Below are 53,801 nucleotides of genomic sequence, written 5' to 3' on the forward strand. Positions count from 1 at the left end.
TTTTGGCACGCTGTTGAGTTCTCAAGGAACGGACGCTTCCTTCGTACTCACCCGAGAGACTCTCTCGCGGCTTTCCTCCGGGCGCTTCCCTTCGGTGTTTCCGACTCTATCAGATCCTTTCGGACCCGATTCCCAGTCGGCGGGATTCGCCTTTCGGCCTTGGCTTTCGCCGTCGGCCTTTCGACATTCACTACGTTAACCGATTCCCCCGCCCGATTCATAATCGGGCTTCCGCGGATTCGAATTCGGGCATGCGGACACGCCGGAATCGACCCCGTTGGGGGGTGCTCGTAGGTAGTGGGTTGGCCGCTCCGGCTGCTGACCATCGCAGTACCCGGTTCAGCGGCTCGGGCTACATTACGCACCTTCCGAGAGCACGTCAACTTCGGCGGCGCCTCGGGACATGGGCCCGATAGGGGCTCACCGTCGGGTCGTTGGCGATCCAGAAGCGCCAGGGGTGGGCGTCTCCGTCGCCTCCGTCGCCGGCCACTCCGGTGCGAGGGCCGTTGCGTACCTGGCCAGAGGGGACGGGCGTGCCGGCCAGGACCCGTAGCGGGGTGTCTCCGGAGGCGCAGGCGTCGGTGCCGTCGAGGGAGCGGTCCACGCCGAGGGCCGTCGCCAGACGGGCGGGACCTTTGGCCAGTTCCTTGTCGTTGCGGGCCGAGAGTCGACGGGTGCGGGCCAGCTCGGCGCCCTCGATGATCTCGCCGGCGCGCAGCAGTACCGCGCTCGCCCTGCCCTCCGGTCCGCACACCAGGTTCATGCAGAACCACATGCCGTAGGTGAAGTAGACGTAGACGTGTCCGGGCGGGCCGAACATCACGCCGTTGCGGGCCGTACGGCCGCGGTAGGCGTGGGAGCCGGGGTCGTTCGGGCCGTCGTAGGCCTCGACCTCTGTGAGGCGCAGGGCGATCGGACCGTCCGGGGTGGTGCGTACGAGGATGCGGCCCAGGAGGTCGGGGGCGACGTCGAGGACGGGCCGGTCAAAGAACTCCCTGGGCAGGGGCGTACGGTCGGGGGTCGCGATCATGCCGTCCGAGGGTACTGGAGACCGGTGGCGCGGCGGGGTGGCCCGGGGGCGTCCGCCTTGCCAGGGTGAGGGCACGGAACCGGCCACGGTCGGATCGCGTTTGTAGGGATCAAGGGTTCAGTCGTACGGGTTCACACGTAGGGAGAGTCATGGCGTTCAAGAAGCTGCTCGCGAGTCTGGGGGCCGGCGGGGCTTCGGTCGAGACGGTGCTGACGGAGAACAACGTCGTTCCGGGTGGTGTCGTCCAGGGCGAGGTGCGGATTCAGGGCGGGTCCGTGGAGCAGGAGATCCAGGGGCTGTCGGTCGGTCTGCAGGCCCGGGTGGAGGTCGAGAGCGGCGAGGAGGAGCACAAGCAGGACATCGAGTTCACCAAGGTGCAGCTCGGTGGTGCCTTCCAGTTGCAGCCGAACGCGGTGCACGCGGTGCCGTTCACACTGGACATTCCGTGGGAGACGCCGATCACGATGATCGACGGGCAGCCGCTGCGCGGGATGGACATCGGGGTGACGACGGAGCTGGCGATCGCGCGGGCCGTGGACTCCACCGATCTGGACCCGGTGAACGTGCACCCGCTACCGGCGCAGAAGGCGATCCTGGACGCGTTCCTCCAGCTGGGCTTCCGGTTCAAGAACGCGGACATGGAGCGCGGCCTCATCCGCGGTACGCGGCAGAAGCTGCCGTTCTACCAGGAGATCGAGTTCTTCCCGCCGCAGCAGTACCGTGGGCTGAACCAGGTGGAGCTGAGCTTCGTGGCCGACGAGCACGCCATGGACGTCGTGCTGGAGATGGACAAGAAGCCGGGACTGTTCGGCGAGGGCAGTGACACCTTCCGGTCGTTCCAGGTCGGGCTGAACGACTATCAGGGGACCGACTGGGCGGCGTATCTCAACCAGTGGCTGGCCGAAGTCGGCAGCAAGCGCAACTGGTTCTAGGCTCGGGTCCTACCGAAGGAATCGATCAGGAGGTACCGAGGTGACCGAGCTCAAGCGGCGGCCGCTCCCCCACGACTTCCACCCGCCCGTGCCGTCGTTCACGGTGACGAGCGAGGACGTCCAGGAGGGCGCGACGCTCAAGGACGCTCAGGTCTACGCGAAGGGCAACACCTCGCCGCAGCTGCGGTGGGAGGGCTTCCCGCCGGAGACCAAGAGCTTCGCCGTGACCTGCTACGACCCGGACGCCCCGACGGGCAGCGGGTTCTGGCACTGGGTGGTGTTCGACATCCCGGCCTCGGTGACCGAGCTGCCGGCGGGTGCGGGCAGCGGCGAGTTCGAGGGGCTGCCGGAGGGCGCGGTCCAGGTGCGCAACGACTACGGCACCAAGGACTTCGGCGGTGCCGCGCCGCCGCCCGGGGACGGGCCGCACCGGTATGTGTTCACGGTGTACGCCGTGGACCAGGAGAAGCTCGGTCCGGACGCGGACGCGACGCCCGCGTTCGTGGGTTTCAACCTGCGGTTCCACACGATCGCGCGTGCCCAGCTGATCGGTGAGTACGAGGTACCCGCCGAAGCGTGACGTTCATTGAACGTTTGCCCGCCTCTGGTCTTGGAAGTGATCAGAGGCGGGCATTTTTGTTGCCGGGGGCGCGGGGGTCACCCCCCGTGGGAGCAGCAGATATTGCGTTGTCCATCTCGGCGTGCCCGGCCAGAGTTGATCCCAGCCCGCCGAGGGGTGGGCCAGGGCACACGGGAGGTGGGCTGGTATGCGGGACACGCTGGTACTCAACGCGAGCTTCGAGCCGCTGTCGACGGTGACGCTGAACCGAGCCGTCGTTCTGGTGCTGCAGGACAAGGCCGTCGTCGAGCAGGCCCATCCCGAACTGCGGTTGCGTGGAGCCGCGGTCGACATACCGGCGCCCCGTGTGATCAGGCTCTGCAGGTACGTACGGGTGCCGTTCCGAAGACAAGCGCCGTGGTCGAGGCGGGGTGTGCTGGTCAGGGACCGGCACCGGTGCGCGTACTGCGGCAGGCGGGCGACGACCGTGGACCATGTGGTGCCGCGGTCGAAGGGTGGCGGGGACACGTGGCTGAATACCGTCGCCGCGTGCGCGGAGGACAATCACCGCAAGGCGAACCGGACGCCGGAGGAGGCGGGGATGACGTTGTTGCGGCAGCCGTTCGAGCCTACGCCGGCCGATGCGATGTTGCTCGCGCTGGCGTCGGAGGATCTTGAGGCGCTGCCGGATTGGCTGGCCCGGGACGCCGCTTAGCGTCTGCCGGGTTCTGGCTGTCTTGCGGCTGCGGGTTGTTTGTGGCTGGTCGCGCAGTTCCCCGCGCCCCTGAGAGTGGGTGCGGGGAACGTGCGTTTTCAGGGCTGGTCAGTCGATCGACGGCTTCTCGCGGCGTTCCGTGGTGCCCGTGCCCCCGCCGTTGCCGGAGTGGCCGCCGGAACCGCCGCCCATGGGGCCGAAGTTGCCGATGGCGCCGGACAGGCCCTTGAGGGCGTCGCCGATCTCGCTGGGGACGATCCAGAGCTTGTTGGCGTCGCCCTCGGCGATCTTCGGGAGCATCTGGAGGTACTGGTAGCTGAGGAGCTTCTGGTCGGGGTCGCCGGCGTGGATGGACTCGAAGACCGTACGGATGGCCTGGGCCTCGCCCTCGGCGCGCAGGGCGGCGGCCTTGGCCTCACCCTCGGCGCGCAGGATCTGGGACTGCTTCTCACCCTCGGCACGCAGGATCTCGGACTGCCGGACACCCTCGGCCTGGAGGATCGCGGCGCGCTTGTCGCGGTCGGCGCGCATCTGCTTCTCCATCGAGTCCTGGATGGAGGTGGGCGGCTCGATCGCCTTGAGTTCGACGCGGTTGACGCGGATGCCCCACTTGCCGGTGGCCTCGTCGAGGACGCCGCGCAGGGCCGCGTTGATCTCCTCGCGGGAGGTCAGGGTGCGCTCCAGGTCCATGCCGCCGATGATGTTGCGGAGCGTGGTGACGGTGAGCTGCTCGATGGCCTGGATGTAGCTGGCGACCTCGTAGGTGGCCGCGCGGGCGTCGGTGACCTGGTAGTAGATGACCGTGTCGATGTTGACGACCAGGTTGTCCTGGGTGATCACCGGCTGCGGCGGGAACGGGACGACCTGTTCGCGCAGGTCGATGCGGTTGCGGATGGTGTCGATGAACGGGACGACGATGTTCAGGCCCGCGTTCAGCGTCCGCGTGTAGCGGCCGAAGCGCTCGACGATCGCGGCGCTGGCCTGTGGGATGACTTGGATCGTCTTGATCAGGGCGATGAAGACCAACACCACCAGGATGATCAAGACGATGATGACCGGTTCCATCGTCGGCTCTCCGTACCCTTCTCCGCCTCGGCGCCTTCGGAAGATCTTATGTCTGTTGAAGATCTTGCTGGTCGAGTCTGACAGACCGTCGTGTAACCCGTGGGTTGTTCCGTCCAGTTGCGTCGTACGAGGTCACATGACGATCGCTGTGGCTCCCTCGATGTCCACGACGTCCACCTGCTGGCCGACTTCGTAGGCGCGGTCGGTGTCGAGGGCGCGTGCCGACCAGATCTCTCCGGCGAGCTTGATGCGGCCGCCGGAGCCGTCGACGCGTTCCAGTACGACGGCCTGCTTTCCCTTCAATGCCTCTACGCCGGTGGCGAGTTGGGGGCGCTGGGCGCGATGTCTGTTCGCGATGGGGCGTACGACGGCGATGAGCGCGGTCGAGACGACGACGAAGGTCACGACCTGGGCGACGGCGCCACCGCCGAACATTCCGGAGACCACGGCGGCCGCGACGGCGCCCACCGCGAGCATGCCCAGTTCGGGCATCGCGGTGATCACGAGCCCGATGCCGAGCGCTGCCGCACCGATCAGCCACCACACCCACGCGTCGATGTCCACGGGGTCATGGTAGGACCGCGGGCCCTGTCGCCGACAGGGCGCCGATCATTTTGAAAGGGCGTTCTCAGTCAGGGTTTTGCGATGTGGAGGACCGGTCAGGACAGCGGGAGGCCCTGTGCGGTCCAGCGGTCGCCCATCTGTTCGACGACGAGCGGGAGGCCGAAGCAGAGGGACAGGTTGCGGGAGGTGAGTTCGAGCTCCAGCGGGCCGGCGGCGAGGACCTTGCCCTGGCGGATCATCAGGACGTGGGTGAAGCCCGGGGGGATCTCCTCGACGTGGTGCGTGACCATGATCATGGAGGGGGCGATGGGGTCGCGGGCGAGGCGGCCGAGGCGCCGGACCAGGTCCTCGCGGCCACCGAGGTCGAGGCCGGCGGCGGGCTCGTCGAGGAGCAGCAGCTCGGGGTCGGCCATCAGGGCGCGGGCGATGAGGGTGCGCTTGCGCTCACCCTCGGAGAGGGTGCCGAACTTGCGGTCCAGGTATTCGCTCATACCGAGGCGGTCGAGGAAGGCGCGGGCGCGCAGTTCGTCGATCTCCTCGTAGTCCTCGTGCCAGGTGGCGGTCATGCCGTACGCGGCGGTCAGGACGGTCTGCAGGACGGTCTGGCGCTTGGGCAGCTTGTCGGCCATGGCGATGCCGGCCATGCCGATGCGCGGGCGCAGCTCGAAGACGTCGCTGCCGGGCCTGCCGAGGGTCTCGCCGAGGATGGACGCGGTGCCCTTGCTGGGGAAGAGGTAGGTGGACGCGAGGTTCAGAAGGGTGGTCTTGCCGGCGCCGTTGGGGCCGAGGATGACCCAGCGTTCGCCCTCCTTGACCGACCAGGAGACCTGGTCCACCAGCGCTCGGCCCTCACGGATGACGGATACGTCCTGAAGTTCCAGAACATCGCTCATGAGCGCGTTGTCTCCCCTTGCAGTGTGGCCGGTCTCGGCTGTCGCGTACGCCTGTGGCTCGGTCCGCCGCGCCGGTGGGCGCAGCCCTCAACGAAATCTACGCCACCGGTCGGCTCATCCAATCCATCGGTCTGGTCCTTAGGGTGGGGGCATGCTCACGGAACCACGCTCAGGGCGCCTTACTGCTTGGGGAAATGCCCTTTTGGCCGGACTTGTCTCACCTGATGACGCCGTGCTCGCGATCGTCGACGAGGACGCGGTGCACCGGGTGGAGGGGCTGCCCGGGGAGGTGGGGCCGGTCGGTCTCACGCTGGCGCTGGGGCGGCTGCGGACGCTCGGGGTGACCGGGCTGCGGGTGGCGCTGCCGGCGCCGGGGCATCCGCTGGGGTTGAGCGGACCGCCGGAGTTCAACGCGCGGGCGCTGGACGCTCAGGAGGCTGTCCTCTGTTATGGCGCCGCGTTCGGGCTGGTGCCGGAGGTGTACGAGGCCGGCCCCGAGGGCGATGTGCATGTGGAGGTCGTCTGGCACTGTCTGCCGGTGCGGGAGGCGCCGCCCGCCGATGTGCCGTCGCTCGGGGAGGCCGAGCGGGAGCTCGCGGAGGCCCTGCGGGAGGCGACCGAGGTGCTCACGCGGCTGGATGTGGCCGCGTCGGGGCCCGTGGCGGAGGCGGCGATCGACGCGTATCGGGCGCGGGCCGAGCGGGGGCGGGAGGTGTTGGCCCCTGGGTACCCGCCGCGGGCGGTGCGGGTGCTGGAGCTTGCGCAGCGGGTGGGTGTGCTGATCTCGCTGGCTGCGGAGAACGGGCACGGGGGTGCGGTGAGTGCGTCCGAGATGGTGGCGCGGCGGGAGGCGTTGCGGCCGGTGGAGCGGACGGCTCGGCGGGCGCAGGTCGCGGCGTACAACTCCGTTGTGGAGGAGCGGGAGCGGGGGATGCGCTGACAGTTCGCTGTCGGGTGCTCGGTGTCGGGCGGGGTGGGTCGCGCAACCCGGCAGCTGCGGGTGCCGCCCACCCGTACCGCCCTTGGCGGCACGTATGCCCGCGGCTTACGGACAGCCGACCCTCATGCCTGACCGGCCCCCCGGGTTGCCCGGGAGGCCGGTGGTCACCTCCGGCTCGGAGACGGAGGCGGGCGTCAGTGGTTGACGGCGTGGTTGCCGAAGGCGGGGTTCAGCACACCGATGACGTTCACGCTGTTGCCGGACACGTTGACCGGGACGTCCACCGGGGCCTGGACGACGTTGCCGGAGCCGACGCCCGGGGAGCCCACGGCCTGGCCGTCGGCGTGCGCGCCGCTGGTGGCGGAGGCCATTCCGGCACCGGCGGCCAGCAGGCCACCGGCCACCATCGTCACGGCCGCTGCCTTCTTCAGGTTCTTCACTTCTGAGCCCTCCTTGCGATTGCCGCGGCAGGCGCCGCAGCACGCACTGGAGAACGGCGGAGATCACGGAAGGATGCGCCAAGTGGGGGACATTCCCACGACGGTATGAATCTCGGTCCGGAGCGGGACACTCCGTATTGCCGTATGGATGACCAATCAGCTGGTCAGGCCGTGGCGTACGGCCCACAGGGCGGCCTGGGTGCGGTCCGCCAGGTCGAGCTTCATCAGGATGTTCGAGACGTGGGTCTTGACCGTCTTCTCGGAGAGGACCAGTGCGCGGGCGATCTCGCGGTTGGAGCGGCCGTCCGCTATCAGGCCGAGGACCTCGCGTTCGCGCTCGGTGAGTGAACCGGCCCTGCCCTGGCCGGAGTTGGCCTCCTCCTGGGACAGCAGGGCGCCGGCGACCTCGGGCTGGAGCAGGATGTGGCCGGCGTGGACGGAGCGGATGGCGCCGGCGAGTGCGTCGGGGTCGACGTCCTTGTAGACGTATCCGGCGGCGCCGGCGCGCAGGGCCGGGACCACCGTGCGCTGTTCGGTGAAGCTGGTGACGACGAGTACGCGCGCGGGGTTGTCGAGTTCGCGGAGTCTGCGCAGCGCCTCGACACCGTCCATGCCCGGCATCTTGACGTCCATGAGGATGACGTCGGGCTTCAGCTCCTCGGCGCGGGCGACCCCTTCGGCGCCGTCGGCCGCCTCGCCGACGACCTCTATGTCGTCCTGTACTTCGAGGAACGTGCGCAGGCCCCGGCGCACCACCTGGTGGTCGTCGACGAGCAGCACCTTGATTGCGTCAGCCACCGGGGACCTCCATCTCGATCGTGGTGCCCTTGCCGGGCGCCGATTCCACCGTGAGCGTGCCGCCGACCCCGCTCGCCCGGTCCCGCATGGAGACCAGGCCCAGGTGGCGTCCCGCGCGGCGGACCGCCCGGGGGTCGAAGCCGCTGCCGTCGTCGGTGACGCGCAGGACGGCTCCGGAGCCGCGGCGGTCCAGGGTCACGTCGACGTGCTCGGCTCCGGAGTGCCGCAGGGCGTTGTGCAGGGCCTCCTGGGCGACGCGCAGCACGGCCTCCTCCTGGGCGGCGGGCAGGGCGCGTACGCCCCGGCCGGCGAAGGTCACGCGCGCGGTGTGGGCGCGGTCGAGGACTTGGATCTGGGTGCGGAGGGTGGCGACCAGGCCGTCCTCGTCGAGGGCCGCGGGGCGCAACTCGACGACGGCGGCGCGCAGTTCGTCGGCGGCCTCGGCGGCCAGGGCGGCCACCTGCTGGAGTTCGCCCTTGGCGCGGGAGGGGTCGCGGTCCACCAGGCGCGCGGCGGCCTGGGCCGTCAGGCGGAGGGAGAACAGCTTCTGGCTGACGGCGTCGTGCAGTTCGTGGGCGAGGCGGGAGCGTTCCTCGGCGATGGTCAGTTCGCGGCTGCGTTCGTAGAGGCGGGCGTTGGTGAGGGCGATCGCGGCGTGCTGGGCGAGGATGCCGAGCAGTTCCTCGTCCTCCTCGGTGAAGCCGCACCTTCCCTCTGGTTCGGGGCCCGGGGGGTGTGGGGGGTGTCCCTCCACAGAGCGCAGCTTGTTGGCGAGGAAAAGGGCGCCGAGGACCTCGTCGCCGTCGCGGATCGGCAGGCCGAGGAAGTCGACCAGGTCGGGGTGGGCGGACGGCCAGCCCTCGAAGCGGGGGTCCCTGCGGACGTCGGCCAGGCGCTCGACCCTGGCCTCGTGCAGCATCGCGGCGAGGATGCCGTGCTGGCGCGGCAGGGGGCCGATGGCCTTCCACTGCTCGTCGCTGACGCCGTCGACCACGAACTGGGCGAAGCCGCCGTGGTCGTCCGGGACGCCGAGCGCGGCGTACTGCGCGTCGAGCAGCTCGCGGGCCGAGGCGACGATCGTCTTGAGGACGTCGCGCACCTCGAGGTGCCTGCTCATGGCCAGCAACGCGGAGCTCACCGCGGCGAGGCCGGACCGAGGACCGTGACTCATGTCCTCACGGTACCGGCGACCTGTGACAACGCGGATCGGGCCAGTGGCGGCGGCCGCCCGGTCCGCTGGGCCTAGGTCCCAGGTCCCAGGCGGACGACCCGGCGCGTGGCGTAGGACCGAGGTCGCCGGGTCGGCGGCGTAGGTCGAAGGGACCCGGCTGCTTGCGTCCCGCGTCCGAGGCGGCCCGGGCGGCCCCGTTCCTACGTTGAGGGCAGCCGATCAGGTGGCGACGAGGGGACGGATGTCATGCCGGTTGCGATCATCACGGGGGCCTCGAAGGGGCTGGGGCGGGCACTCGCCGGGGCGCTGGCCGCGCGCGGCTGGGACCTGGTGCTCGACGCCAGAGGGGCGGACGCCCTCCAGGAGACGGCGTCGCAGCTCAAGGCGCACGGCACACGCGTGACGGCCCTGCCCGGGGACGTCACCGACGCCCGGCACCGGTCGGAGCTGGTGGCGGCGGCGTGGCGGCTCGGCGGCGTCGATCTGCTGGTGCACAACGCGAGCGCGCTGGGCGCCGAGCCTCTCGTACGGCTGGAGGAGCTGCCCCTGGAGGGGCTGCGGCGGGCGCTGGAGGTGAACCTGGTGGCGGCGCTGGGGCTGGTGCAGGAGGCGCTGCCGCTGTTGCGGGCGGCCGAGGCGGGCACGGTGATCGAGGTCAGTTCGGACGCGGCCGCCGAGGCGTACGAGACGTGGGGCGGCTACGGGGCGTCCAAGGCGGCCCTGGACCAGCTCGTGGCGGTGCTCGGGGTGGAGGAGCCCGGGCTGCGGGTGTGGGCGGTCGACCCCGGGGACATGGCCACGGACCTGTACGCGGCGGCCGTACCGGACGACGACGATCCGCGGCCGGATCCGGCCGGTGTGGTGCCGGCCTTCCTGCGGCTGCTGGAGGAGCGCCCGGCGAGCGGCCGCTACGGGGCTCCTGCCCTGCTGGAGGGGCGGCGATGAGCCTGGCGGTGCGCGTGCCGGAGGAGCTGTCGGCGCGGGTGCCGGTCGAGCAGCGCGGGCCCGGGCTGGAGCGGGACGCCGTACGGATGCTGGTGTCGCGCGGTACCGAGGTGGCGCATCACACGTTCGTGGAGCTGCCGCGGCTGCTGCGGGCCGGGGATCTGCTGGTGGTCAACACCTCGCCCACGCTGGCCGCCGCCGTCGACGGGCGGATCGGGCACGCGCGCGTGGTGGTGCATTTCTCCACGCGCGGGGATGACGGCCGCTGGGCGGTCGAGCTGCGGGATCCGGACGGGCGGGGCACCACGCGTGCGCGTGCGGGAGGGCCCGCGGGTACGGAGGTGGGCCTGCCCGGGGGCGTACGGCTGGTCCTGGAGGAGCCGCTCAGTGCGCGCGGTGAGCGGCTGTGGTGGGCGCGGGTGGCGGGGGACGTCCTCGGGCTGCTGCGCGAGCACGGGCGGCCCATCCGGTACTCCTACACGGAGCGGGACCAGCCGCTGTCCGTGTACCAGACGGTGTTCGCGCTGCCGTCGCCCGACGGGTCGGGCAGTGCGGAGATGCCGAGTGCGGGGCGGCCCTTCACGGCCCGGATGGTGGCGGAGCTGGTGAGACGGGGTGTGCAGTTCGCGCCGGTCACGCTGCACACCGGGGTGGCCTCGGTTCAGGCGCACGAGCCGCCGTATCCGGAGCGGTTCGCGGTGCCGGAGACCTCGGCGAGGCTGATCAACGCCGCCCGGGCGGGAGACGGGCGGGTGATCGCGGTCGGGACGACGGCCGTGCGGGCCGTGGAGTCGGCGGCCGGCGCCGACGGGGTCGTACGCGCGCGTGCGGGGTGGACCGGTCTCGTGGTCACCCCGGAGCGCGGAGTACGGGTGGTGGACGGGCTGCTGACCGGGCTGCACGAGCCTGAGGCCTCGCATCTGCTGATGCTGGAGGCGATCGCGGGACGGGCGGCGATCGACCGCGGCTACGAGGAGGCGCTGCGCGGGCGCTACCTGTGGCACGAGTTCGGGGACGTGCATCTCGTCCTGCCCGCGGAAGTCCCTTACACAGAGCATTGCGCCAGCAACTGCTGGTGAGACCGGTACACCTCGGATGTGAGCCCGCGCATAGGACGCAGGTCACGTACGAATGTCCATAGGAGATGGATACGCCCGGATTGAGCGGGACAGACAGTCCAGTCTGCCCCGTTTTGCCCTTCCCTGATCCACTACCCAGCTTCGTACGTCACACCTTTGCCAGGCGATTTTGCGCCAGCTAAGAATTGCTCCCGTCGCTCAGCGCCGTGGGTTCCGCCCGCGGCGTTTGTGCCGGAAGCACCCATGTCCCCGCCCGGACGAAGAGCGACCTCCGCGCTACTCGAAGAGGTCCATCTCCCATGCCCAAGAACATTCTCAGTCGTGTCCGCAGTCGTGCCCTGACCCGCCACCACAAGATCGCCATGGCCGGTGTCGCCACCCTCGGTGCCGCCGCCCTGGGCCTCTCGGCGGTGCCCAGCAACGCGTCGACGACCACGACCGAGGCCGCTCCTGCGGCTGCGGTGGCGTTCAGCTCCGAGAAGATCAACTCCGAGCAGATCAAGGGCGTCGAGGCCGGCATCAGCGAGCAGCTCGCCGAGGCCAGCCAGAAGGCCCAGCAGATCGCGAAGCAGAAGGCCGAGGCCGAGGCCGCCGCCAAGAAGAAGGCCGCCGCCGAAGCCGCCAAGAAAAAGGCCGCCGCCGAAGCCGCGAAGAAGAAGGCCGAGCAGGAGCGCAAGGCCAAGGAGGCCGCGAGCCGCTCCGCCAAGCGCACCGAGGTCAAGCAGGCCGCCGCGAAGACGTACCCGGACAACCTCGACGGCTGGATCCGTGAGTCGCTCGACATCATGAAGAAGCACGGCATCCCGGGCTCCTACGACGGCATCAAGCGCAACATCATGCGCGAGTCCTCGGGCAACCCGAACGCCATCAACAACTGGGACATCAACGCCATCAACGGCGTGCCGTCGAAGGGCCTGCTGCAGGTCATCCCGCCGACCTTCAAGGCGTACCACGTCCCGGGCACGTCCTGGAACATCTACGACCCGGTGGCCAACATCACCGCCGCCTGCAACTACGCGGCCGACAAGTACGGCTCCATGGACAACGTCTTCGGCGCGTACTGAGGCCGCGTACTGAGGCCGGCGTACTGAGGTCTTCGGCGCGCAATGAGGCAGGCGCGGACCTCTGCCCGCTGAAAGCGAAGGGCGGCACCCGACTGACGGGGTGCCGCCCTTCGGGCGTCGGTGCCGGGACACCTACTTCCGCATGACCTCGGGCTCGTGGCGGCGCAGGAAGCGGGCCACGAAGAAGCCGCAGAGCACGCCGAGGGCGATCAGCGCGCCCATGTCCATGAGCCAGGTGCCGAGGGTGTGGTCCCACAGCGGGTCCGTGTCGCCGGCGCTCTCGGGCGGGCTGATCTTGTTGAAGTCCAGCGTGGCGCCCGCGGCGGCCACCGCCCAGCGCGACGGCATCAGGAACGAGAACTGGTTGACGCCGATCGAGCCGTGCAGCGTGAACAGGCAGCCGGTGAAGACGACCTGGATGATCGCGAACATGACCAGCAGCGGCATGGTCTTCTCGGCGGTCTTCACCAGCGACGAGATGATCAGGCCGAACATCATCGAGGTGAAGCCCAGCGCCATGATCGGCAGGGACAGCTCGATGAGCGTGGCGCCGCCGAGGAACAGGCCCTCCTCGGGGATCTCCCGGCTGGCGAAGCCGATGACGCCGACCATCAGGCCCTGCAGCACGGTGATCACACCGAGCACGAACACCTTGGACATCAGGTACGCGGAGCGCGACAGGCCGGTCGCGCGCTCCCGCTCGTAGATGACCCGTTCCTTGATCAGCTCACGGACGGAGTTCGCCGCGCCCGCGAAGCAGGCGCCGACCGCGAGGATCAGCAGGACCGTGGTGGCCGTGCCGTTCGGGATGATCCGGCCGGTCTGCGGGTTCGGCGGGTTGGGCAGCAGGCCCTTGTCCGCGTCGATGAGCAGGCTCACCGCGCCGAGCACGGCCGGCAGGATCACCATCAGGGCGAGGAAGCCCCGGTCCGAGGCGATGACCGAGACGTAGCGCCGTACGAGGGTGACGAACTGCGACATCCAGCCCTGCGGCTTCGGCGGCTTCATCGCCTGCATCGGCTGCATCTGTACGGACTGCGGCGCTACGGCGTCGATGTCCGCGGCGTACATCTGGTAGTGCTGCGAGCCCTTCCAGCGGCCCGCCCAGTCGTAGTCGCGGTAGTTCTCGAAGGCGGAGAAGACGTCGGCCCAGCTGTCGTAGCCGAAGAAGTTCAGCGCCTCCTCCGGCGGGCCGAAGTAGGCGACCGCACCGCCCGGCGCCATCACGAGCAGCTTGTCGCACAGCGCCAGCTCGGCCACGGAGTGGGTGACGACCAGGACCGTACGGCCGTCGTCGGCGAGGCCGCGCAGCAACTGCATGACGTCGCGGTCCATGCCCGGGTCGAGGCCGGAGGTCGGCTCGTCGAGGAAGATCAGCGACGGCTTGGTGAGCAGCTCCAGGGCGACCGAGACGCGCTTGCGCTGGCCGCCGGACAGGGAGGTGACCTTCTTGTCCTTGTGGATGTCGAGCTTCAGCTCGCGCAGCACCTCGTCGATGCGGGCCTCGCGCTCGGCGGCCGTGGTGTCGGCCGGGAAGCGGAGTTTGGCCGCGTACTTCAGGGCCTTCTTGACGGTCAGCTCCTTGTGCAGGATGTCGTCCTGCGGGACCAGACCGATGCGCTGGCGCAGCTCGGCGAACTGCTTGTACAGGTTCCGGTTGTCGTAGAGGACTTCGCCCTGGTTGGCGGGGCGGTAGCCGGTGAGCGCCTTGAGCAGGGTCGACTTGCCGGAGCCGGACGGGCCGATGACCGCGATGAGCGACTTCTCCGGGACGCCGAAGGAGACGTCCTTGAGGATCTGCTTGCCGCCGTCGACCGTGACGGTCAGGTGACGGGCGGAGAAGGACACCTCACCGGTGTCGACGAACTCCTCCAGCCGGTCGCCGACGATCCGGAACGTCGAGTGGCCGACGCCCACGATGTCGGTCGGGCCGAGGACCGCCGAGCCGCCCTTGGCGATCGGCTGGCCGTTGACGTACGTGCCGTTGTGGGAGCCGAGGTCGCGGATCTCGAAGCGGCCGTCGGGCGTGACGTGGAACTCGGCGTGGTGCCGGGAGACCTGCAGGTCGGAGACGACCAGGTCGTTCTCCAGGGCACGGCCGATGCGCATCACGCGGCCCAGCGAGAACTGGTGGAACGTGGTCGGGCTGCGGTCGCCGTAGACCGGCGGCGCCCCCGCGACACCACCGGCGCCCTGCTGCTGCGGAATGTGCGGCGCGGCCTGCTGCGGCTGCTGCCAACCGGCCTGCGGCTGCTGGGCGGGTGCCTGCTGGGGCCAGCCGGGGTTCGCACCCTGGGCGGCGTACGGCTGCTGCTGGGGCTGGGCGACCGCCGCTGCCGCTCCGGAGAGGTTCAGGCGCGGCCCGTCGGTGGCGTTGCCCAGGTGCACCGCCGTGCCCGGGCCGATCTCCAGCTGATGGATCCGCTGCCCCTGCACGAACGTGCCGTTGGTGCTGCCGTGGTCCTCGATGACCCAACTACGGCCGTTGAAGCTGACCGTGGCGTGCCGCCAGGAGACCCTGGCGTCGTCGAACACGACGTCTCCTTGCGGATCGCGTCCGAGCGTGTAGGACCTGGACGGATCGAGCGTCCAGGTCCGTCCGTTTGATTCCAGTACGAGTTCCGGCACTCCATGCCCCACTGAGTTGTCCCCCGAATTACCCCCGGCATGGGGAGTCTAGGGATGTCGAACATCGGGGGGAACTATTTCAGGCTCGGCACCCTGACCGAAAGTCGGGCCTTGTGAAGAGCGCACACGGGCGCATCAGCCGTTTCCGTTGACGGGGTTGAAACCGGGCCGGAGAGTGGTAATCCACGCGAGGGGGACAAGCGCGGCGGCCGCGCCGCGCCGCGGATCGGGGGGTCTGCCATGAGCGCGTCCACGAGCGTCGAGAGCGCGGCGGGCCGCACGCGCGTGCCCTGGGGGGACGTGCTGCTGTGCGCGATCGCCGCCGTGAGCTGGGCGTTGATCGGGATGGCGGGCACGGCGGCACTGGGGCTGCATCTGCTTCAGGCGGACGCGGCGGGCTCGTTGGGGCCGATGACCGCGGCGGTGGTGGCCCTTGGGGCGGGTGGTTCGGTCACGCCGTCCGGCGATGTGTCCGCGTTCGGACTGACGGGTGCGGAGGCGCACACGGCCATCGAGATCACGCCACTGGGTGTGAGCCTGGTGGGGGCGCTGCTGTTGTCGTTCTTCTTCCTACGGTCCTTGCGCGCGGCGGGAGTTGTGATCTCATCGGCCGAACTCCTCGCGCGCGCGGGCGCGGTGGTCGCACTGTTCGTGGCGATGCTGGGCGGGCTGGCCTGGGCGGGGCACGACGTCATCACCATCGACGGGAGTTCCCTGGGGCTCGACGACCTGCCCGGCGGGGGCGGTGGGGGTGGCGTGGAGATCCCCGGGCTCGGGGACATCGGAGGGCTGCTGCCGGACCAGATCGGCGACCTCGTCGACGCGCAGGCGGCGGTCGGCTTCACGGTCGACACCGCGCCCACGCTGCTCGGGGGGCTCGGCTGGTCGGCCGGGATCCTGCTCATCGCCCTGCTGGCCTCGCGCCGTACGCCCCTGCCGCGCGGCTGGGACGCCGTGCACCGGGTCGTCCGGCCCGCGGTGTCCGCGGTGGTGACCGTCCTGCTGGTGGCGGTCGCGGCCGGGCTCGCGGCGGCGGCGTACGCGGCGATCGGCGACGACCGTCCGCAGCGGATCGCGGGCGCGGCCCTGCTCGGCGCTCCCAACGGGGTGTGGCTGGGGGTGCCGGTCGGGCTGTTCGTGCCGTGGGACGGGCGGGCGACGGGTGAGTCGGCCCGGCTGTTGCCGGATCCGCTGGACGATCTGCTGCGGGTGGACTCCGACCAGCCCGTCACGCTGGGGCGACTGGCCGAGTTGGACGGGCGGGTGTGGCTGCTGGGGGTGGCGGCCGCGCTGATGATGCTGCTGGCGGGGGTGTTGCTGGCGGCGCGGACGCCTGTGGGGCTCGGGCGGGTGGCCGGTGAAGGGTTTGTGGGTTCGGGTTCTTGGGGCTCGGGTTCTCGGGCTCCGGGTTCTTGGGGCTCGGATGAGACGGGGGCCTTCGGTTTCGCCGGGCGGTGCGCGCTGCGGCTGGGGGTCGCGACCGCGTCGGCCCTGCCGCTGCTGGCCTGGCTGACGGAGGTGTCCGTGGACGCCTCACTGTCGATGCTCGGTTTCGACGCGTTCGGCGCCGGCATCGAGTTGCACGGGAATCTCGGTATGGCTCTCCTGCTGGGCGCCGTGTGGGGCGCTGGGGCGGGGGCCGCCGGGGGGCTGCTCGCGTGGGCGAGTGGAGCGGCGGGGCGAGGGGCTGCCCCGCTGGCACGGGGTGACGCGGGGGTGCGAGGCGCAGAGGGTGCCGGGCCTACGGAGAACGGGGCGCCGTCCGGGCCGTACGCGCCCGGTACGCCGTACCGGCCGCCGAACCCGGCCACCAATCCGTACCTGCGGGTGCCGGATGAGCTGCCGGGAACGGAGGACGCCCGGCGTGGGGGTGAGAGGCGGGAACGTGGCGGTTCGCCGAGGTACGGGGATACTCCGCCGCCCGGCGAGGCGCAGGCCGCTGGCGGCTCACCCGGACACGGCACAACTCCCCCACCCGCTGGTGCCGGGCGGCCCGCCGGGCGAGTCCGGCGACCCGGCGAGCCCCCGCAGCCCGACGAGGCGCGAGCGTCGGCCGAGGTGTCGGATCAGGCGTCGGCTCCTGGTGACGACGTGGACGTCTACGGTGCGCCGACCGTGGTCCGGCCGATCGGGCCGCCCCCGCCCAGGCCTCGGCAGCCTCCCGGGCCCCGGGCCGGGAAGCGGCCGCCGGGCCGGCCGGACGACGGGCCGCCTCCTCCCCCGCCACCGCCTCCTCCCCCGCACCGGCCGAAGGGAGGGCGGTGATCCGGGCAGGCTGACGGGAGCATGACCGGAACGTAAGATTCAGGCCACCGACGCGACACCCAGTGTTCGCTGTCCGCCAGACGGACCTCAGCGGCGGAAGGCACTGCGTGCCGGATACGGTGGAAGCACCATGAGCGCTTCGCAGACCTCCGACGTCCCCACTCTCCTTGTCAAGATCTTCGGCAAGGACAGGCCGGGCATCACGGCCGGCCTCTTCGACACCCTCGCCGCCTACTCCGTCGACGTCGTCGACATCGAGCAGGTCGTCACCCGTGGCCGAATGGTGCTGTGCGCGCTCGTGACCGAGCCGCCCCAAGGGCTGGAGGGGGATCTGCGGGCGACCGTCCACAGCTGGGCGGAGTCGATGAAGATGCAGGCGGAGATCATCTCCGGCATCGGCGACAACCGTCCGCGCGGACTCGGCCGCTCCCTGGTCACCGTGCTCGGCCACCCGCTCACCGCCGAGGCGACGGCGGCGATCGCCGGCCGGATCACCAAGGCCGGCGGCAACATCGACCGTATCTTCCGGCTCGCGAAGTATCCGGTCACGGCCGTCGAGTTCGCGGTGTCCGGTGTGGCCACCGAGCCGCTGCGCACCGCCCTGGTGACCGACGCGGCGAAGCTCGGCATCGATGTGGCGGTCGTCGCGGCGGGCCTGCACCGGCGGGCGCAGCGCCTGGTCGTCATGGACGTGGACTCGACGCTCATCCAGGACGAGGTGATCGAGCTCTTCGCCGCGCACGCCGGCTGCGAGGACGAGGTCGCCGAGGTGACGGCGGCCGCGATGCGCGGGGAGCTGGACTTCGAGCAGTCGCTGCACGCGCGCGTGGCGCTGCTGGAGGGGCTGGACGCCTCGGTCGTGGACAAGGTGCGCAGCGAGGTACGGCTGACGCCGGGCGCCCGGACCCTGATCCGTACGCTGAAGCGGCTCGGCTACCAGGTGGGTGTCGTCTCCGGCGGGTTCACCCAGGTCACGGACGATCTGAAGGAGCGGCTGGGACTGGACTTCGCCCAGGCCAACACCCTGGAGATCGTCGACGGGAAGCTGACCGGCAGGGTCACCGGCGAGATCGTGGACCGGGCGGGCAAGGCGCGGCTGCTGCGCCGGTTCGCCGCGGAGGCGGGCGTACCGCTGTCGCAGACCGTGGCGATCGGCGACGGCGCCAACGATCTCGACATGCTCAACGCGGCCGGTCTCGGTGTCGCCTTCAACGCCAAGCCGGTGGTGCGCCAGGCGGCGCACACCGCGGTGAACTTCCCCTTCCTCGACACGGTCCTCTACCTGCTGGGCATCACGCGGGAAGAGGTCGAGGCCGCGGACACGCTCGACGGCCAGTGAGCCGCCCCCACGTCTGACGACGTCTTCGCGCACGGCCGCGCGGGGTCCGGCACCTCCGGGATGCCGGGCCCATGTCACACGGAGCACAGCGAGTACACCCGGCACCCCGAGCGCACCGGGCAGGTCACTCGGTCGGCGCCCAGTAGTCGAGCAGCGTCGCCACGCCGGGCTCCAGGGTCTTCCAGGAGCCGGTGAACGACAGGACGGCGAAGGCGGCGGCCGGGAACCCGCGGCGGCTCATCCGCTCACGGGCATCTCCCTCGGCGGAGCCGGCCAGGATGTCGGCCAGTCCCTGCACGCCCGGGTTGTGGCCGATCAGGAGGACGTTCTGCGCGTCGTCGGGGGTCTCGTTGAGCACGGCGATCAGCTCGCCGGGCGAGGCCTCGTAGATCCGCTCCTCGTAGACGGTTTTCGGCCGCTGGGGGAACTCCTGGACGGCGAGCTTCCAGGTCTCCCGGGTGCGGGTGGCGGTGGAGCACAGGGCCAGGTCGAAGGGGATGCCGGTGTCGGCCAGCTTCAGTCCGGCTGCCGCGGCGTCCTGTCGGCCCCGCTCGGCGAGCGGACGCTCATGGTCGGACACCTGTGGCCAGTCGGCTTTCGCATGCCGGAAGAGGACGATCTTGCGGGGTTCTGCGACGCTCATGGGACCCAGCTTCGCATGAAACAGGCCATGAGGCGCAGGGAGTTGACGTCCGGCCCCGCAGGACTCAGCGGGCTGTCACCTGCTGCAGACGCTCGAAGAGGTGGGTGATCGCGGGGTCGCCGCTGGCCGCGTGGGCGTCGGACGGGTTCAGGATCAGGACGAGCAGCGTGACGAAGGCGAGCGTGGGCAGGGCGAGGGCCCACCAGGGCAGCCGCATGTCGACGCCGCCCCGGGTCGCCGGGTGGGTCCGAGTGTGCGTAGGGGCCGACATGGGTGCCTCCGCGGGTCTTCGGGGGGTCCGTGGTCCGTCTCGTGCTCCGCGACGCGCCGCTCGCGGCCACATCTCGAAGCTACGGAATCCACGCCCCTCAACCCATCCGGAGATCCACCCACATGACCCTGAGCCTCACCCCCTAGGGGATGGGGGGTTAACCCCACCACGGGCGGGGCGAGGGCCCGGTCACGGTGAGACGAGGGTCGCGATGACGCCGATGACGATGAAGATCGCGAAGAACGCGCCGAAGACGAGCAGCATCTTCTTCTGGCCGTTCTGGGGGTTCGGGTCGAGCACTGGCATGCGGCAAGTCTCGCACCCGTCACGCACGCCCGTTGCCCCGGGGGTGACTCGTTCCCCCCGGAGGTGACTCGCTCCCCCGGGGTGAGGCCGGCGCCCGGTCCCGTGGCCCGTGGCGGTCAGCGGCCGCCTCGTCCTCCACCGTACGGTCGCGCCCGGCCAGGACGCCCACCAGCATCTGCGGAATCATCAGGGCGACCATCAGCGCGATCGGCAGTCCCCAGCCGCCGCTGTGCTGGTAGAGCACGCCCACCAGGAGCGGCCCCGGGATGGAGAGCAGGTAGCCGGTGCTCTGCGCGAAGGCCGACAGCTGGGAGACGCCCGCGCTCGTCCTGGCCCGCATCCCGACCATGGTGAGGGCCAGCGGGAAGGCGCAGTTGGAGACGCCGAGCAGCAGGGCCCAGGCCCAGGCGCCGCCGGCCGGGGCGAGGTACAGGCCGGCGTATCCGGCGAGGCCGCAGGCGCCCAGTGCGAGCACGATCGGGCCCTGTTGGGGCAGCCGGGTGGCCAGGCGCGGGATGACGAAGGCCAGCGGCACGCCCATCACCATGGTGACGGCCAGGAGCAGTCCGGCCGTGCTCGCGGGCACGCCCGCGTCCCGGAAGATCTGGGCCATCCAGCCCATCGTGATGTAGGCGGCGGTGGCCTGGAGCCCGAAGAAGACGGCCAGGGCCCAGGCGGTCCGGCTCCGCGCGATCCGCAGCGCGGGCGCCTCCTCGGGCGCGGGAGTCCCGACGGGCGCCTCCTCACGCGCGGGCGTCACGGTGGACCGCTCGGCCGAGCCCGCTCCCCGTTCCCGTACGAACGGAATCCACGGCAGGACGGCCGCGGCGGCGAGCGCCGCCCACACCGCCAGGCCCGACCGCCAGTTCCCGCCCAGCGCGTCGGTCAGGGGCACGGTCACCGCGGCGGCGGCCGAGGTGCCCAGGGCGAGGGCCATGGAGTAGAGGCCGGTCATGGATCCCACCCGATCGGGGAACCAGCGTTTGACGATGACCGGCATCAGGACGTTGCTGACCGCGATGCCCATGAGGGCGAGGGCGCTGGTGGCCAGGAAGCCCGCCGTGCCCCCCGTGTACGGGCGTATGAGCAGGCCCGCGGCGATGGCGGCCATGCCGGCGCACACCACCGCGCCCGGGCCGAAGCGGCGGGCGAGGCGTGGGGCGGTGACACCGAAGACGGCGAAGCACAGCGGGGGTACCGAGGTGAGCAGTCCGGCCACACTGCCGCTCATGCCGAGCCCGTCGCGGACCTCCTCCAGGAGCGCGCCGAGGCTGGTGATGGCGGGGCGGAGGTTCAGGGCGGACAGCACGATGGCGAGGACGAGCAGGCGTGTCGTCCACGCGCGCGTGGTGGGCCCGCCGGCTTCCCGGGCGTCGTGCGCGGCCGAGGTGCGTACGGTCGTGGACTTCAGCGTCCGGGTTTCCTCGCTAGCCATGCGGCCCATCATAGAATCATGGGATGATTGGTGGTCGAATTCCGGCGGGCCCCGGCCGCACCCACCCGGGCTGCCGATCGGCGCCACGCCTGTGCGAAGGTGTGCCATGCCCCTGAGCCATCCCCGTCGTTCGGCGCTGTCCGAGCAGGTCATCGCCGCGCTGCGCGCCCAGATCACCTCGGGCGAGTGGCCGGTCGGATCCCGGATCCCGACGGAGCCCGAGCTGGTCGAGCAGTTGGGCGTCGCCCGCAACACGGTCCGTGAGGCCGTCCGCGCGCTCGCGCACAACGGCCTGCTGGACATCCGCCAGGGCTCCGGCACGTACGTCGTGGCCACCAGCGAACTGGCGGGCGTGATGCACCGCCGGTTCTCCGACGCCGATCCCCGGCACATCGCCGAGCTGCGGTCCACGCTGGAGTCGGGCGCCGCCGGGCTGGCCGCTCAGCGGCGCACGGAGAGGGACCTCAAGCAGCTCGACACGCTGCTGCTGCGCCGCGAGGAGGCGTGGGAGTCGGGGGATGCGGAGGCGTTCGTGACGGCGGACGCGACCTTCCATCTGGCGGTCGTGGCCGCGTCCCACAACGACGCGATGATCGCGATGTACGCGGATCTGGGCGAGGTGCTGCGGGACTGGCTGCGCGCGGACGTCGGCGAGGAGCTGAAGCCGGAGACGCACATGGATCACGCGCGGCTGGTCGACGCGATCCGCGCGGGCGACGCGGCGGCGGCAGCGGCGGAGGCCGCGAGCTATCCGTTCCTGTGCCGTCCTGGGCGGTTCAGTCCGCCGGCCGAGGGGTGACCGTTCCCTCCGCCTCGGCCAACACCTGACCGTTCCCTCCGCCGGCCAACACGTGACCGTTCCCTCCGCCGACCGACGCCTGACGGCTGCCGCGGCCGGCCGACGCATGACCGTTCACTCCGCCCGCCGCACGCCCACGCCTGACCGCTGCGGACGCCGACCGACCCCTGACGCCGGCCGACGCATGACCGTTGCATCCATCCGCCGTCGGCACCTGACCGCCGCATCCGCCCCGCCGGTGGCCAACCCCCTTCAGCCCACCCGCCGATGACTGATCCACGCCGAGCCCACTTCTTTCCAGCAGCGGCCGGTCAGGCGCACGGTCTGGGCGGGCCCGGCGTCCACCGGGGAGGTGTCGCTGTCGAGGTCCCACCAGCGGGCGCACTCGACGTGCAGGCTCACCCGGTCGGTCTCGGGATACGGGTTATGGCAGTACGCGGTCACGCGGGAGCCGGTGACACGGATCCGGCACGCTGCGCCGAAGGGCTCCTCGGACGCGCGTTCCTCGGCGGGCACGCGCGCGTGGGGCAGTGCCTCGTACGGCAGGGTCGGCACGAGAGCGACGGCCACGGTCACTGAGGCCAGGCGGCGGGACAAGCGCACAAGGGGGACCTCCTCGGCCGTGCTGGGGAGGGGATCGCGTGGTGAACGCTTAATCCAGAGTGCGCAGTTGCCGGCCGTGCCGCCCGGCCGGATGGGCCGATCGGGTGACACGCCGAGGGCCCGCACCCGGCAGGATGCGAGCCCCCAGAGGTCCCTCAGAGGTCCCTAAGAGGTCCCTCAGAAGTCAGCGATACCGGTCACGCACCGATGGCGTGCAGACCGCCGTCCACGTGGATGATCTCGCCGGTGGTCTTCGGGAACCAATCGCTCAGCAGCGCGACGATGCCGCGACCGGCCGGCTCGGGGTCCTTCAGGTCCCACTCCAGCGGGGAGCGGCTGTCCCACACCGAGGCCAGCTCGCTGAAGCCGGGGATGGACTTGGCGGCCATCGAGCCGATCGGGCCGGCCGAGATCAGGTTGCAGCGGATGTTCTGCTTGCCCAGGTCGCGCGCCATGTAGCGGTTGACGGCCTCCAGGGCGGCCTTGGCCGGGCCCATCCAGTCGTACTGCGGCCAGGCGTACTGGGCGTCGAAGGTGAGGCCGACGACGGAGCCGCCGTTCTGCATGAGCGGCAGGCACGCCATGGTGAGCGACTTCAGGGAGAACGCCGAGACGTGCATGGCGGTGGCGACCGACTCGAACGGCGTGTTGAGGAAGTTGCCGCCGAGGGCGTCCTGCGGGGCGAAACCGATGGAGTGGACGACGCCGTCGAGGCCGCCGAGCTCCTCGCCGACCACGTCGGCCAGGCGGCCGAGGTGCTCGTCGTTCGTCACGTCCAGCTCGATGACCTTGGTGGGCTTGGGCAGCCGCTTGGCGACGCGCTCGGTCAGCGTGGGCCGCGGGAACGCGGTCAGGATGATCTCGGCGCCCTGCTCCTGGGCCAGCTTGGCGGCGTGGAAGGCGATGGAGGACTCCATCAGCACACCGGTGATCAGGACGCGCTTGCCCTCGAGAATTCCGCTCATGGTGATCAGTGACCCATTCCCAGTCCGCCGTCAACGGGGATGACGGCTCCAGTGATGTACGAGGCGTCGTCCGAGGCGAGGAACCGCACCGCCGCGGCGATCTCCTCCGGCTGCGCGTACCGGCCGAGCGGCACCTGCGACACGATGCCCGCGCGCTGCTCGTCGGTGAGCACCTTGGTCATGTCGGTGTCGACGAAGCCGGGCGCGACGACGTTGAAGGTGATGTTGCGCGAGCCCAGCTCACGGGCGAGGGAGCGCGCGAAGCCGACCAGGGCGGCCTTGGAGGCGGCGTAGTTCGCCTGCCCCGCGGAGCCGAGCAGTCCGACGACCGAGGAGATCAGGACGACGCGGCCCTTCTTGGCGCGCAGCATGCCGCGGTTGGCGCGCTTGACGACGCGGAAGGTGCCGGTGAGGTTGGTGTCGATGACCGAGGTGAAGTCCTCCTCGGACATGCGCATCAGGAGCTGGTCCTTGGTGATGCCGGCGTTGGCGATGAGGACCTCGACGGGACCGTGCGCGTCCTCGATCTCCTTGTAGGCCTGCTCCACCTGCTCGGGGTCGGTGATGTCGCACTTGACGGCGAGGAAGCCGGCCGGCGGCTCCCCCGAGCGGTACGTGATCGCGACCTTGTCGCCGGCGTCGGCGAAAGCGCGGGCGATGGCGAGGCCGATGCCCCGGTTGCCTCCGGTGACGAGAACCGAGCGGCTCAACGGATCACCCTTTCGATAGCGGTCTGATACCCGCCCGGGCACCTGGACGACAGGCGGCGATGACAGGCGGCTTCCTCGAAAACCTATCGGTCGGGGCCCGCCCGGGGACATTCGGGCACCCACAGTGGCTCACGGGACTCACTGTCGGGTCCCTACAGAAAGGTCCCGGTCCCGCGCGGAAAGGTGTGGTCCACGGACGGGCTCACGCGACATGATCGGGGCAACCACAGGTCACACGACAGGGAGAGACCTCGGTGCCTCATACGATCGACGAAGCCTTCACGGCACTTCCCCTACGCGCCCTCGCCGACGCGGCGCTGGCACGCGCGCGTGCGCTGGGCGCCGAGCACGCCGACTTCCGGCTCGAGCGGGTGCGCAGCGCCTCCTGGCGGCTTCGCGACGCCAGGCCCGCCGGGTCGTCGGACACCACCGACCTCGGATACGCGGTGCGCGTCGTGCACGGCGGCACGTGGGGCTTCGCGTCCGGGGTCGACCTGACCCTGGACGCCGCCGCCAAGGTGGCCTCCCAAGCGGTGGCCATGGCGAAGCTCTCCGCGCAGGTGATCAAGGCGGCCGGGTCGGAGGAGCGCGTGGAACTGGCCGACGAGCCCGTGCACGCCGACAAGACGTGGATCTCGTCGTACCAGATCGATCCGTTCACCGTGCCCGACGAGGAGAAGGCCGGGCTGATGGCGGACTGGAGCGCGCGGCTGCTGGCGGCCGACGGGGTCGACCACGTCGACGCCTCGCTGCTCACCGTCCACGAGAACAAGTTCTACGCCGATACGTCGGGGACCGTGACCACGCAGCAGCGGGTCCGGCTGCATCCGGTGTTCACGGCCGTGTCGGTGGACGAATCCAGCGGCGAGTTCGAGTCCATGCGCACCCTCGCGCCGCCCGTGGGGCGCGGCTGGGAGTACCTGCGGGGCACGGGCTGGGACTGGGAGAGCGAGCTGGAGCAGATCCCGGAGCTGCTCGCCGAGAAGATGCGGGCGCCGAGCGTGGAGCCCGGGTTGTACGACCTGGTCGTCGACCCGTCCAACCTGTGGCTGACCATCCACGAGTCCATCGGGCACGCCACCGAGCTGGACCGCGCGCTCGGCTACGAGGCCGCGTACGCCGGCACCTCCTTCGCCACCTTCGACCTGCTGGGCAAGCTGAGGTACGGCTCGGAGCTGATGAACGTCACCGGCGACCGCACCGCCGAGCACGGCCTGGCGACCGTCGGGTACGACGACGAGGGCGTCGAGGCGCAGTCCTGGGACCTGGTGAAGGACGGCACGCTGGTCGGCTACCAGCTGGACCGGCGGATCGCGAAGCTCACCGGGTTCGAGCGGTCCAACGGGTGCGCCTTCGCCGACTCCCCCGCGCACGTGCCGGTGCAGCGCATGGCCAACGTGTCGCTGCAGCCGGACCCCGCCGGGATGTCGACCGAGGACCTCATCGGGAGCGTGGAGCGGGGCATCTACGTCGTCGGCGACCGGTCCTGGTCGATCGACATGCAGAGGTACAACTTCCAGTTCACCGGGCAGCGGTTCTTCCGGATCGAGAACGGGCGGCTCGCCGGGCAGCTGCGGGACGTCGCCTACCAGGCGACCACCACCGACTTCTGGGGCTCCATGGCGGCCGTCGGCGGCCCGCAGACGTACGTCCTGGGCGGCGCATTCAACTGCGGCAAGGCCCAGCCGGGGCAGGTGGCGGCCGTGTCGCACGGCTGCCCGTCCGCCCTCTTCAAGGGCGTCAACATTCTGAACACCACGCAGGAGGCCGGTCGATGAGCGCCCGTACGTCCAAGCCGCACGAGATCGTCGAGCGCGCCCTCGAACTGTCCCGAGCCGACGGCTGCGTCGTGATCGCCGACGAGCAGTCGACCGCGAACCTGCGCTGGGCGGGCAACGCCCTGACCACGAACGGTGTCACGCGCGGACGTACGCTCACCGTCATCGCCACGGTCGACGGCAAGGAGGGCACGGCCTCGGGGGTCGTGTCCAGGTCCGCCGTCACCATGGATGAGCTGGAGCCGCTGGTGCGGGCCGCCGAGGCCGCCGCGCGCGGCGCCGGGCCCGCCGAGGACGCGCAGCCGCTGGTGACGGGAGTGTCGGAGTCGCCCGAGTTCACCGAGGCGCCCGTGGAGACCTCCTCCGCCGTGTTCGCCGACTTCGCGCCGGCGCTGGGTGAGGCGTTCGCACGCGCGCGTGCGGGCGGCCGGGAGCTGTACGGCTTCGCCAACCACGAGCTCGTCTCCACGTACGTGGGCACGTCCACGGGGCTGCGGCTGCGGCACGACCAGCCCAACGGGACCCTGGAGCTGAACGCCAAGTCGCCGGACCGGACACGCTCGGCGTGGGCGGGGCGCTCCACGCGTGACTTCAAGGACGTCGACCCGGCGGCCCTGGACGCGGAGCTGGCCGTACGCCTCGGCTGGGCCGAGCGGCGCGTCGAGCTGCCCGCGGGCCGGTACGAGACGCTGCTGCCGCCGACGGCCGTCGCGGACCTGCTGATCTACCAGATGTGGTCGGCGTCGGGCCGGGACGCGGCCGAGGGCCGCACGGTGTTCTCCAAGCCGGGCGGCGGCACCCGCGTCGGGGAGAAGCTGACCGACCTGCCGCTGACGCTGCGCAGTGACCCGAACGAGCCGGGCCTGGAGTCGGCGCCGTTCGTGATCGCGCACTCCTCCGGGGGCGACCAGTCGGTGTTCGACAACGGGCTGCCGCTCACGGCCACCGAGTGGGTGCGCGAGGGTGAGCTGAGGCACCTGACGACCAGCAGGCACAGCGCGGCCCTGACCGGGCTGCCGCTGGCGCCGGGCATCGACAACCTGATCCTGGACGGGGGCGAGGGCCGCTCCCTGGAGGAGATGGTCGCGAGCACGGAGCGCGGGCTGCTGCTGACCTGCCTGTGGTACATCCGCGAGGTCGACCCGGCGACGCTGCTGCTCACCGGCCTGACCCGGGACGGCGTCTACCTCGTCGAGAACGGCGAGGTGACCGGCGAGGTGAACAACTTCCGGTTCAACGAGTCGCCGGTGAGCCTGCTGGGCCGGGCGACGGAGGCGGGCCGTACGGAGAAGACCCTGCCCAGGGAGTGGGGCGACTGGTTCACCAGGGCGGCGATGCCCGCGCTGCGCATCCCGGATTTCAACATGAGCTCTGTCAGTCAGGGCGTATAACCTCGTAGGCGTTCCCAGTCGGCTGTCACCCGACCGGCCGAAGATCATCCGAGGAGACACGAGAACCGTGACGGACATCGTCGACGAGCTGAAGTGGCGCGGGCTGTTCGCCCTGTCCACTGACGAGGACGCTTTGCGCAAGGCGCTCGCGGACGGTCCCGTCACGTTCTATTGCGGCTTCGACCCGACGGCGCCGTCGCTGCACGTGGGGCACCTGGTGCAGGTGCTCACCGTGCGCCGGCTCCAGCAGGCCGGCCACCGGCCGCTGGCGCTGGTCGGCGGCGCCACGGGCCTGATCGGTGACCCGCGCCCGACCGCGGAGCGCACGCTGAACGACCCGGAGACGGTGGCGGGCTGGGTCGACAAGCTGCGCCGCCAGATCGAGCCGTTCCTGTCCTTCGAGGGCGAGAACGCGGCGATCATGGTGAACAACCTGGACTGGACGCAGAACCTGTCCGCGATCGAGTTCCTGCGGGACATCGGCAAGCACTTCCGCGTCAACAAGATGCTGACGAAGGACTCCGTCGCCCGGCGCCTGGAGTCCTCCGAGGGCATCAGCTACACGGAGTTCAGCTACCAGATCCTGCAGGGCATGGACTTCCTGCAGCTGTACCGGAGGTACGGCTGCACGCTCCAGCAGGGCGGCAGCGACCAGTGGGGCAACCTCACGGCGGGCCTGGACCTGATCCACAAGCTGGAGCCGGACGCCACCGTGCACGCGCTGGCGACGCCGCTGATGACCAAGGCGGACGGCACCAAGTTCGGCAAGACCGAGGGCGGCGCCGTCTGGCTGGACCCGGAGATGACCACGCCGTACGCGTTCTACCAGTTCTGGCTGAACGTCGACGACCGGGACATCTCCCGCTACATGCGGATCCTGTCCTTCAAGTCCAGCGAGGAGCTGGAGGAGCTGGAGAAGCAGACGGAGGAGCGTCCGCAGGCCCGTGCCGCGCAGCGTGCGCTGGCCGAGGAGCTGACGACGCTGGTGCACGGCGCCGAGCAGACGGCCGCCGTGATCGCCGCGTCCAAGGCCCTCTTCGGCCAGGGCGAGCTCGCCGAGCTCGACGAGCGGACGCTGGCGGCGGCCCTCGCGGAGGTGCCGCACATCCAGGTCGCCGAGCTCGGCCCGGTCGTGGACCTGTTCGCCGAGGTCGGCCTGGTGCCCAGCAAGTCGGCCGCGCGCCGCACGGTCAAGGAGGGCGGCGCCTACGTGAACAACGCCAAGGTCGCCGGCGAGGACGCGGTCCCCGCCAAGGAGGACCTGCTGCACGGGCGCTGGCTGGTGCTGCGCCGCGGCAAGAAGAACCTGGCCGCGGTGGAGGTCACGGGCGCCTGAGGTGTGCACATGGCGGGGCGGTCACCGGTGCCGGAGACCGCCCCGTCGCTGTGGGACCGTTACGCCCTGCGCCTGCTGCCCCGCACTGCCAGGTACACCCTGTCCCCGATGGCGACGAGCACGATCGCGGCCACCAGCTGGAAGACATGCCGCCACCAGTCGATGCCCTCTGTCGCGTCGACGCCGGCCGCCCGCGCGATCGCGTTGCCGGCGATGGCGCCGAGCATGCCCAGGATGACGGTCAGCCACAGGGGAACGTGCTGTTTGCCCGGAATGATCGCCTTGGCGATCAGGCCGAGCACGAGTCCCACGATGATCGCCCACAACCAGCCCATGGCTGCCTCCTCGTACGGCTCGACGTGAGCATTACCGCCAGTGTCGGGCCGGACGGGGTACGGCGCATGCCGGGCGGGGCCATCCGCCGTACGCGGCATACACAGCACGGCGCAGGCCGGTTCACCCAGGCCGCAGGGGCCCCGGTCTCGTAGCCGACGCAGGTGCGGCGTAACGTGGAGCTGTCCGGGCCCCGGTGTCCCCGACCGGCCACGGACCGGGTACGGGGCGGGGAGAGTCCGATACGGGCGGATGGTGGAATGTGATGCGGAAGCTGCGCGGCGGGGGCGACGTCCAGGTGTTCCGGATCACCGGCGCCCGGGCGGGCCTCCAGGAGGACGTGCGCGGGCGACAGCGCCGGTACGTGATCTCGATGTCGATCCGTACGCTCTCGGTGATCCTCGCGGCCACGCTCTGGAACGTCGAACGGCACGTGGCCATCGTGGCGTTGGTGCTCGGGGCGGTGCTGCCGTACATCGCGGTGGTGATCGCCAACGCCGGGCGTGAGAACGCGCCGTCGTTGCCGTCGACGTTCGTGACGGCTCCGATGCGGCCGATGATCGAGCCGCCGCGGACGAACGGCGGTTTCACGGAACCCGTCGCGGAAGATGTGGTGTCCGAACCGGCGCCGGGCGCACGAACGGAGCCGCGCGAGCGGTCATGACCCGGCGGGCCGGGGACAAACGGAAGTCAGCCCCCCGCCAAGCTCAGGGAAAGCTCAGATCAATCATGTAGTTCCGGTGCCAGGCGGGGGGTTACCCGTGACATACTTCGTACGCGCTCCGCATCCCCCGTCGGAGCGACGGACCGACGCCGGGCAGCTCCCCCCGTGGCTGCTCGGCGTCGCCCTTTCTGTGTGCAGTGGTGAGACGAAGCTGTGAGTGACGAGACGCCCATCTGTTCCGCGAAGGGCTGCCGTGCCGGTGCCGTGTGGGTGCTCGCGTGGAACAACCCGAAGATCCACACGCCGGAGCGGCGCAAGACATGGCTCGCGTGCGAGGAGCATCGTGAGCATCTTTCGCAGTTTCTCGGGGTGCGGGGGTTTTTGAAGGACGTTGTTCTTCTGGAGGAGTGGGAGACGCGGGAAGCCTGAGAGACGGCTTGGGGTGGCTCAGGCGGTCGTTCGCCTCCCGCGCCGTCGTGGCTGGTCGCGCCCACGCGGCGGAGCCGCAGATCGATACAGCCCCGCGCCCCCGGGTTCAGCCGCCGATCGCTGACATCGGGCGGTCCGGCTGGACGAAAGTCGGGTCGTCCAGACCGGCGCCCGCCTTCTTGCCCCACATGGCCAGGCGCCAGATGCGGGCGATCTCCTCGTCGGGGGCGCCGGAGCGCAGGGCGGCGCGCAGGTCCGTCTCCTCGGTGGCGAACAGGCACGTGCGTATCTGGCCGTCCGCCGTGAGGCGGGTGCGGTCGCAGGCCGCGCAGAACGGGCGGGTGACGGAGGCGATCACGCCGACGCGGTGCGGGCCGCCGTCGACCAGCCAGCGCTCGGCCGGTGCCGAGCCGCGTGCCTCGTCGCCCTCGGGGGTGAGCTCGAAGCGGGTGCGCAGGGAGGTCAGGATGTCGCCGGCGGTGATCATGCCCTCGCGCTTCCAGCCGTGCTGGGCGTCCAGGGGCATCTGCTCGATGAAACGCAGCTCGTAGTCGTGCTCCACGGCCCAGGCCAGCAGGTCCGGGGCCTCGTCCTCGTTGAGCCCCGGCATCAGGACCGAGTTGACCTTGACCGGGGTCAGGCCGGCCTCGCGGGCGGCGCGCAGGCCCTCGATGACGTCCTTGTGGCGGTCCCGGCGGGTGAGGGCCTTGAAGACCTCGGGGCGGAGCGTGTCGAGCGAGACGTTGACCCGGTCCAGGCCTGCCGCCTTCAGGGCCGCCGCGGTGCGCCCCAGGCCGATGCCGTTGGTCGTCAGGGACATCTGGGGGCGGGGCTCCAGGGCCGCGACGCGCTCGACGATGCCGACCAGGCCGGGGCGCAGCAGGGGCTCGCCGCCGGTGAAGCGGACCTCCTCGATGCCGAGGGAGGTGACCGCGATGTCGATCAGGCGGACGATCTCGTCGTCCGTGAGCAGATCCGGCTTGGCCAGCCACTGCAGGCCCTCCTCGGGCATGCAGTACGTACAGCGCAGGTTGCACCGGTCGGTCAGTGAGACCCTCAGGTCGGTGGCCACTCGGCCGTAGGTGTCGATGAGCACGCGGGCCCCCTCCCTCGAGCGGATCGTGCGCGGAGCACGACTTCTCCGGCACCTGCGAGCCTACGTGACCCCACTGACAACGACACAGACCCGATCCCACGACGTAAGACACGGCCCCGTCGTAGAGAGCTACGACGGGGCCGTGCGGGAGGTGTCGCTCAGTGGGCGCCGGTGCCGGTCAGGGACCGGACCTCCAGCTCCGCGTACTTGGCGGTGTCGGGCTCCTCCTTGGACAGGACCGTGCCGAGCCAGCCCATCAGGAAGCCGAACGGGATGGAGATGATGCCCGGGTTCTTCAGCGGGAACCAGGCGAAGTCGACGTCGGGGAACATCGCCTTGGGGTCGCCGGAGACGACGGGCGAGAACAGCACCAGGCCGACCGCCACGATCAGGCCGCCGTAGATCGACCACAGCGCGCCCTGGGTGGTGAACCGCTTCCAGAACAGGCTGTACAGGATCGTCGGCAGGTTGGCGGAGGCCGCGACCGCGAAGGCCAGGGCGACGAGGCCGGCGACGTTCAGGTCGCGGGCGAGCGCGCCCAGCAGGATGGAGACCGCGCCGATGCCGATGGTCGCCAGGCGGGCCGCCCGGACCTCCTCCTTCTCGGTGGCCTGGCCCTTCCTGATGACGTTCGCGTAGATGTCGTGGGCGAACGACGAGGACGAGGCGAGGGTCAGGCCCGCGACGACGGCGAGGATCGTCGCGAAGGCCACCGCCGAGATGGTGGCGAGCAGGATCGCGCCCCAGGCCGAGTCGACACCGCCCAGGTGCAGGGCGAGCAGCGGTGCCGCCGTGTTGCCGGACGGGTTGGACGCGATGATCTCCTCCTGGGAGATCAGGGCCGCTGCGCCGAAGCCGAGCGCGATGGTCATCAGGTAGAAGGCGCCGATGATGCCGATCGCCCAGTTCACGGACTTCCGGGCGGCCTTGGCGTTGGGCACGGTGTAGAAGCGGATGAGGATGTGCGGCAGGCCGGCGGTACCGAGGACCAGGGCGACGCCGAGGGAGATGAAGTCCAGCTTGGAGGTGCCGGTGGCGCCGTACTGCAGGCCGGGCTCCAGGAAGGCGGCGCCCTTGCCGCTGTTCTCGGCGGCCTTGCCGAGCAGGTCGGAGATGTTGAAGTTGAACTTCAGCAGCACCAGGAAGGTGATCAGGATCGTGCCGCCGATGAGCAGCACGGCCTTGACCATCTGGACCCAGGTGGTGCCCTTCATGCCGCCGATGGAGACGTACACGATCATCAGGACGCCGACGAGGGCGACGATGAGGATCTTGCCGGCGTCGGAGGTGATGCCGAGCAGCAGCGAGACCAGGACGCCGGCGCCCGCCATCTGGGCCAGCAGGTAGAAGATCGACACGACGATGGTGGAGGTGCCGGCCGCCGTGCGCACCGGGCGCTGGCGCATGCGGTACGCGAGGACGTCGCCCATGGTGTAGCGGCCGGAGTTCCTCAGTGGCTCGGCGACCAGGAGCAGGGCGACCAGCCAGGCGACCAGGAAGCCGATGGAGTACAGGAAACCGTCGTAACCGAAGAGGGCGATCGCGCCCGCGATACCGAGGAACGACGCGGCCGACATGTAGTCGCCGGAGACCGCGAGGCCGTTCTGGAAGGCGCTGAACTGGCGGCCGCCCGCGTAGAAGTCGGCGGCGTCCTTGGTCTGGCGGCCCGCCCAGACGGTGATGAAGAGGGTCGCGATCACGAAGGCCGCGAACAGGGAGATGATCAGCGGCCGGTGCTCGCTGGCCTCATTGGCCGCAAGAGTCATCGCGAGGTTCATGCGCCGCCCTCCATCCGGGCCTTGATCGCCTCAGCCTTGGGGTCGAGCTTCGCGCTCGCGTGCCGCGCGTACCACCAGGCGATGAGGAACGTGGTGACGAACTGGGCGATACCGAAGACAAACGCGATATTGATGTTGCCGAACAGCTTGGTGCCCATGAAGTCGCCCGCGTAGTTGGAGAGCAGGACGTACAGCAGGTACCAGACGATGAAGGCGACGGTCAGCGGGAAGGCGAAGGAGCGGTAGGAGCGGCGCAGTTCACCGAACTCCGCGCTCTGCTGCACCTCGGTGAACTCCTCGGGTGAAGGGAGTTTGTGTCGCTCTTTCGAGGGGGGCGGTGCGTCGGTGGCCACGGGGTCTCCTCGCGGTGCGGATGCGGTTCCAGCAGGGACGGAGGCGAGTGTCCTCGCGCTCCTTGTCCAACGTCACGGCGCCACGCGAGGACCGGTTCAACTGCCCGGCCTTCTTTCCGCAGTCGATTTCGGCAAAACATTGCTGGCCAACGACGGCGCGGGATAGCTTCGGCCTGCACCACCCGTCATGTACCTGCCCGAGCACCACCTGTGTCTCGGGCAGGTCTCGTTTCCGGATGAAGTGGAGACCCCATGGCTCATCTGCCTTCCAGACGCCGGCTCGCGCTCGCCGTCCCCGTCGTGCTGTCCCTGACCGCCTCGCTCGGCTTCCTGCCGGCGGCGGCGTCGGCGGCCCCGCTGGCGGAGGCGCAGGCGCCGGCGCAGGCGGCGGACGCGCCGAAGCTGGCGTACGTCGTCAACACCACGACGGACGCCCGCACGATCGCCTCGGTGAAGAAGGCCGTCACCGCGGCCGGCGGCACGGTCGTGGTCTCGTACGACAGGATCGGCGTGATCGTCGCCCACTCGGCGAACCCGGAGTTCGCCCGGCAGATGCGGGCGGTGCGCGGGGTCCAGTCGGCGGGGGCGACGCGGACCGCGCCGCTGACCGCGGCGGGGACGACGGACGAGGACGCCGCGCAGTACCTGACGGACGCTCAGGCTGCCAAGGTCGAGGCCGCCTCGGCGCAGACCCCCGGCAGCGAGCCCCTCGAGGCGGACCAGTGGGACCTGCGCGCGATCGGCGCCGACAAGGCCGCCGGGATCAACCCGGGCAGTCGCAAGGTGACCGTCGCCGTGATCGACACCGGCGTCGACGACACCCACCCCGACATCGCCCCGAACTTCTCCGCGTCCCAGTCCGCCAACTGCGCCGGCGGCAAGGCCGACACGAGCGAGGGCGCCTGGCGCCCGTACACCCCCGAGGACTACCACGGCACCCACGTGGCCGGTGAGATCGCCGCCGCCCGCAACGGCATCGGCGTGGCCGGCGTCGCACCCGGCGTGAAGGTGTCCAGCATCAACGTGACCGACCGGGACAGCGGCCTCTTCTACCCGGAGAGCGTCGTGTGCGCCTTCGTGTTCGCCGCCGACCACGGCGTGGAGATCACGAACAACAGCTATTACGTTGATCCGTGGCTGTACAACTGCATGGACGATCCGGACCAGCGGGCGATTGTCGACGCGGTCAACAGGGCGCAGCTGTACGCCCAGAAGAGGGGCACGCTCAACGTCGCGTCGGCCGGCAACTCCAACCACGACCTGGACGCCGACGCGATCCTCGACGACACCAGCCCCAACGACTCCACCCCGGTCGAGCGCACCATCGACCCGCACGAGTGTCTCGACGTGCCGACCCAGCTGCCGGGTGTCGTCACGGTCAGCGCGACGGGCGTCCAGAACGTCAAGTCGTACTACTCCACCTACGGTCACGGCGTCGTCGACGTCGCGGCGCCGGGCGGCGACCGCAAGTACCAGATACCGGACACACCGTCAAAGAACGGCCGGATCCTGTCCACCATGCCGAACGGCGAGTACGGCTTCCTGCAGGGCACCTCGATGGCCGCGCCGCACGCCTCCGGTGTCGCCGCGCTGCTGAAGTCGAAGCACCCGTGGGCCTCCCCGGCCCAGCTGCAGGCGCTGCTGAAGGCCCAGGCCGACAACCCCGGCTGCCCCGAGTCGTACGACCAGGACGGTGACGGAACGCAGGACGCACTGTGCGAGGGCGGGAAGCGGGTCAACGGTTTCTACGGGTTCGGCATCGTCAATGCCCTGCGCGCGGTCAAGTGACCCGGGAATCCTGTAAACCTCCCGCACGGTCCGCTCGTACCGCGAACGAACTGGAGACAGCATGACTGCGCCTCACCCGCGCTACCGTCGCGCGCTCGCGATCCCGGCCGGGATGGCCATGGCGACGGCCCTCGCGTTCCTGCCCAACGGCACGGCCTCCGCCGCTCAGCAGCCCTCGGCCCCGGCCGACGCGACCTCGCTCAGCTATGTGGTCAACGTCCACCCGGGACACGGCCCTTCCGGCCAGGTGAAGAAGGCCATCGGCGAGGCCGGCGGCACGATCGTGACGTCGTACGACCGGATCGGCGTCATCGTCGTCCACTCCTCGAACCCCGACTTCGCCAAGACGATCCGCGCGGCGCGCGGGGTCCAGTCCGCCGGGGCCACGCGCACCGCGCCGCTGCCCGCCCAGTCGACCACCGACGTGGGCACGCCGAAGGTGCTCAGCGCGGCGGAGATCGCGGACGCCGAGGCCGCCGACGGCAAGGACCCGCTCGAGTCCCTGCAGTGGGACCTGCCCGCCATCAAGGCGGACAAGGCGCACGAGAAGTCGCTGGGCAGCCCCGAGGTCACCGTCGCCGTGCTCGACACCGGCGTCGACGACACCCACCCGGACATCGCGCCCAACTTCGACCGGGCCGCGTCGGTCAACTGTGTGTCGGGCAAGCCGGACACGACCGACGGGGCCTGGCGGCCGGGCGCGTCGGAGAGCCCGCACGGCACGCATGTGGCGGGCGAGATCGCGGCCGCCAAGAACGGCGTCGGCATGACGGGCGTCGCGCCCGGGGTCAAGGTGTCCGGCATCAAGGTGTCCAACCCGGACGGCTTCTTCTACACGGAGGCCGTGGTGTGCGGCTTCGTGTGGGCAGCCGAGCACGGCGTCGACGTGACCAACAACAGCTATTACACCGACCCCTGGTACTTCAACTGCACCGACGACCCGGACCAGAAGGCGCTCGTGGACGCCATCACCCGGGCCACGCGGTACGCGGAGAAGAAGGGCGCGGTCAACGTCGCCGCGGCCGGCAACGAGAACTACGACCTCGCCGCCGACCAGATCACCGACCCGGTCTCCCCGAACGACTCCACCCCGAGCGAGCGGGTCGTGGACCCCTCGGAGTGCTACGACATCCCGACCCAGCTGCCGGGGGTCGTGACGGTCGCGGCGACCGGCGCGAAGGGCCTGAAGTCGTCCTTCTCCAACTACGGCCGGGGTGTCGTCGACATAGCTGCCCCGGGCGGCGACTCGACCAAGTACCAGCCCCCGGCCCCGCCGGCCACCAGCGGTCTGATCCTGGGCACGCTGCCCGGCGGCAAGTGGGGCTACATGGCGGGTACGTCGATGGCGAGCCCGCACGTCGCGGGGGTCGCCGCCCTGATCAAGTCGACCCACCCGTACGCCCCGCCGGCCGCGGTGAAGGCGCTGCTGTACGCACAGGCCGACGCCGTGCCGTGCACGGACCCGTACGACATCGACGGCGACGGCAAGGCCGACGCGGTGTGCGAGGGCCCGAAGAACCGCAACGGCTTCTACGGCTGGGGCATGACGGACGCGCTGGACGCGGTGACGAGGTAGGGCCTTGAGGAGGTAAGGCTCTTGTGAACGCGGTCCGGGCCGGGCGGGGACTCCGCCCGGCCCGGCCGTCCAGTGATCCTCGGCGCCGCCCGGGCCGAAACGAGGCGAAACCAGGCGGAATGCCGTACCGCCAGTTCTTTTCCCGGAGTTGCCCGATTCCGGGACGACTGGTGAAGATCCTGGGGTGTCCTTGACAAGATCCACTCTCGAGGCGGACGAGCACGGGGCGGACCGTCGCCCCGGGACCGGCCGGGCGGTCGCCGTGCTCGTGCTGGTGACACTGGGCGCGCTGATACCACTGCTCGGGCCGTCCCCGGCGCTGCACGGCACCGGGGAGGCCGCCGCGCCCGGTGTCGGTGGCATAGCCCTGCTGCGCACGGTGCTGTTCGCGGCGCTGTGCGTGCCGGTCGGCGAACTGTTCGTCAACCGGCTGGCCCGTTCCGTACCCGGCGCTCCGCCGGACGTCCCCCGCAGCTGGTCCCCGTACGCGGCCGCCGTCGGTTTCGGCGCGGCACTCGGACTCGCCTCGGTCGTGGCCACCGGCAACCTGGTTCCCCAGGACCCGGCACAGATCGACGTCGGCGGCCTGTACGCGTCCCGGGACGGCAAGCTCGCCCTTCTGGAGGTCAACGCGTTCCTCGTGGCGGGCCTGTGCGCCCTCTCGCGCCGGCCGGCCGCGCAGGTCTGGCCGCTGGCCGCACTGGTCGTCGCGGAGGCCCTGCGCGCACACCCCACGACCGAGCACAGCCCGCTGGCCGGCACCGGGCTGACGCTCGTTCACCTGACCTGCGCGGCGCTGTGGACGGGCGGGCTGCTGCACGCGCTGCGCACCCTGCGGGTGTGGCGGCCCGCCGCGCCGGGTGCGGCCCTGTTGGGGCTCTACGCGCGCGTGGCGGCCGTTCTGCTCGCCGCCATCACCGCGACCGGGGTGTGGAGTTCGCTGCGGCGGATGCCGCCGGAGACGGTCCTGGAGCAGCTGACGACGACGGCGTACGGGCGCACCCTGCTGGCCAAACTGATCCTCGTGGCCGCCGTCGCCGCCCTCGCGCTGTGGGCACGGATCCGGCTGCGCCGCGCGGCGGATCCCCTGACCGCTTGCTCCCCCGCACGCGCGGAGGTCGTCGCCCTGGGGGTGGTGGTGGCGGTGTCGGGCCTGCTGACGGCGCTGCCGGTGCCGATCAGGTGGTGAACCGGGGCCGCGCGGGCACGGCGTGCGGGCCGCGCGTGTCGAGGCGGCCGAGCGTGCCGACGACCAGCAGGGACTGCGCGGCGAGGTACGTGAGCATGATCCACAAGTCCGGCCTCGGCAGCTGCGGCCAGTCGGCGACGCCGGTGGCGATGAGCAGGTCGGACAGCACGAAGAGCGCCCCGCCGAGCCCGGCGACGGTGCCGAGCCGGGCGGCGGCCGCGTACGCCATGGTGGTGAGAAGGAGGCTGTAGCCGGCGACGGGCACCCGTAGGTGCGCGGGCAGGTCCGGCCACAGCAGGGCGACGGCGGTGACGAGGGCGGTGGCGTAGCCGAGGGCGAGAAGTACGGCACGCGCGCGTGGGGCCGCGTTTCGGCTGCCGTGCGTCCTGAAGAGCGCGAGCCAGCACACGTGCCCGGCCGCGAAACAGCCCATCCCGGCGAGGAAGGCGGGCTCGGCGTCGGACAGCAGCAGGACGTCTCCGCCCCAGCCGCACAGGAGCGCGGCGACGAGGGGCCGGGGCGCGCCGCGCAGGACCGCGCAGGCGGCCAGGAACGGCATCAGCAGCGGCTTGGCGACGGCGTGCCCGGCGTCGAGACCGGCCGCGAGGGAGGCGAGGTCGACGGCGACGGCCAGGCCGTAGGCGGCGAGGAAGAGGCGTGCGGGTCTCACGCGGCTGTGGTCTCCTCGGCGGCCGGGGTCTCAGCGCCCGTGGTCTCAGCGGCCGTGGTCTCCTCGGCGGGCGCCGGAGCCTTCGCCGGTTCCGCAGCCCTCGCCGAGTGCGTAGCCCTGGCCGAGTCCGCAGCTCTCGCCGAGTCCGCAGCCCTGGCCGGTGCCGGCTGCCACCCCGGTCCGCGGAACACGCGGCCCGCGCGCTCGCGCCAACTGACCGCCGCCTTGAGGTCCTTGGCGATGGCGACGTACTCGTGCGTGGCGACCTTCAGCGGGTTGTATGTGGTGATGTTCTTGGTCAGTCCGTACACCGGCCGCTCGGTCTCCGGCACGAACGACCCGAAGAGCCGGTCCCAGACGATGAGGATCCCGCCGAAGTTGCGGTCGAGGTAGCCGCCCTGGGAGGCGTGGTGCACGCGGTGGTGGGAGGGCGTGTTGAAGACGAACTCGAACCAGCGGGGCATCTTGTCGATGCGCTCGGTGTGGATCCAGAACTGGTAGACGAGGTTCGCCGAGGAGCAGAAGGCGAGGGCCGCCGGGTGCACTCCCGCGGCGACGAGCGGCACGTAGAACGGCCACACGGTCAGGGACGTCCAGGGCTGGCGCAGCGCGGTGGTGAGGTTGAACTTCCTGCTGGAGTGGTGGACGACGTGGCAGGCCCACAGGATGCGGATGACGTGGTGGCCGCGGTGGGACCAGTAGTAGAAGAAGTCCTGCGCGAGCAGCATCAGCGGGACCGTCCACCACAGGACGGGGACGCGCAGCGGGGTCAGCTCGTAGATGGCCGTGTAGACGGCGACGATCGGGATCTTCCAGAGGAAGTCGAAGAAGAGGCTGCCGAGTCCCATGGTGATGCTCGTCGCGGCGTCCTTCGCCTCGTACCCGGCCGCCTCCTCGTCCGGGTGGAGCCGGTAGCTCACCATCTCGACGACGGTGAGCAGGACGAAGGCGGGTACGGACCACAGCACGACATCGGGCAGGTTCGGCATGGATGAACCGTAGGACCGCCGCCCGGCCGCGCCTAGACGTTGTTACCCACAAGTATTACCGGCGGTACGCGCTTGCTTCTTGGCGGTCTTCACCAACTGCCGCAGGAACCACGCGTCCCGCCATGGAGTTGAGAGGTCAATGGAGTTGAGAGATCGATGGAGTTGAGAGGTCATCGGATCCCCGAGGCGGCCCCGGGACCGCACGTCCGGACATTCCCGGCATGCGAACAGGCGGGAGCCGCACGGCACCTGACGGACAGCACTGTCAGTCCCGGCCCGTATCCTCAGTGACCATGCTCGAAGACCTCACGACCGCAGCATCGTCTCCCCCGTCGTGGCCGGCCGCGTATCCGCAGGGATACGCGGTCGTTGACGTGGAGACCACGGGGCTGGCCCGGAGCGACCGCATAATCTCCGCGGCCGTCTACCGGCTGGACGCGCGCGGTGAGGTCGAGGACCACTGGTACACGACGGTCAACCCGGAGCGCGACCCGGGGCCGGTGTGGATCCACGGTCTGACGAGCGAGATGCTCGAAGGGGCTCCCCTCTTCCAGGACATCGCCGAGGAGTTCGCGGCCCGGCTGCGGGACCGGGTGCTCGTCGCGCACAACGCCGTCTTCGACTGGCAGATGATCGCCCGGGAGTACGCGCGCGCGGAGCGCGAGGCACCGGTGCGGCAGCGGCTGTGCACCATCGCGCTCGCCAAGGAACTGGGCCTGCCGCTGCCCAACCACAAACTGGAGACCCTCGCGGCGCACTTCGGCGTCGTCCAGCGGCGGGCGCACCACGCGCTGGACGACGCGCGCGTGCTCGCGGAGGCGTTCCGGCCGAGCCTGCGGGCCGCGGCGGCGGGCGGCGTACGGCTGCCGCTGCACGAGTGCCGGCCGCTGACCGAGTGGTCGGACCGGCCGGCCCCCCGCATCGGGCAGCAGGCGGGCTACGGCGGCTACCGGCCGGGCGGCTGGCGGCCCTCCCGCAAGCGGCCCGCCTGCCCCTATCCCAACCCGGGACGGTACGAGGAGGGCAAACGGCTCAAGCAGGGCATGCGGGTCGCCTTCTCCGGCGACACCTCGGTCGAGCGGGAGCTGCTGGAGGACCGCGCGACCGAGGCCGGGCTGCACGTGGCCACCAGCCTGTCACGGCTGACCAGCCTCCTCGTCACCAACGACCCGGACTCGGGCACGTCCAAGGTGGTCAAGGCCCGGCAGTACGGGACGCCGATCGTGGACGAGGCGGCGTTCGGGCAACTGCTCGCGGACGTGGAGCCCGCCTCGGAGTCGTGACCGTACGGACGGGTGATTGCCGGGCGACTCGCCCGGCACCCGCTCGCCCGCGCGGCCGGGACGGCTCACCCTGTGGCGCATGGCGACATGTGAGGTGTGCGGAAATCACTACGGAATGACCTTCGAGGTGCACGCCCAGGGCGCGGTGCACGTCTTCGACTGCTTCGCCTGTGCGATCCACCGCATGGCACCCATCTGCGAGCACTGCCGTGTGCAGATCATCGGGCAGGGCGTCGAGGTCGAGGGCCACTGGTACTGCGGTGCCCACTGTGCCCGCGCGGAAGGCGGGGTGGGAATCGTCGACAAGGTGTAAGCCCACACCCGCCTGAATGCACCCCACGACCGAGTTGTACGGTCGTGGGGTGTACCGCTTCCTGTTGTCCCGCCAGTGGGTGATCCTGACGCTGGTCGCTCTCCTCCTCATCCCCACGATGATCAGGCTGGGCTTCTGGCAGATGCACCGCTACGAGGAGCGCACCGCCCGCAATCAGCTGGTCTCCGACGCGCTGGCCGCGAAGCCGGTACCCGTGGAGCGGCTGACCTCCCCCGGGCACACCGTCACCAGCGACGAGCGGTACCGCGCCGTGACCGCGAAGGGCCACTTCGACACGGACGACGAGGTCGTGGTCCGCCGCCGCACCAACGGCGACGACGAGGTCGGCTACCACGTCCTGACCCCGTTCGTCCTCGACGACGGCAAGGTCCTGCTCGTCAACCGGGGCTGGGTCCCCGCGGACAGCCGGAGCCAGATGGCGTTCCCCGAGATCCCGGCACCGCCCCGCGGTGAGATCACCGTCACGGGCCGGCTGATGCCCGACGAGACGACCGAGACGAGCGGCATCAAGAACCTCGAAGGCCTGCCGGACCGGCAGATCATGCTGATCAACAGTGCGCAGGAGGCACGGCGCCTGGGAGCCACGGTGCTCGGCGGCTACATCGCGCAGACGGCGCCCGAGCCGAAGGGCGACACCCCGGAGCTGCTCGGCGACCCGGGCAAGGAGGACGCCGCCCTGAACTACGCGTACGCCGTCCAGTGGTGGCTATTCGCCGCGGCCGTCCCGGTCGGCTGGGTGATCCTGGCCCGCCGCGAGGCCCGGGAGCGAGCGGAGGCGGCGGCCAAGGCGGCCGACGCGACGGAGGCGGAACCGGCGGCGGTGTAGCCGGTCGCCGGTTCCGCCTCCGTCCCCACGGGCCTGACGGCCGGCCTCAGCAGCACCGCCCCTGCGGATGCGCCTCCCGGTGCAGGGTGCGCAGCACCTCGTACTCCCGCCGGGTCGGCACCGGCGCGCCCGGATGCCGGTGCCGGTGCCGCGCGCAGTAGCGGTCGTACTCTGTCTCGCCGGTCAGCTCGCGCAGGTACCACCGCACGGCTCGGGCCCAGCGCGCGGCCCTCATGACCCGGCCCCGACCAGGGGTGCGTCCGCCTGCCGGGGCACGTCGAGGCGGGACTCGACGTACGGCGCCTCCGAGGTCGGCAGGGTGCCCGGAGCGCGGATCGCCCGTACGCACACCACCGCGGCGTTGCCGATGACCACGACGACCAGCAGCAGGAAGAGCGCGATGAGGACGCCGTCGACCGTGGAGTTGGTGACCACGGTGTGCATGTCGTCGAGGCTCTTGGCGGGCGGCAGGACCTGCCCGGCGTCGAGGGCGTCGGCGTACCGGGCGCGCTGGGCGAAGAAGCCGACCTTCGGGTCAGCGGAGAAGATCTTCTGCCAGCCGGCGGTGAAGGTGACCGCGACCACCCAGGCGAGGGGGGCGCCGGTGATCCAGGCCCAGCGCAGCCGGCCGGACTTGATCAGGACCGTGGTGCAGACGGCGAGGGCGATGGCGGCCAGCAGCTGGTTGGCGATGCCGAAGAGGGGGAAGAGCTGGTTGATTCCGCCGAGCGGGTCGGTGGCGCCGGTGTAGAGGAAGTAGCCCCAGCCCGCCACGACCAGGGCGCTGCACAGCCAGATGCCGGGCTTCCAGTTGACCCGGCCGATCGGCTTCCACACGTTGCCGAGCATGTCCTGGAGCATGAAGCGGCCGACGCGGGTGCCCGCGTCGACGGTGGTGAGGATGAACAACGCCTCGAACATGATCGCGAAGTGGTACCAGAAGGCCTTCATCGCGGCGCCGCCGAAGACTCCGGAGAAGATCTCCGACATGCCGACGGCGAGGGTCGGCGCGCCGCCCGTGCGGGCGATCAGGGTCTGTTCCTCCACCGCCTTGGCGGCCTGCGTCAGCTGGTCGGGCGTGATGGTGAAGCCGAGGTTCGCCACCGCGTGGGACGCGGACTCGGCCGTCGTGCCGAGGAGGCCCGCGGGTGCGTTCATGGCGTAGTACAGGCCGGGTTCGAGGGTGGCCGCCGCGATGAGCGCCATGATCGCGACGAAGGACTCCATCAGCATCGCGCCGTAGCCGATCATGCGGACCTGGGACTCCTTCCGGATCAGCTTGGGCGTCGTCCCGGAGGCGACCAGCGCGTGGAAGCCGGAGAGCGCGCCGCACGCGATGGTGATGAAGAGGAACGGGAACAGCGACCCCGCGAAGACGGGCCCGGCGCCGGACGAGGCGAAGTCGCTCACCGCGTCCGCGCGCAGCACCGGGGCGGCGACCACGACGCCGACCGCGAGCAGCGCGATCGTGCCGATCTTCATGAAGGTGGACAGGTAGTCGCGCGGCGCGAGCAACATCCACACGGGCAGGACGGAGGCGACGAAGCCGTATCCGACCAGGCAGAGGACGAGGGTCGTGGGGCTGAGGGTGAAGGCTCCCGCCAGGGAGGACTCCTGGATCCAGCTGCCGCCGGCGATCGCGAGGAGCAGCAGGACGACGCCGATGAGGCTGGTCTCCACGACCCGGCCCGGGCGGATCACGTGCAGCCAGAAGCCCATGAACAGGGCGATGGGGATGGTCATCGCGACGGAGAAGGTGCCCCACGGGGAGTGGGCGAGCGCGTTGACGACCACCAGCGCCAGCACGGCCAGCAGGATGATCATGATGGCGAACACCGCGATCAGCGCCGCGGCCCCGCCCACCCGGCCGATCTCCTCGCGGGCCATCTGCCCCAGCGACTTGCCGTCCCGCCGCATCGACAGGAACAGCACCACCATGTCCTGCACCGCCCCGGCGAAGATCACCCCGGCCACGATCCACAGGGTGCCGGGCAGGTAGCCCATCTGGGCCGCGAGCACCGGCCCCACCAGGGGTCCGGCGCCGGCGATCGCGGCGAAGTGGTGGCCGAGCAGCACCCGGCGGTCGGTGGGGTGGAAGTCGACGCCGTCCTCCAGCCGCTCGGCCGGGGTGGCCCGGCGGTCGTCGGGCTTCAGGACGCGGCGGGCGATGAAGCGGGCGTAGAAGCGGTAGGCGATGGCGTACGAACCGAGGGCGGCGACCACCAGCCACACGGCGGAGATCTCCTCCCCGCGGGCGAGGGCCAGGACGCCCCAGGCGACCGCGCCGAGCAGGGAGACCGCGGCCCACAGCAGGATCGAGCGCGGTGACATACGTGATCTTCCGGGCGCCGGGCGACCGGATTCGGGCAGGGCGGATGTGGGCATGGCGGCTCCTCACCGTGACGGTGGTGGGTGACAGGACGTACGCGGGGATCGGTGCGGTCGTCGGCCCATGACCTGCACGCCTCTCCCGCTCGCTGTCGGTCTGTGCAAGAGTTGCCCACCCGCCGGGACCGGTTGACAGCCGATGTCCAGAAGATTTCCCGCCGGTTTTCTGTCCTCCACCGCGGCCGCTCGCGCAACTCTCCCGCGAGGGCACAGGCACACCAAGGACGGTGACCCATGGCCGACGGCGCCATGACCGCGACGTTCCTCGCCGTGATCGGCGGGGCGTCGCTGCTCGCCGTCACCGCCCGGCGGCTGCGCCCGAGCGACCGGCTGCCCTCCCTGGAGGGCTGGGCGCTGGCCGACCGCGGCCTGGGCCCGGGGTGGACCTGGCTGCTGCTCGGCGGCACGATCTTCACCGCGTACACCTTCACCGCCGTGCCCGGACTGGCGTACGGCAACGGCGCGCCCGCCTTCTTCGCGGTGCCGTACACGGTGATCGTGTGCCCGCTCGCCTTCGTGCTGCTGTCCCGCCTGTCGGACGTGGCCCGCCGGCACGGCTACGTCACCGGCGCCGACTTCGTGCGGGGCCGGTACGGGTCGCCGCCGCTGGCGCTCGTCGTCGCGCTGACCGGGATCCTCGCGACGATGCCGTACCTGGCGCTGCAACTGCTCGGCATACGGGCGGTGCTGACGGCCGGCGGCGTCCATCCGCGGGGCGTGGCCGGGGACCTGGTGCTGGTGGCGCTGTTCGCGGGGCTCGCGGTGGCCACCTACCGGCACGGGCTGCGCGCGCCCACGGTCATCTCGGCGCTGAAGGCGGTGGCGGTGTTCGTCTCGCTCACCGCCGTGTGCTGGCTGGTCCTGGCGCGGTTCGGCGGCCCGGGTGCCGTCTTCGAGGGCGCGGAGCGGCGGCTGGGCAGCCCGGCGCTGATCCTGACCCCCGAACAGCAGCCCGCCTACGCCACGCTCGCCCTCGGCTCCGCGCTGGCCCTACTGATGTACCCGCACGTGCTCACCGCCGGTTTCGCCGCCGACGGGCCGCGCACCCTGCGCAAGGTCGCCGTCGCGCTGCCCGCGTGGACCGGGCTGCTGGCCCTCTTCGGCTTCCTGGGCGTCGCGGCCCTCGCGGCCGGGGTACGGGCCCCTGAGGGCGGCGCCGAGGCCGCCGTTCCGATGCTGGTCGACCGGCTGATGCCCGCCCCGCTGGCCGGGCTCGTGTTCGCCGCGATCACCGTGGGCGCGCTGGTCCCGGCCGCGGTGATGTCGATCGCCGCGGCGACGAGCTTCGTACGGAACGTGTACGTCGAGTACGTCCACCCCACGGCCACCCCCAAGCGGCAGGTGCGCATCGCCAAGGCGGTGTCGCTCACCGCGAAGGTGGGGGCGGTGGCGTTCGTGTTCGGGCTGCGGGACCAGGACGCCGTCAACCTCCAGCTGCTGGGCGGCGTGTGGATCCTGCAGGTCTTCCCGGCCGTGGCCGTCGGCCTGTTCACCGGTCGGCTGCACCCGCGGGCGCTGCTCGCCGGCTGGGCGGTGGGCATGGCGGCCGGGACGTACCTGGTGGTGCACCAGGGGTTCTCGCCGGTCGTGCCGCTCGGCACGGGCACGGGGCCGGTGGAGGTCTACGCCGGGCTCGTGGCCCTGCTGCTCAACCTGGCCGTCGCGGTGGCCGGCACCGCGGCGCTCGAACGCCTCGGTGTCCCGCGCGGCACCGACACGACCGACCTGCCGTCCCGCCTGACCGTCAGGCGACGACCGGAGACGGGAGCGAACACTCCGTGAGACGCAGACAGAACACCCCGGTCACCCTGCCGCCGGTTCCCGCACCGGCCGCCCCCGCCGAGCCGCTCGCGCCCGCGGTGTGCGATCCGGACGACCTGGAGCGGGAGGCCGGCCTCGCCCGCCTCTTCGAGCTGCACTACTCCTCGATGCTGCGGCTGGCCGTGCTGCTCGGCGCCGACGATCCGGAGAACGTGGTGGCCGAGGCGTACTACCAGATCTACCGCAAGTGGCGGCGCCTGAGGGACGTGGCCGCGGCGGAGGCGTATCTGCGCTCCACTGTGTGCAATCTGACCCGGATGCGCATACGCCACCTGCAGGTCGCCCGCCGGCACGAGGAGAACCCGCCGAGCCCGCCCGACGAGACGGTCGCCTCCGCCGAGAACACCGCGCTGCTCCGCGAGGACCAGCGGGCGCTGATCGACGCACTCCAGCAGCTGCCCCCGCGGCAGCGCGAGGCGCTCGTGCTGCGGCACTGGCTCGGGCTGAAGGAGAGCGAGATAGCCGCCGCGATGGGCATCTCCTGCGGCTCCGTCAAGACGCACACGGCACGCGGCATCGCCGCCCTGACCCAGGTGATGGAGGCCCGGCGATGAACGACACCACTCCGGACCGGACGGACCACGACCGCACCGAACGTGAACTGCGCGAGGCCCTCGAGGCCCTGGCCGGCGGGGTCCTGCCCGCCCCCGACGCCTACCGCACGGCACGCGGGGCGTGGCTGCGCCGCGAACGCCGGCGCCGGCTCGTCCTCGCCGTGCTGATCGCCGTCGTCTTCGCGCTGGCCACCCTGATCGGGCTGTGGGTGCTCAACCAGGCCCCGTCGCACCCGGGCGTGATCTTCTCGGGCGGCGGCGCCCCGGTCGCCGAGGGCATGTCACTCCCGCGGCCCCAGCCCTGATTGCCGCGCCGACTTGCCGGGAACCCGCACCCCGTGCACCCCCGTATCGAGGACTACGCACTCATCGGCGACGAACAGACCGCGGCCCTGGTCGGCACGGACGGCTCCGTGGACTGGCTGTGCCTGCCGCGCTTCGACTCGGCCGCCTGCTTCGCCAAGCTGCTCGGCGACGAGGACAACGGCTACTGGCGCATCGCCCCCACGGGCGCGGACCGCTGCACCCGGCGCGCCTACCGCCGCGACACCCTCGTCCTGGACACCGACTGGGAGACCGCCGAGGGCGCGGTACGCGTCACCGACCTGATGCCCCAACGCGACCGCGCCCCCGACCTCGTACGCATCGTGGAGGGCCTGCGCGGCGAGGTGACCGTGCACAGTGCGCTCCGATTGCGCTTCGACTACGGCTCGATCGTGCCGTGGGTGCGCAGGGCCGACGGCCACCGGGTGGCCGTGGCCGGGCCGGACTCGGCCTGGTTGCGCAGCGAGCCGGAGGTGCGCTCGTGGGGCGAGGACTTCGGCACGCACGCGGAGTTCACGGTCAGGAAGGGGGAGAAGGTCGCGTTCGTCCTCACCTGGCATCCCTCCCACGAGCCGCGCCCGCCGCTCGTCGACCCGCACGAGTCGCTGCGCCACAGCGTCGCGGACTGGCGGAAGTGGGTGGCGCACTGCCGCTACCGCGGCCCGTACCGGGACGCCGTCGTCCGCTCCCTGATCACCCTGAAGGCGCTCACCTACTCCCCGACCGGCGGCATCGTGGCCGCCCCCACCACCTCGCTGCCCGAGGAGCCGGGCGGGGTGCGCAACTGGGACTACCGCTACTGCTGGCTGCGCGACTCCACCATGACCCTGGGCGCGCTGCTGTCGGCCGGCTACCAGCAGGAGGCCGAGGCCTGGCGGAACTGGCTGCTGCGCGCGGTCGCCGGCGACCCGGCGGACCTGCAGATCATGTACGGCCTGGCGGGCGAGCGGCGGCTGCCCGAGTACGAACTGCCGTGGCTGTCCGGCTTCGCCGAGTCGACCCCCGTCCGCATCGGCAACGACGCCGTGAACCAGCTCCAGCTGGACGTGTACGGCGAGGTCATGGACTCGCTGACGCTGGCGCGCAGTTCGGGGCTGTCGGCCCAGCCGGACGTGTGGGCCGTGGAGTGCGCCCTGATGGACTTCCTGAAGACGGCCTGGCGGCAGCCCGACGAGGGACTGTGGGAGGTGCGCGGCGGGCGGCGCCAGTTCGTGCACTCCAAGGTGATGGTGTGGGTGGCCGCCGACCGGGCCGTGCACACGCTGCAGACCCACCCGGGGCTGGACGGCGACCTGGACGGCTGGCGCGCGCTGCGCGACGAGGTGCACCGCGAGGTGTGCGAGAAGGGCTACGACCCCGAGCGGAACACCTTCACCCAGTCCTACGGCTCGCGCGAGCTCGACGCCGCGCTGCTGCTCATCCCGCGCGTGGGCTTCCTGCCGCCCGACGACCCGCGCGTGCTCGGCACCATCGACGCCGTCCGCAAGGAGCTGGACCAGGGCGGGTTCCTGCACCGCTACAGCGGCGACGAGACCGCCGTCGACGGCCTGCCGGGCAGCGAGGGCACCTTCCTGGTGTGCTCGTTCTGGCTCGCGGACGCCCTGCACATGACGGGCCGTACGGAGGAGGCCCGGAAGCTGTTCGAACGGCTGGTGGGACTCACCAACGACGTCGGGCTGCTGGCCGAGGAGTACGACCCCGTGGCCGGCCGCCAGCTCGGCAACTTCCCGCAGGCGTTCAGCCACATCGGCCTGGTCAACACCGCCCTCGCCCTGTTCGGGCAGGACAGGGCAGGATAGGGACCATGGATCTTGGACTGAAGGACCGGGTGTACGTCGTCACCGGAGCCACCCGCGGACTGGGCAACGCGGCGGCGCGCGAGCTCGTCGCCGACGGCGCGAAGGTGGTCATCACCGGGCGGGACGAGGCCGGGGTCTCCGACGCCACCGCCGCACTGGGGCCGAACGCGGCCGGGGTGGCCCTCGACAACGCGGACCCGGACGCGCCCGCGCGGCTGATCGCGACCGCCCGGGAGCGGTTCGGCGGCTTCCACGGCATCCTCGTCAGCGTCGGCGGGCCGCCGCCGGGGTTCGTCGCCGACAACACCGACGAGCAGTGGCAGGCCGCGTTCGAGTCGGTGTTCCTGGGTGCGGTGCGGCTGGCTCGCGCGGCGTCGGCCGAGTTGGAGGCGGGCGGTGTCATCGGGTTCGTGCTGTCGGGGTCGGTGTACGAGCCGATTCCGGGGCTGACGATTTCGAACGGGCTGCGGCCCGGTCTCGCCGGGTTCGCGAAGTCCCTCTCCGACGAGCTGGGGCCGCGTGGGATCCGGGTCGTCGGTCTGCTGCCCGGCCGTATCGACACGGACCGCGTGCGCGAGCTGGACGCGTTGTCCGCCGACCCGGGGGCCACGCGCGCGGCCAGTGAGTCGCGCATTCCGCTGCGGCGGTACGGGACTCCGGAGGAGTTCGGGCGGGCGGCGGCGTTCCTGCTGTCTCCGGCGGCTTCCTATCTGACCGGGGTCATGCTGCCCGTGGACGGTGGGGCACGGCACGGGTTCTGACCCGGGTCGGTCAACCCTACCCTCTCGGGAACAACTGACCCTCTCGGGTCCTCTCGGGACGTCGCACCCGCTCGGCGCGTCAACTCACCCTCTCCGGACGGTGCCGGACGCCCCGCATCCGTACCTCCGCCGGCAGTGACGCGAGCCCCGCCGCGTCACGCGCGTGGGTCAGTGGCCCGCTGGTGAGCTCGTGCAGCGCCGTCCCCGGATCCACATGCGGCTCCAACGCCAGCCGTACGTGGGTCTCGGGGGCGCTGCGGCGCCCCGTCAGCTGGGCGTGGGCGCGTCCCACTCCGTCCAACTCCCCCGCCTCGTCGGCGAGTACGTCCTCCAGGGCCCGACCACGCACCACCGCGCCCTCGCCGTCGCCGGTGTCGACGAGCACCTCGGCGAGCCGGCGCCGGCGCAGTACGGCGATCAGCCACCACAGGGCGAGCAGGACGAGGACGGCGAGTGCGGCGAGGACGGCCGGCCACCACCAGCCGGCGTCCCGCCACCGGGTCCGCTCGGCGTCGTTCAGCAGGACGTCGTGCCGCCCGTGGTGGATCCACCAGGAGGGCGCGGGCGCCCCCAGTCCGACGGCCAGCACGGAGCCGCCGAGGGCGACCAGGACCAGGCCCACCACTGCGAGCAGCACACGGTTGACGACCCTGAGCACAGTTCCTCACCCCTTCCGGCCGGGCCTGCGGACACGCACCGACGGCGCGGGCGGCCGGGCGAGGCCCAGTCCCCGGATCGCGTCGGCGAGCACGTCGTTCAGGTCGGCCCGCACGTCGTCCAGTTCACGGAAGTGCGAGACCGCGCGGACGACGGCCTTCCGGCGGCGCACCCGTACCCGCACCGACTGCACGCCGGACACCTCCATGGCCCGGTCCCGCAGCGCCATGGCGGCGGCGTCCCGGTGCAGTCCGGCGCGCACGTCGGCGTGGGTGCGCCGCATCGGGAGGAGTTTCCGCAGGCCGGGTGTGGTGGCCAGGACGACCAGCCAGAGCCCGAGGGCCGCCGCGACGCCGGCGCCGATCAGCACCCAGAGGTCGTCGAGGGGGCGTTCGGCCAGCTGCCGGGCCAGTTCCCGGCGCCAGTGCATGGCGGGCCGGTCGGCGCGCACGGCGGCGATGTCGTAGAGGAAGAGTCCGGCGGCGGCGAGGAGCGGCAGCGCGACGAGGGCGGCGGAGACGCGGCGCGCCGACCAGAAGCGGCCGTTCCGGCCGCCCGCGTCGCCGAGCCCGGGCGGGGGCTCGTGCGCCGCGGCGGACGCGGACCGGTCCGTCTCGGGGCCGGGCGCCTTCTCGATGACGGGCAGTCGCTGGGTGGTGCCCTCGGTGCCCTCGGATGCGTGGGGTTCGCTCATCGCGTCCTCCCCTGTGCCGCGCGGTGCGCCGCCGACCGGTGCAGCCGCTCGATGTGGACGACGACCTCCGGCACACCCATGCCCGCCAACGCGCTCACTCGCTCGGCGACTTGACGACGTACCTGCCGGCACCGGCCGCCGATGTCGGTGGGGTAGTCGAGTTCGAGGTGGACCCGGACGCGGGCGGTGCCGTGGTGCACGACGACGTTGGTGTGCGGCCGTGCGGCGTCCGGCGGAAGGGTTCCGACCGCCTCGCGCGCCGCCTGCGCGGCGATCTTCGCGACCACCCGGTCGGCGATCCGGGTGGCGCCGCGCTCGCCCGGCGGGACGGCGGTCACAGGCGTGCCGAGCTCACCGGCCCCCGTGCTCACGGGCCTCACCGCCGCCGTTCGCCACGGGGCCGGAAGAAGTCGCCGAGGTCCATGTCCCCCTCCAGGAACCGGCCGACGACGAAGCCGACGGCGCCCAGCGCCGCCACCAGCAGGAAGGCGCCGAAACCGCCGAAGTACCCGGCGAAGCCCAGCGCCATGCCGGCGATCATGCCGACCACGGCCATGCTCATGGTGCGCTCCTCAACTCCTCAGCAGCTCATCGGCGGCTGGGTTGTCCGGTCCCGGCGTCTCACTGGATCCGACGCTCCGGTTCCTCTTCCTCTTCGTCCGGCAGCTTCACGTCGCTCACCGCGATATTGACCTCGACGACCTCCAGGCCGGTCATCCGCTCGACGGCGGCGATCACGTTCTCGCGCACGTCCCGGGCCACATCGGCGATCGGCAGGCCGTACTCGACGACGATCTCCAGGTCCAGCGCGGCCTGCACCTCGCCGACCTCGACCTTGATGCCCCGTGTCACCGACTTCGTCCCGCCGGGCACCCGGTCGCGCACGGACCCGAAGGTCCGCGACAGTCCGCTGCCCATGGCGTGCACGCCGTCCACGTCGCGTGCGGCGAGCCCGGCGATCTTCTCCACGACGCCGTCGGCGATGGTCGTCCGGCCACGGGAGCCGGGGTCTCCCCCACCGCCCTTGGTCGCCTGACTCCTGCGGGTGCCGGGGCTCTCGGTCTGCGTGCCCCTGTCCTGCTCCGTCGTCTCAGTCATCGCCGTACGTCCTTTTCGGTCGTCCTCCTTCGACCACCGTAAGCGCGGTTGCGCGATTGCGCGCCGTGGATGCGGCAGGCTGGAGGAATGACGACGGCGAACGGGTGGACACAGGCGGTACGGCAGCAGGTGCGGCTCGGCAGACTGCTGCCTCTGGGCGGCGCGCCCGACGGCGCGTGGATCGCGGAGGGCGCGGCGGGATCGGTGCTGCGGCGGGCGGCGCGGGACGTGCGCGGGGTGCGGCTGGGGAAGCTGCGCATCACGCTCGCCGACCCGCGGGACACCGGCGACCCGGCCGTACCGCCGCCGCCCAGCGCCCTGCCGCCCGGCCCGCTGCGGGTGACGGCGGAGTTCGCGGCCACGGCGTCGGAGCCCCTGCCGACGACGGCGTCCGTGCTGCGGACGGCCCTGGCGACCGCGGCGGCGGAACGGCTCGGCCTGCTGGTGACGGAGGTGGATCTGCGGGTGACGGCCCTGCTGGACGAGGCGGCCCAGGCAGCCGAGGAGTCCTCGCCCGCCCCCGTACCGGAGCCACCCCCGGCCGCCCAGGCCGCCGGCCCGCCCGACACCGACGAGGGCCGTGCGGCCGCCGCCGCCCTGGCCGTCCCGGGCGTGGACCGTCTGACGGGCACGCTGGGCGGCCTGGGCAGGGCGGTGCACTTCGAGGACAGCCGTGGCGGCACCGCCCTGCCGCGCCGCCACGCCCGGCTGGAGATCGCCGTACGCGCGGACCACCGGGCGGTGGACGTGGCCCGGGAGGTCCGTGCGGCGGTGTCGGAGGCGCTGCCGGATCACCCGACGGTGGCGGTGCTGGTGACGGCGGTCAGCTGAGGAAGCCGGCCGGCCTGGTGTGCCTCATTCGCCGAGGCCGGCGAGGTCCCGCAGCCGACGTGCCTGAGCGGCGCGTTCGGCCACGCGCTGCTCCTCGTACGTACGGTCCTGGGCACCGCGCAGCAGCGCCTTGGTCTCGACGACCGCGTCCCGGGGAGCGGCCAGAACCGCCGAGGCCAGGTCCCGTACCGTGCCGTCGAGCTGGTCCCCGGGCACGGCGATGTTCGCGAGCCCCGTGCTGACGGCCTCGTCGGCCGTGACGAACCGCCCGGTCACGCAGATCTCCAGCGCGCGGGCGTACCCGACGAGCCCCACCAGCGGATGCGTGCCGGTCAGGTCGGGCACCAGTCCGAGGCTGGTCTCGCGCATGGCGAACTGCACGTCGTCGGCGACGACGCGCAGGTCACAGGCCAGGGCGAGCTGGAAGCCCGCCCCGATGGCGTGCCCCTGGACGGCGGCGATGGAGACGATGTCGCTGCGCCGCCACCAGGTGAACGCCTCCTGGTACTCGGCGATGGTCGCGTCCAGCGCGGCGTCACTGCCCCGCGCGAGGTCGATGAACGACGGTTCGCCGTCGAAGCCCTCGGGCGTGAACGCCTGCCGGTCGAGCCCGGCCGAGAAGGACTTGCCCTCGGCCCGCAGCACGACGACGCGGACGGAGCCCGGCAGCAGCCGACCGGCCTCGGTCAGCGCCCGCCACAGAGCGGGGCTCTGCGCATTGCGCTTGGCCGGGTTGGTCAGCGTCACCGTGGCGATCGCGTCGTCGACGGTGAGCCGTACGCCGTCCTTGTCGAGAACCGGACCGAGGTCCTGGGCGGGCGAAGCCATGGGGCGCCTCCGATGGGTGCGGTCGTCTTCCGTGCCGTACGACGGAACCGCGTTCCGTGCCGCACGACGCGTCA

General features: G+C 71.4%; 57 protein-coding genes. 28 read left to right on the forward strand and 29 right to left on the reverse strand.

Annotation, left to right across the window (positions count from 1 at the left end; translation table 11 throughout):
* Positions 1-379: 379 nt before the first annotated feature.
* Positions 380-1,030 carry a DNA-3-methyladenine glycosylase gene (locus ACYVMZ_RS30455; protein WP_461085331.1) on the reverse strand — a complete coding sequence of 217 codons (651 nt, stop codon included), beginning with the start codon at positions 1,028-1,030 and terminating at the stop codon, positions 380-382.
* Between the two features lie 149 nt (positions 1,031-1,179).
* On the opposite strand from ACYVMZ_RS30455, the gene ACYVMZ_RS30460 reads away from it, so the two are divergent.
* From ACYVMZ_RS30460 to ACYVMZ_RS30470, 3 genes are all read left to right on the forward strand, one after another.
* A complete protein-coding gene (locus ACYVMZ_RS30460; RefSeq protein ID WP_461085333.1) occupies positions 1,180-1,962 on the forward strand; it encodes a sporulation protein in 783 nt (260 codons plus the stop codon).
* Positions 1,963-2,002: 40 nt separating this feature from the next.
* Positions 2,003-2,542: a YbhB/YbcL family Raf kinase inhibitor-like protein gene (locus ACYVMZ_RS30465; RefSeq protein WP_461085335.1), complete on the forward strand. Its 540-nt coding sequence runs from the start codon at positions 2,003-2,005 to the stop codon at positions 2,540-2,542.
* Between the two features lie 187 nt (positions 2,543-2,729).
* Positions 2,730-3,236: an HNH endonuclease gene (locus ACYVMZ_RS30470; protein WP_461085337.1), complete on the forward strand. Its 507-nt coding sequence runs from the start codon at positions 2,730-2,732 to the stop codon at positions 3,234-3,236.
* A gap of 108 nt (positions 3,237-3,344) precedes the next feature.
* On the opposite strand, the gene ACYVMZ_RS30475 is transcribed toward ACYVMZ_RS30470, so the two are convergent.
* The 3 genes from ACYVMZ_RS30475 to ACYVMZ_RS30485 form a co-directional block, all read right to left on the reverse strand.
* A complete protein-coding gene (locus ACYVMZ_RS30475; RefSeq protein ID WP_461085339.1) occupies positions 3,345-4,301 on the reverse strand; it encodes an SPFH domain-containing protein in 957 nt (318 codons plus the stop codon).
* A 132-nt stretch (positions 4,302-4,433) separates the two neighbouring features.
* Positions 4,434-4,865, reverse strand: coding sequence for an NfeD family protein (locus ACYVMZ_RS30480; RefSeq protein WP_461085341.1), 432 nt, complete (start codon positions 4,863-4,865; stop codon positions 4,434-4,436).
* Positions 4,866-4,960: 95 nt separating this feature from the next.
* Entirely contained in the window at positions 4,961-5,758 is a 798-nt protein-coding gene (locus ACYVMZ_RS30485) for an ABC transporter ATP-binding protein (RefSeq protein WP_461085343.1), read from the reverse strand.
* Between the two features lie 151 nt (positions 5,759-5,909).
* Here ACYVMZ_RS30485 and ACYVMZ_RS30490 point away from each other — a divergent pair, with 151 nt between their 5' ends.
* On the forward strand, positions 5,910-6,698 hold the full coding sequence (locus ACYVMZ_RS30490; protein WP_461085345.1) for a hypothetical protein: 789 nt from the start codon (positions 5,910-5,912) through the stop codon (positions 6,696-6,698).
* Between the two features lie 194 nt (positions 6,699-6,892).
* Here ACYVMZ_RS30490 and ACYVMZ_RS30495 read toward each other — a convergent pair whose 3' ends face one another.
* The 3 genes from ACYVMZ_RS30495 to ACYVMZ_RS30505 form a co-directional block, all read right to left on the reverse strand.
* Entirely contained in the window at positions 6,893-7,138 is a 246-nt protein-coding gene (locus tag ACYVMZ_RS30495) for a chaplin (protein ID WP_461085347.1), read from the reverse strand.
* 156 nt (positions 7,139-7,294) lie between these two features.
* Complete coding sequence (locus ACYVMZ_RS30500; protein ID WP_461085348.1) at positions 7,295-7,936, reverse strand: response regulator; 642 nt, start codon at positions 7,934-7,936, stop codon at positions 7,295-7,297.
* Complete coding sequence (locus ACYVMZ_RS30505) at positions 7,929-9,107, reverse strand: GAF domain-containing sensor histidine kinase (protein WP_461085350.1); 1,179 nt, start codon at positions 9,105-9,107, stop codon at positions 7,929-7,931. Before ACYVMZ_RS30505 ends, ACYVMZ_RS30500 begins: the two co-directional genes overlap by 8 nt.
* 246 nt (positions 9,108-9,353) lie before the next feature.
* On the opposite strand from ACYVMZ_RS30505, the gene ACYVMZ_RS30510 reads away from it, so the two are divergent.
* From ACYVMZ_RS30510 to ACYVMZ_RS30520, 3 genes are all read left to right on the forward strand, one after another.
* Complete coding sequence (locus ACYVMZ_RS30510) at positions 9,354-10,052, forward strand: SDR family NAD(P)-dependent oxidoreductase (protein ID WP_461085352.1); 699 nt, start codon at positions 9,354-9,356, stop codon at positions 10,050-10,052.
* Positions 10,049-11,131, forward strand: a complete 1,083-nt coding sequence (locus ACYVMZ_RS30515) for an S-adenosylmethionine:tRNA ribosyltransferase-isomerase (protein WP_461085354.1) — start codon at positions 10,049-10,051, stop codon at positions 11,129-11,131. Before ACYVMZ_RS30510 ends, ACYVMZ_RS30515 begins: the two co-directional genes overlap by 4 nt.
* Before the next feature lie 299 nt (positions 11,132-11,430).
* Entirely contained in the window at positions 11,431-12,195 is a 765-nt protein-coding gene (locus ACYVMZ_RS30520) for a transglycosylase SLT domain-containing protein (RefSeq protein ID WP_461085356.1), read from the forward strand.
* A gap of 132 nt (positions 12,196-12,327) precedes the next feature.
* On the opposite strand, the gene ACYVMZ_RS30525 is transcribed toward ACYVMZ_RS30520, so the two are convergent.
* Positions 12,328-14,823 carry an ABC transporter ATP-binding protein/permease gene (locus ACYVMZ_RS30525; protein WP_461085358.1) on the reverse strand — a complete coding sequence of 832 codons (2,496 nt, stop codon included), beginning with the start codon at positions 14,821-14,823 and terminating at the stop codon, positions 12,328-12,330.
* A 240-nt stretch (positions 14,824-15,063) separates the two neighbouring features.
* Between ACYVMZ_RS30525 and ACYVMZ_RS30530 the strand changes: the two genes are divergently transcribed.
* The gene (locus ACYVMZ_RS30530) at positions 15,064-17,088 is read left to right on the forward strand and encodes a streptophobe family protein (protein WP_461085360.1); all 2,025 of its coding nucleotides are present in this window, start codon (positions 15,064-15,066) and stop codon (positions 17,086-17,088) included.
* Positions 17,089-17,218: 130 nt separating this feature from the next.
* On the forward strand, positions 17,219-18,427 hold the full coding sequence (serB, locus tag ACYVMZ_RS30535; RefSeq protein WP_461085362.1) for a phosphoserine phosphatase SerB: 1,209 nt from the start codon (positions 17,219-17,221) through the stop codon (positions 18,425-18,427).
* A gap of 124 nt (positions 18,428-18,551) precedes the next feature.
* Here serB and ACYVMZ_RS30540 read toward each other — a convergent pair whose 3' ends face one another.
* The 4 genes from ACYVMZ_RS30540 to ACYVMZ_RS30555 form a co-directional block, all read right to left on the reverse strand.
* A complete protein-coding gene (locus ACYVMZ_RS30540; protein WP_461085364.1) occupies positions 18,552-19,070 on the reverse strand; it encodes a SixA phosphatase family protein in 519 nt (172 codons plus the stop codon).
* A 64-nt stretch (positions 19,071-19,134) separates the two neighbouring features.
* Complete coding sequence (locus ACYVMZ_RS30545) at positions 19,135-19,341, reverse strand: hypothetical protein (protein ID WP_461085366.1); 207 nt, start codon at positions 19,339-19,341, stop codon at positions 19,135-19,137.
* Between the two features lie 189 nt (positions 19,342-19,530).
* Positions 19,531-19,647 carry an SGM_5486 family transporter-associated protein gene (locus tag ACYVMZ_RS30550; protein WP_461085368.1) on the reverse strand — a complete coding sequence of 39 codons (117 nt, stop codon included), beginning with the start codon at positions 19,645-19,647 and terminating at the stop codon, positions 19,531-19,533.
* 19 nt (positions 19,648-19,666) lie between these two features.
* Entirely contained in the window at positions 19,667-21,091 is a 1,425-nt protein-coding gene (locus ACYVMZ_RS30555) for a CynX/NimT family MFS transporter (RefSeq protein WP_461085370.1), read from the reverse strand.
* 97 nt (positions 21,092-21,188) lie between these two features.
* Here ACYVMZ_RS30555 and ACYVMZ_RS30560 point away from each other — a divergent pair, with 97 nt between their 5' ends.
* A complete protein-coding gene (locus tag ACYVMZ_RS30560; protein ID WP_461085372.1) occupies positions 21,189-21,881 on the forward strand; it encodes a FadR/GntR family transcriptional regulator in 693 nt (230 codons plus the stop codon).
* A 252-nt stretch (positions 21,882-22,133) separates the two neighbouring features.
* Here ACYVMZ_RS30560 and ACYVMZ_RS30565 read toward each other — a convergent pair whose 3' ends face one another.
* From ACYVMZ_RS30565 to fabG, 3 genes are all read right to left on the reverse strand, one after another.
* Positions 22,134-22,484 (reverse strand): hypothetical protein, encoded by a 351-nt coding sequence (locus ACYVMZ_RS30565; RefSeq protein ID WP_461085374.1) that lies wholly within the window; start codon positions 22,482-22,484, stop codon positions 22,134-22,136.
* Between the two features lie 197 nt (positions 22,485-22,681).
* Complete coding sequence (gene fabI / locus ACYVMZ_RS30570; RefSeq protein WP_461085376.1) at positions 22,682-23,449, reverse strand: enoyl-ACP reductase FabI; 768 nt, start codon at positions 23,447-23,449, stop codon at positions 22,682-22,684.
* A gap of 5 nt (positions 23,450-23,454) precedes the next feature.
* The gene (gene fabG / locus ACYVMZ_RS30575) at positions 23,455-24,159 is read right to left on the reverse strand and encodes a 3-oxoacyl-[acyl-carrier-protein] reductase (protein WP_461085378.1); all 705 of its coding nucleotides are present in this window, start codon (positions 24,157-24,159) and stop codon (positions 23,455-23,457) included.
* A 254-nt stretch (positions 24,160-24,413) separates the two neighbouring features.
* Between fabG and ACYVMZ_RS30580 the strand changes: the two genes are divergently transcribed.
* The 3 genes from ACYVMZ_RS30580 to tyrS all read left to right on the forward strand — a co-directional run bounded on the left by ACYVMZ_RS30580 (position 24,414) and on the right by tyrS (position 28,664).
* Positions 24,414-25,937 (forward strand): TldD/PmbA family protein, encoded by a 1,524-nt coding sequence (locus tag ACYVMZ_RS30580; protein ID WP_461085380.1) that lies wholly within the window; start codon positions 24,414-24,416, stop codon positions 25,935-25,937.
* Positions 25,934-27,328, forward strand: coding sequence for a metallopeptidase TldD-related protein (locus tag ACYVMZ_RS30585; protein WP_461085382.1), 1,395 nt, complete (start codon positions 25,934-25,936; stop codon positions 27,326-27,328). Before ACYVMZ_RS30580 ends, ACYVMZ_RS30585 begins: the two co-directional genes overlap by 4 nt.
* Positions 27,329-27,395: 67 nt before the next feature.
* Positions 27,396-28,664, forward strand: coding sequence for a tyrosine--tRNA ligase (gene tyrS / locus ACYVMZ_RS30590; RefSeq protein ID WP_461085384.1), 1,269 nt, complete (start codon positions 27,396-27,398; stop codon positions 28,662-28,664).
* 59 nt (positions 28,665-28,723) lie between these two features.
* Here the strand turns inward: tyrS and ACYVMZ_RS30595 are convergent, their stop codons facing one another.
* Complete coding sequence (locus tag ACYVMZ_RS30595; protein WP_461085386.1) at positions 28,724-28,999, reverse strand: GlsB/YeaQ/YmgE family stress response membrane protein; 276 nt, start codon at positions 28,997-28,999, stop codon at positions 28,724-28,726.
* Positions 29,000-29,262: 263 nt separating this feature from the next.
* Between ACYVMZ_RS30595 and ACYVMZ_RS30600 the strand changes: the two genes are divergently transcribed.
* Both ACYVMZ_RS30600 and ACYVMZ_RS30605 read left to right on the forward strand, forming a co-directional pair.
* Positions 29,263-29,661 (forward strand): DUF3099 domain-containing protein, encoded by a 399-nt coding sequence (locus tag ACYVMZ_RS30600; protein WP_461085388.1) that lies wholly within the window; start codon positions 29,263-29,265, stop codon positions 29,659-29,661.
* Between the two features lie 213 nt (positions 29,662-29,874).
* Positions 29,875-30,090: a hypothetical protein gene (locus ACYVMZ_RS30605; RefSeq protein WP_461085390.1), complete on the forward strand. Its 216-nt coding sequence runs from the start codon at positions 29,875-29,877 to the stop codon at positions 30,088-30,090.
* A gap of 106 nt (positions 30,091-30,196) precedes the next feature.
* Here ACYVMZ_RS30605 and moaA read toward each other — a convergent pair whose 3' ends face one another.
* The 3 genes from moaA to ACYVMZ_RS30620 form a co-directional block, all read right to left on the reverse strand.
* Positions 30,197-31,186 carry a GTP 3',8-cyclase MoaA gene (gene moaA / locus ACYVMZ_RS30610; RefSeq protein WP_461085392.1) on the reverse strand — a complete coding sequence of 330 codons (990 nt, stop codon included), beginning with the start codon at positions 31,184-31,186 and terminating at the stop codon, positions 30,197-30,199.
* 158 nt (positions 31,187-31,344) lie between these two features.
* Positions 31,345-32,964 carry a solute symporter family protein gene (locus ACYVMZ_RS30615; protein WP_461085394.1) on the reverse strand — a complete coding sequence of 540 codons (1,620 nt, stop codon included), beginning with the start codon at positions 32,962-32,964 and terminating at the stop codon, positions 31,345-31,347.
* Positions 32,961-33,317, reverse strand: a complete 357-nt coding sequence (locus tag ACYVMZ_RS30620) for a DUF485 domain-containing protein (protein ID WP_461085396.1) — start codon at positions 33,315-33,317, stop codon at positions 32,961-32,963. The genes ACYVMZ_RS30615 and ACYVMZ_RS30620 overlap by 4 nt, the downstream gene beginning before the upstream one ends.
* A 252-nt stretch (positions 33,318-33,569) precedes the next feature.
* Here ACYVMZ_RS30620 and ACYVMZ_RS30625 point away from each other — a divergent pair, with 252 nt between their 5' ends.
* From ACYVMZ_RS30625 to ACYVMZ_RS30635, 3 genes are all read left to right on the forward strand, one after another.
* A complete protein-coding gene (locus tag ACYVMZ_RS30625; RefSeq protein WP_461085398.1) occupies positions 33,570-35,105 on the forward strand; it encodes a S8 family peptidase in 1,536 nt (511 codons plus the stop codon).
* Positions 35,106-35,166: 61 nt separating this feature from the next.
* A complete protein-coding gene (locus ACYVMZ_RS30630) occupies positions 35,167-36,681 on the forward strand; it encodes a S8 family serine peptidase (RefSeq protein WP_461085400.1) in 1,515 nt (504 codons plus the stop codon).
* A 184-nt stretch (positions 36,682-36,865) separates the two neighbouring features.
* Complete coding sequence (locus ACYVMZ_RS30635; RefSeq protein ID WP_461085402.1) at positions 36,866-37,870, forward strand: CopD family protein; 1,005 nt, start codon at positions 36,866-36,868, stop codon at positions 37,868-37,870.
* On the opposite strand, the gene ACYVMZ_RS30640 is transcribed toward ACYVMZ_RS30635, so the two are convergent.
* The gene (locus ACYVMZ_RS30640) at positions 37,860-38,540 is read right to left on the reverse strand and encodes a lysoplasmalogenase (RefSeq protein WP_461085404.1); all 681 of its coding nucleotides are present in this window, start codon (positions 38,538-38,540) and stop codon (positions 37,860-37,862) included. The genes ACYVMZ_RS30635 and ACYVMZ_RS30640 overlap by 11 nt on opposite strands.
* The gene (locus ACYVMZ_RS30645; RefSeq protein ID WP_461085406.1) at positions 38,537-39,529 is read right to left on the reverse strand and encodes a sterol desaturase family protein; all 993 of its coding nucleotides are present in this window, start codon (positions 39,527-39,529) and stop codon (positions 38,537-38,539) included. Before ACYVMZ_RS30645 ends, ACYVMZ_RS30640 begins: the two co-directional genes overlap by 4 nt.
* A 293-nt stretch (positions 39,530-39,822) precedes the next feature.
* Here ACYVMZ_RS30645 and ACYVMZ_RS30650 point away from each other — a divergent pair, with 293 nt between their 5' ends.
* The 3 genes from ACYVMZ_RS30650 (at position 39,823) to ACYVMZ_RS30660 (ending at position 41,972) form a co-directional block, all read left to right on the forward strand.
* Complete coding sequence (locus tag ACYVMZ_RS30650; protein ID WP_461085408.1) at positions 39,823-40,812, forward strand: DEDDh family exonuclease; 990 nt, start codon at positions 39,823-39,825, stop codon at positions 40,810-40,812.
* 79 nt (positions 40,813-40,891) lie between these two features.
* Positions 40,892-41,125 carry a hypothetical protein gene (locus ACYVMZ_RS30655; RefSeq protein ID WP_461085410.1) on the forward strand — a complete coding sequence of 78 codons (234 nt, stop codon included), beginning with the start codon at positions 40,892-40,894 and terminating at the stop codon, positions 41,123-41,125.
* A 49-nt stretch (positions 41,126-41,174) separates the two neighbouring features.
* Positions 41,175-41,972 carry an SURF1 family cytochrome oxidase biogenesis protein gene (locus ACYVMZ_RS30660; RefSeq protein WP_461085535.1) on the forward strand — a complete coding sequence of 266 codons (798 nt, stop codon included), beginning with the start codon at positions 41,175-41,177 and terminating at the stop codon, positions 41,970-41,972.
* A gap of 46 nt (positions 41,973-42,018) precedes the next feature.
* Here ACYVMZ_RS30660 and ACYVMZ_RS30665 read toward each other — a convergent pair whose 3' ends face one another.
* Both ACYVMZ_RS30665 and ACYVMZ_RS30670 read right to left on the reverse strand, forming a co-directional pair.
* The gene (locus tag ACYVMZ_RS30665; protein ID WP_461085412.1) at positions 42,019-42,207 is read right to left on the reverse strand and encodes a YbdD/YjiX family protein; all 189 of its coding nucleotides are present in this window, start codon (positions 42,205-42,207) and stop codon (positions 42,019-42,021) included.
* The gene (locus ACYVMZ_RS30670) at positions 42,204-44,357 is read right to left on the reverse strand and encodes a carbon starvation CstA family protein (RefSeq protein WP_461085414.1); all 2,154 of its coding nucleotides are present in this window, start codon (positions 44,355-44,357) and stop codon (positions 42,204-42,206) included. The genes ACYVMZ_RS30665 and ACYVMZ_RS30670 overlap by 4 nt, the downstream gene beginning before the upstream one ends.
* On the opposite strand from ACYVMZ_RS30670, the gene ACYVMZ_RS30675 reads away from it, so the two are divergent.
* The 6 genes from ACYVMZ_RS30675 to ACYVMZ_RS30700 all read left to right on the forward strand — a co-directional run bounded on the left by ACYVMZ_RS30675 (position 44,297) and on the right by ACYVMZ_RS30700 (position 49,619).
* Positions 44,297-44,428, forward strand: coding sequence for a hypothetical protein (locus ACYVMZ_RS30675; protein WP_461085539.1), 132 nt, complete (start codon positions 44,297-44,299; stop codon positions 44,426-44,428). The two genes, ACYVMZ_RS30670 and ACYVMZ_RS30675, sit on opposite strands and share 61 nt — an antisense overlap.
* A 166-nt stretch (positions 44,429-44,594) precedes the next feature.
* Positions 44,595-46,142 (forward strand): sodium:solute symporter family protein, encoded by a 1,548-nt coding sequence (locus ACYVMZ_RS30680; protein WP_461085416.1) that lies wholly within the window; start codon positions 44,595-44,597, stop codon positions 46,140-46,142.
* A complete protein-coding gene (locus tag ACYVMZ_RS30685) occupies positions 46,139-46,735 on the forward strand; it encodes an RNA polymerase sigma factor (protein WP_461085418.1) in 597 nt (198 codons plus the stop codon). Before ACYVMZ_RS30680 ends, ACYVMZ_RS30685 begins: the two co-directional genes overlap by 4 nt.
* Positions 46,732-47,040, forward strand: a complete 309-nt coding sequence (locus tag ACYVMZ_RS30690) for a hypothetical protein (RefSeq protein ID WP_461085420.1) — start codon at positions 46,732-46,734, stop codon at positions 47,038-47,040. Before ACYVMZ_RS30685 ends, ACYVMZ_RS30690 begins: the two co-directional genes overlap by 4 nt.
* A gap of 33 nt (positions 47,041-47,073) precedes the next feature.
* Entirely contained in the window at positions 47,074-48,858 is a 1,785-nt protein-coding gene (locus ACYVMZ_RS30695; protein ID WP_461085422.1) for a glycoside hydrolase family 15 protein, read from the forward strand.
* A gap of 5 nt (positions 48,859-48,863) precedes the next feature.
* Positions 48,864-49,619 carry an SDR family oxidoreductase gene (locus ACYVMZ_RS30700; RefSeq protein ID WP_461085424.1) on the forward strand — a complete coding sequence of 252 codons (756 nt, stop codon included), beginning with the start codon at positions 48,864-48,866 and terminating at the stop codon, positions 49,617-49,619.
* A 79-nt stretch (positions 49,620-49,698) separates the two neighbouring features.
* Here the strand turns inward: ACYVMZ_RS30700 and amaP are convergent, their stop codons facing one another.
* From amaP to ACYVMZ_RS30725, 5 genes are read right to left on the reverse strand one after another with little or no spacing between them, the layout of a single operon-like run.
* Positions 49,699-50,277, reverse strand: coding sequence for an alkaline shock response membrane anchor protein AmaP (gene amaP, locus ACYVMZ_RS30705; RefSeq protein WP_461085426.1), 579 nt, complete (start codon positions 50,275-50,277; stop codon positions 49,699-49,701).
* Between the two features lie 6 nt (positions 50,278-50,283).
* On the reverse strand, positions 50,284-50,970 hold the full coding sequence (locus ACYVMZ_RS30710; protein ID WP_461085428.1) for a DUF6286 domain-containing protein: 687 nt from the start codon (positions 50,968-50,970) through the stop codon (positions 50,284-50,286).
* Positions 50,967-51,350 carry an Asp23/Gls24 family envelope stress response protein gene (locus ACYVMZ_RS30715; protein WP_461085430.1) on the reverse strand — a complete coding sequence of 128 codons (384 nt, stop codon included), beginning with the start codon at positions 51,348-51,350 and terminating at the stop codon, positions 50,967-50,969. The genes ACYVMZ_RS30710 and ACYVMZ_RS30715 overlap by 4 nt, the downstream gene beginning before the upstream one ends.
* Positions 51,347-51,532: a hypothetical protein gene (locus tag ACYVMZ_RS30720; protein ID WP_461085432.1), complete on the reverse strand. Its 186-nt coding sequence runs from the start codon at positions 51,530-51,532 to the stop codon at positions 51,347-51,349. Before ACYVMZ_RS30720 ends, ACYVMZ_RS30715 begins: the two co-directional genes overlap by 4 nt.
* Positions 51,533-51,591: 59 nt before the next feature.
* Entirely contained in the window at positions 51,592-52,068 is a 477-nt protein-coding gene (locus ACYVMZ_RS30725; RefSeq protein ID WP_461085434.1) for an Asp23/Gls24 family envelope stress response protein, read from the reverse strand.
* 87 nt (positions 52,069-52,155) lie between these two features.
* Between ACYVMZ_RS30725 and ACYVMZ_RS30730 the strand changes: the two genes are divergently transcribed.
* Entirely contained in the window at positions 52,156-52,899 is a 744-nt protein-coding gene (locus tag ACYVMZ_RS30730) for a nucleopolyhedrovirus P10 family protein (protein ID WP_461085436.1), read from the forward strand.
* 24 nt (positions 52,900-52,923) lie between these two features.
* Here the strand turns inward: ACYVMZ_RS30730 and ACYVMZ_RS30735 are convergent, their stop codons facing one another.
* The gene (locus ACYVMZ_RS30735; protein ID WP_461085438.1) at positions 52,924-53,727 is read right to left on the reverse strand and encodes an enoyl-CoA hydratase/isomerase family protein; all 804 of its coding nucleotides are present in this window, start codon (positions 53,725-53,727) and stop codon (positions 52,924-52,926) included.
* Positions 53,728-53,801 lie beyond the last annotated feature (74 nt).

Source organism: Streptomyces deserti (assembly GCF_054782695.1).

Excerpts from the sequence above, each read along its gene's own strand:
- ACYVMZ_RS30455 (WP_461085331.1), bottom strand. The coding sequence starts at position 1,030 with ATGATCGCGACCCCCGACCGTACGCCCCTGCCCAGGGAGTTCTTTGAC.
- ACYVMZ_RS30460 (WP_461085333.1), top strand. The coding sequence starts at position 1,180 with ATGGCGTTCAAGAAGCTGCTCGCGAGTCTGGGGGCCGGCGGGGCTTCG.
- ACYVMZ_RS30470 (WP_461085337.1), top strand. The coding sequence starts at position 2,730 with ATGCGGGACACGCTGGTACTCAACGCGAGCTTCGAGCCGCTGTCGACG.
- ACYVMZ_RS30475 (WP_461085339.1), bottom strand. The coding sequence starts at position 4,301 with ATGGAACCGGTCATCATCGTCTTGATCATCCTGGTGGTGTTGGTCTTC.
- ACYVMZ_RS30485 (WP_461085343.1), bottom strand. The coding sequence starts at position 5,758 with ATGAGCGATGTTCTGGAACTTCAGGACGTATCCGTCATCCGTGAGGGC.
- ACYVMZ_RS30490 (WP_461085345.1), top strand. The coding sequence starts at position 5,910 with ATGCTCACGGAACCACGCTCAGGGCGCCTTACTGCTTGGGGAAATGCC.
- ACYVMZ_RS30505 (WP_461085350.1), bottom strand. The coding sequence starts at position 9,107 with ATGAGTCACGGTCCTCGGTCCGGCCTCGCCGCGGTGAGCTCCGCGTTG.
- ACYVMZ_RS30510 (WP_461085352.1), top strand. The coding sequence starts at position 9,354 with ATGCCGGTTGCGATCATCACGGGGGCCTCGAAGGGGCTGGGGCGGGCA.
- ACYVMZ_RS30515 (WP_461085354.1), top strand. The coding sequence starts at position 10,049 with ATGAGCCTGGCGGTGCGCGTGCCGGAGGAGCTGTCGGCGCGGGTGCCG.
- ACYVMZ_RS30520 (WP_461085356.1), top strand. The coding sequence starts at position 11,431 with ATGCCCAAGAACATTCTCAGTCGTGTCCGCAGTCGTGCCCTGACCCGC.
- ACYVMZ_RS30530 (WP_461085360.1), top strand. The coding sequence starts at position 15,064 with ATGAGCGCGTCCACGAGCGTCGAGAGCGCGGCGGGCCGCACGCGCGTG.
- serB (WP_461085362.1), top strand. The coding sequence starts at position 17,219 with ATGAGCGCTTCGCAGACCTCCGACGTCCCCACTCTCCTTGTCAAGATC.
- ACYVMZ_RS30540 (WP_461085364.1), bottom strand. The coding sequence starts at position 19,070 with ATGAGCGTCGCAGAACCCCGCAAGATCGTCCTCTTCCGGCATGCGAAA.
- ACYVMZ_RS30545 (WP_461085366.1), bottom strand. The coding sequence starts at position 19,341 with ATGTCGGCCCCTACGCACACTCGGACCCACCCGGCGACCCGGGGCGGC.
- ACYVMZ_RS30550 (WP_461085368.1), bottom strand. The coding sequence starts at position 19,647 with ATGCCAGTGCTCGACCCGAACCCCCAGAACGGCCAGAAGAAGATGCTG.
- ACYVMZ_RS30555 (WP_461085370.1), bottom strand. The coding sequence starts at position 21,091 with ATGGGCCGCATGGCTAGCGAGGAAACCCGGACGCTGAAGTCCACGACC.
- ACYVMZ_RS30560 (WP_461085372.1), top strand. The coding sequence starts at position 21,189 with ATGCCCCTGAGCCATCCCCGTCGTTCGGCGCTGTCCGAGCAGGTCATC.
- fabI (WP_461085376.1), bottom strand. The coding sequence starts at position 23,449 with ATGAGCGGAATTCTCGAGGGCAAGCGCGTCCTGATCACCGGTGTGCTG.
- ACYVMZ_RS30585 (WP_461085382.1), top strand. The coding sequence starts at position 25,934 with ATGAGCGCCCGTACGTCCAAGCCGCACGAGATCGTCGAGCGCGCCCTC.
- ACYVMZ_RS30595 (WP_461085386.1), bottom strand. The coding sequence starts at position 28,999 with ATGGGCTGGTTGTGGGCGATCATCGTGGGACTCGTGCTCGGCCTGATC.
- ACYVMZ_RS30600 (WP_461085388.1), top strand. The coding sequence starts at position 29,263 with ATGCGGAAGCTGCGCGGCGGGGGCGACGTCCAGGTGTTCCGGATCACC.
- ACYVMZ_RS30615 (WP_461085394.1), bottom strand. The coding sequence starts at position 32,964 with ATGAACCTCGCGATGACTCTTGCGGCCAATGAGGCCAGCGAGCACCGG.
- ACYVMZ_RS30625 (WP_461085398.1), top strand. The coding sequence starts at position 33,570 with ATGGCTCATCTGCCTTCCAGACGCCGGCTCGCGCTCGCCGTCCCCGTC.
- ACYVMZ_RS30630 (WP_461085400.1), top strand. The coding sequence starts at position 35,167 with ATGACTGCGCCTCACCCGCGCTACCGTCGCGCGCTCGCGATCCCGGCC.
- ACYVMZ_RS30645 (WP_461085406.1), bottom strand. The coding sequence starts at position 39,529 with ATGCCGAACCTGCCCGATGTCGTGCTGTGGTCCGTACCCGCCTTCGTC.
- ACYVMZ_RS30650 (WP_461085408.1), top strand. The coding sequence starts at position 39,823 with ATGCTCGAAGACCTCACGACCGCAGCATCGTCTCCCCCGTCGTGGCCG.
- ACYVMZ_RS30655 (WP_461085410.1), top strand. The coding sequence starts at position 40,892 with ATGGCGACATGTGAGGTGTGCGGAAATCACTACGGAATGACCTTCGAG.
- ACYVMZ_RS30665 (WP_461085412.1), bottom strand. The coding sequence starts at position 42,207 with ATGAGGGCCGCGCGCTGGGCCCGAGCCGTGCGGTGGTACCTGCGCGAG.
- ACYVMZ_RS30670 (WP_461085414.1), bottom strand. The coding sequence starts at position 44,357 with ATGCCCACATCCGCCCTGCCCGAATCCGGTCGCCCGGCGCCCGGAAGA.
- ACYVMZ_RS30680 (WP_461085416.1), top strand. The coding sequence starts at position 44,595 with ATGGCCGACGGCGCCATGACCGCGACGTTCCTCGCCGTGATCGGCGGG.
- ACYVMZ_RS30690 (WP_461085420.1), top strand. The coding sequence starts at position 46,732 with ATGAACGACACCACTCCGGACCGGACGGACCACGACCGCACCGAACGT.
- ACYVMZ_RS30700 (WP_461085424.1), top strand. The coding sequence starts at position 48,864 with ATGGATCTTGGACTGAAGGACCGGGTGTACGTCGTCACCGGAGCCACC.
- ACYVMZ_RS30710 (WP_461085428.1), bottom strand. The coding sequence starts at position 50,970 with ATGAGCGAACCCCACGCATCCGAGGGCACCGAGGGCACCACCCAGCGA.
- ACYVMZ_RS30720 (WP_461085432.1), bottom strand. The coding sequence starts at position 51,532 with ATGAGCATGGCCGTGGTCGGCATGATCGCCGGCATGGCGCTGGGCTTC.
- ACYVMZ_RS30725 (WP_461085434.1), bottom strand. The coding sequence starts at position 52,068 with ATGACTGAGACGACGGAGCAGGACAGGGGCACGCAGACCGAGAGCCCC.
- ACYVMZ_RS30730 (WP_461085436.1), top strand. The coding sequence starts at position 52,156 with ATGACGACGGCGAACGGGTGGACACAGGCGGTACGGCAGCAGGTGCGG.
- ACYVMZ_RS30735 (WP_461085438.1), bottom strand. The coding sequence starts at position 53,727 with ATGGCTTCGCCCGCCCAGGACCTCGGTCCGGTTCTCGACAAGGACGGC.